Source organism: Luteibacter sp. HA06 (genome assembly GCF_054061215.1).
On record NZ_JBSSDZ010000001.1, the window covers coordinates 1,921,799 to 1,979,469 of the forward strand.

Sequence of the window (57,671 nt, forward strand, 5' to 3'; positions counted from 1 at the left end):
TGAGAACGGTGTCATTCATACGGTAGGCCTTGTTTGGAGACGGGGGACTATTCGCCGAAGCATTCGTCATGTCTTGAACGTTTGGACTGGCATGAATCCTAGTCCGTATCGGTACTTCCCGCCGTGAACGGGTAACGGCAAGCTCGACGGGGATCGTCATCACGGAAGAGGAGCGCTTGATGAATCGGCTCCCGCAGAAAGGGGGGATACGAAGTGGGGCAGGGCCGCCTGCGGAGTAGTAGCCCGGGCCGATAGCAGTTATTCCACGGAAGGGATGGCACAATTCCGGACTTGGCAACCGACAGGCTCCCGCCGTGACGTCCCCGACCCGACAGGGTTTCATTCTTACCCGCCATTGGCGGGACACGGGTCACGGCACGGACGTCGAGTTCTGGCTGGCTACCGATGAGGGGCCGAAACGCGTTGTTATCACGGCGCAGCAGTCCGTGGCTTTCGCCAAAACGTCGCAGCAGGCGGACATCGAAGGCGTCGCACGCCGTGTTGCCAGCGTCGAGATCCGCCCACTGCCGTTGAAGACCTTCTCGCAAGAGCCCGTGCTGGGTCTCTACACCCGAAGCCACCGGCAGATGATGCTGCTCGAGAAGCGACTCCGCGAACGTGGCGTGCCGCTCTACGAGGCGGATATACGCCCGCCTGAGCGCTACATGATGGAGCGCTTTATCACGGCGGCGGTCACGCTCGAGGGCGGTGTGGAGGAGGGCGATACCATCCTCGACCCAAAGCTCAGGCCGGTTGCCGACTACCGGCCAACACTACGCGTGGTGTCGCTCGACATCGAGACAAGCGCCGAAGGCGACCTTTACTCCCTGGCACTGGAAGGCTGCGGCCAGCGGCAGGTGGTCATGCTGGGCGCCCCCGGCCCGAACGATGTTCCGCCGGATGACTTCGATCTCGAATACGTGACGGATCCCGCGCAGATCATCCATCGCCTGAATGCGTGGTTCGCCGAGCATGATCCCGATGCACTCATCGGATGGAGCGTGGTGCAGTTCGACCTTCGCATCCTTCAGGCGCATGCCGATAAGCACGGTGTTCCGCTGCTGCTGGGACGCGGCGCGCAGCCGATCGAATGGCGCGGCCACTCCCGCCGCGAAGGCTTCCTGTTCGCGCCGATGGCCGGGCGGCTGGTGATCGACGGTATCGAAGCCGTGCGTTCGGCGCAGTGGAGTTTTTCGTCCTACAGCCTGGAGAACGTCGCGCAGACGATGCTCGGCGAAGGCAAGTCGATCGACGATCCCTACCATCGCATGGCCGAGATCGAGCGCCGTTTCCACGAGGACAAGGTGGCACTGGCTCGCTACAACCTTAGGGATTGCAAGCTGGTCACGCGGATCTTCGCCAAGGCAAAGCTGTTCGAGTTCATGCTCGAACGCGCGCACGTGACCGGCCTGCAGGCGGACCACTTCGGTGGTTCCATCGCCGCGTTCGATCACCAGTACCTGCCACGCATGCATCGCGAAGGTTACGTGGCACCGAACGTCGGTGATATCGCCGAGAAGGCTTTCCCCGGTGGCTTCGTGATGAACTCACGGCCGGGACTGTACGACTCCGTGCTCGTGCTGGACTTCAAGAGCCTGTATCCGTCGATCATCCGAAGCTTCCTGGTCGACCCGGTCGGGCTCGCCGAAGGCGGACTCGATACGTCGGAGGCGGCGGCCGTGCCCGGCGTACATGGGCGGTTCTTCTCGCGTACGAAACACTGCCTGCCTGCGATCGTTACCCAGCTATGGGAGCGTCGCGACGAGGCGAAGCGGCAGGGTAACCAGGCGCAATCGCAGTCGCTCAAGCTGCTGATGAATTCCTTCGTCGGCGTGCTCGGCGCACCCAATTGTCGTTTCTTCGATCCCGAGCTGGTCTCGGCCGTCACCCTTCGCGGCCACGAAATGATGCGGCGCACGCGCGAACTGGTCGAAGCCGAAGGCTACGAGGTGATCTACGGCGATACGGACTCGATCTTCATCTGGCTGAAGCAACGCCGTAGCGAGGCCGAGGCGTCGGCGATCGCCGATCACCTCGTGGAGCGCGTGAATCGCTGGTGGCGCGAGCATCTTTCCGAAACGCTCGGGCTCGAGAGCGAGCTCGAGATCGAGTTCGACACGCACTACCAGCGATTCTTCATGCCGACCATTCGCGGCAGCGAGTTGGGTAGCAAGAAGCGGTACGCCGGCCTGGTCGTTTCGGAAGACGGTTCGGAAGAGGTGGTCTATCGCGGCCTGGAAACGGTACGCAGCGACTGGACGCCCCTGGCGCAGAAGTTCCAGCAGGCGCTGTACCTGCTCATCTTCAAGGAGCAGCCGTACGCCGATTTCATTCGCGACTACATGCGCAGCCTGCTTGCCGGTGAGTTCGACGATCTTCTCGTGTACCGCAAGCGGCTACGCGGCAAGCTGGCCGACTATCAAAGCAACACTCCGCCGCAGGTGCGGGCTGCGCGCATGGCTGACGATTACAACGTGCGCAATCAGCGCCCGCGCCAGTACCAGAACGGCGGTTGGATCAGCTACGTGATCACGCGTAATGGCCCCGAGCCACTTGAGGCGCGCGAGTCGCGGATCGACTACGAGCACTACCTCACCAGCCAGCTGCAACCGATCGCCGATGCGATTCTCGGCCCGTTGGGCGACAGTTTTTCCAACCTCACGACCGCACAGATCAGCCTCTTCCAGAGCTGACCTGGAGCGTCGCCTGCGGTATGTCAGGCATCGTCGCGCAGCACTTCCTCGACCCGCATGCGCAGTAGAGGAAGCACATCCTCCTCGAACCACGGGTTGCGCTTCAGCCATGCCTGGTTCCGCGGGCTCGGATGCGGTAGCGGCACGATCAAGGGCCAGTCACGCCGCCATCCGGCGACGACTTCCGTGAGGGTCTTGCCCCGGCCGGGCAGGTGGTACGCCAGCGCGTACTGCCCAAGAACCAGGGTGAGCTGCACGTTCTTCAGCTGAGCGAGCAGCGGTGCCCGCCATGCGGGCGCGCACTCCGGCCGCGGCGGAAGGTCACCCGACTTGCCGGTTCCCGGAAAGCAGAAGCCCATCCCAAGGATGGCGAGTTTCGTATCGTCGTAGAAGGTCTCACGGCTCAAGCCCAGCCAATGACGCAGCCTGTCGCCGCTCACATCGTTGAAGGGCAGGCCGGTCTCATGCACCTTGCGTCCCGGCGCCTGCCCGGCGATGAGGATGCGCGAGGACGCAGACATCTGCACGACCGGGCGCGGGCCGAGCGGGAGGTGCGCAGCGCAGATCGTGCACGCGCGAACGTCCTCCAATAGCGAGCTCAGTTCGGTCATTGAGGGCTTGCGTCCAGCAGCGTCGCCGCACCGCGAAGCATCAGGTCGATGCTTTCACCGAAACGCTGGTCGAACCGGTCGAAAAGCACTTCCCCGGCTTCGCGAAGGAGCGGAAAGGCATCCGGATCCAGATGCGTCTTGCGCATTTCGATATCGTAAGCCGGCGAGCGCTCGCCGGGTTTCGGGAACACCGCCTGTTCCTCGATCACGAAGCTCACCGTGAACGTGTAGACCGCGCTGAGCAGGGTGACGGCCTGACGGGTTGAGAAGCCCGCCTGGGTGAGATGCCCGCCGATGCGTTCGGCGGTTTCCTGGAAGAGGGTGTTGGTCAGGCGCGTACCGGCGATCATCCGGCCGCCGTCGCGGTAGGTCAGCAGCGTCTTGCGCAGGCCCTGTCCGAACGTGGATACCCAGAGCTGCCAATCCTTCGATGCAGCGTCAGGCACAAGGTTGGCGGCGCCACTGGTCAGGACGAGGGTGGCCATCTCGTCGATCAGGGCGTCTTTGCTCTTGAAGTGCCAGTAGAGCGTGGGCGCCTGGATGTTCAGGGCCTGGGCCAGCTTGCGTAGGGTCAGGTCTTCCAGGCCGGTCTCGTCGAGAAGGCGTAAGGCGGCCTGCACGATGATGTCGCGATTCACTTTCATGCAGGCCTGCCTCGGAAGGGGTTGCAAACCAAATCTAACATGGTTAGATTGAATCTAACAACGTTAGAATATATGGAGGTGTCCCATGAAAGCTGCCGTCGTATTCGAAGCAGGCAGGTCGCCTGTGTTTTCCGATTTCGAAGCGCCCACCGCGCAGGCGGGCCATGAGCTCCTCACCGTGAAAGCCGCGGCGCTCACCCAGTTCACGAAGTCCCGGGCGTCTGGCACCCACTACAGCGCCGACGCCGCGTTCCCGGCTATCGCGGGCTCCGATGGCGTTGGCGTGACGCAGGACGGCCGCCGCGTGTACTTCATCCTGCCCGGCGCCCCCTTCGGCGCGATGGCGGACATGACGCGTGTACGCGCCGGCTTCTGCATCCCGGTGCCGGAAGGTCTCGACGACGTCACCGCCGCCGCACTGGCCAATCCCGGCATGTCCGCCTGGGCCGCCCTCGTCAACCGCGCGCAGGTCAAACAAGGCGACACGGTGCTGATCAACGGCGCGACCGGCACGGCCGGCCGCCTGGCGGTGCAACTGGCAAAGCATCTGGGCGCGGGCAAAGTCATCGCGACAGCCCGCGATGCGACGGCCCTCGCAGCGGTGAAGGCACTTGGCGCCGATGTCGTGCTGCCATTCCAGCTCGACGGTAGCGACTCCGAAGGGGATCTCCCATTCCGCGCAGCGCTCGAGGAGCAGTTCAAGGACGGGATCGACGTCGTCGCCGACTACCTCTGGGGAAAGAGCGCCCAGACGATTATCGTGGCGATAGCCAGCGCGGTCGAAGACGCGCGTCCCGTGCGTTTCGTGCAGGTCGGCAGCTCCAGCGGCGGCGACATCACCCTTCCGGGAGCCGCGTTGAGGTCGTCGGCCATCATGCTCATGGGTAGCGGCATCAAGAGCATCCCGCTGCCCGACCTGCTCGCCGCCGTAGGCCACGTCTTCGCGGCTGCGATCCCCGCCGGCCTGCAGATCGCCACGCACGTCCTTCCGCTATCGGACGTCCAGATGGCCTGGGATGACAACACCGGCAAAGCCCGAGTCGTCTTCGTCCCGTAACGCCGTTACCCCTGTGGGAGCCGATTCGTCGACTCCCACATTTTTGGTACACTTCGCCCCGAATCGACTTGCCAGCCGTGTCAAGCCAGCCCCCGTCGTGAACTCTTGCAAGCGGAATCCCCGCTTGTGTAGTCCAAAACGCAGTAGGGGCGTCCTCCCATGTTTGAACTCCGCACCAGCCGTCCGCGGCTGCTTTCGCTGGCCATCGGTCTTGCTTTCTCCGTTCCCGCCATCGCGCAGACCCAGTCGACAACTTCCGACGGCGCCGCCACCACGCTCGATGCGGTGAAGGTCCGCGGCCAGCGCACGTCGAATTACACCGTCGACCAGACCGCCGTCGCCACGCGCCTGCCTCTTTCGCTGCAGGACACGCCGCAGTCGGTAAGTGTCATCACGGAACAGCGCATCGAAGACCAGAACCTGACGTCGGTGCGCAGCGTTCTCGACAACACGACCGGTGTGTTCTCCAGTGCGTACGACTCCGAGCGGGTGCTGTTCTACGCGCGCGGTTTCCAGATCGAGAACATGGCGTACGACGGTGTGCCCGTGGCACCCGGCATCAATGCAGGCTCAGCGGACGGCACGCTGGATACCTCGATTTACGAGCGCATTGAAGTCGTACGCGGCGCGTCGGGCCTGCTCAGTGGCGCCGGCAGCCCGTCGGCCCTGATCAACTTCGTGCGCAAGCATGCCGATAGCCGCACGCTGCAGGCGGACGCCACGGTGAGCTACGGCTCGTACAACAACCAGCGCGAGTCGGTGGACGTATCCACGCCGCTGAACGCCTCCGGCAGCGTGCGAGGACGCGTGGTTGCGACGCACGATCAAGGTAATTCCTACCTCGATCGCTACAGCAACAAGAAGGATGTGCTCTACGGCGTGGTCGATGCCGACCTTGGCGAAAACACGACGCTGAGTGTCGGTTTCGATTGGCAGAAGTCCAAGCCGAAGGGCGTGACCTGGGGGTCGTACCCGGTGTTCTACGACGATGGCGGATCCATCGAGTGGCGTCGTGGTTTCAGCAGTGCAGCCGACTGGAGTCGCTGGACGAACACCACCAAGACCGGTTTCATCGACCTCAAGCACGAATTTGACAACGGCTGGCAGGCGCACGCCATGGCCAGCCACCGCGAGACGCAGGGTGACTCGCAGCTTTTCTACGTGTTCGGCTTCCCCAATCGCGACACGGGCGCGGGCGTCGATCCGTTCGCCTACCAGGGCCGCGATCGCGGCCGGCAGAACATGCTGGATCTGTATGCGTCGGGTCCATTCGAAGCGTTCGGCCGCGAGCACGAACTGGTCGTGGGTGCGAGCGGTTCGCACTACACCAAGGACTCCACCGAGAACGCGCACGGCGACCTTCCGCCGATCGACAACTTCCTCGACTGGAGTGGCGACTATCCGTTCCCGGATTTCGCAGCCACGGGCGACCGCACGACCCTGTCACGCACGGTGCAGAATGGCCTGTATGTCGCCGCGCGCCTGCAGCTGGCCGATCCGCTCAAGCTCATCGCCGGCGCGCGCTACGCCAAGTGGAAGAACGATACCGACGACGTGTCCGCCGGTACCTTCCACCAGAAGGACAGTAAGACCATTCCGTATGCCGGCCTGATCTACGAGATCAACCCGACGTATTCCGCGTTTGTCAGCTATACGGAAATCTTCGACCCGCAGGACAACCGTCGTGCCGACGGCAGCTTCCTGGATCCCATGACGGGTAGCAGTCGCGAGATCGGTATCAAGGGGCGTCACTTCGATGGCCTGCTGAATACGTCGCTAACCTTCTTCGAGACACGCCAGGACAACGTGGCTGAGGCCGACGTCGGCCAGTTCCTTCCGGATGGCCGTACGCAGGCGTATCACCCGGTCAACGGCACCAAGTCGCGCGGCTTCGAAACCGAAGTCTCCGGGCAGTTGTCGGATACGTGGAACGCGACGCTGGGCTGGTCGCACTTCAACATCAAGGGATTGGGCGACGACGGCACGCGTACGGCGTTGAGCACGTCGTTGCCGCGTACGCTGGTTCGGCTGTTCACCACGTACACGCTGCCGGGAAGCTGGAACCGCGTGACAGTCGGCGGCGGCGCGAACTGGCAGTCGGCCAGCCATGCACCGGTCGACGGCCCCGAAGGCCCGCAGACCGTGAACCAGTCGTCGGTAATGCTGGTGAGCGCCATGGCGAAGTACGCGTTCTCGCCGCAGGCCTCGCTGCAGCTCAATGCGGACAACCTGCTCAACCGGAAGTACTTCGTCCTCGATCAGTACAGCGACCTGTACTACGCGCCGCCGAACAGTGTCACGCTGACGTTCAATTACAAGTTCCTTTGATGGATCAGTTGCGTTCGAGTCGCTCCAATACATCGGACGCACGGAATATCCGGTTGCGCTTTCGCTCCGGATAACGGTCCTGCAGGATGCCGCGGTCGACCAGCAGGTCGACTGCGGTGGATGCTGTCTGGAACGAGGTGTGCAGGAGCAGTGCCACTTCGCTGATGCTCGTCACCGGGTGACCAAGTAGCAGCGTGGGGAGGCGATGTGCCACGGCATCCGAACGGATATCGACGAGCCTGGCCATCCACATGGCAAGAATGTCGTTCATATCACGGGCGATGGAGAGCGACGTGTCGCATGCGTCGACCACGGCGTTGCACAGGAACTCTACCCAGGCATCCCATTGATCCTTGAGCTGTACACCCGCGAGGCTGCTGTAATACGCATGGCGATGCCTCAGCAGGAAGCCTGAAAGATAGAGCGGCGGGTAACCCGACTCGGCCAGCATGAGCGGCATGAGCAGCCGTCCCACGCGTCCGTTCCCGTCGGCAAACGGATGGATGGTTTCGAACTGCGCATGAGTGATAGCGAGTCTGACGACAATACCAAGCAAGTGGTACTCGTCTTCGTTCGTCTCGTAGCGAAGCATGGATGTCTCAAGCTCTTGCATGCAAGCATCGATAAACGTAGGCGGCGGCGGAACGAAGGTCGCATCCTCGATACGCCCTGAGCCGATCCACGCCTGTGTATCGCGCCATTCGCCGGGCCGGACGTGTTGCTGCGCTCCCTGCATCAGGACGTCATGCAGGCGTTTGACGATATCGAGCGTCAGTCCACGAGTGTCGCGTGATTCGAGAGCATCCAGGCCGTCCTTCAGAGCGACCACGTAGCGCTCGGTAACCTGGGCATCAGCGGTGCCCCCATCGTTGCCCTGGGTCGCCTCGTACTCCAGTAGCTCCGAAAGCTGGGTCCGTGTCCCCTCGATCTGCGAGCTTTGCACGGCCTCGCGGCGTGCGAGTGACCGTGTGATGAGTTCCGTATTCGGAATGTGGGCCGCCGCGTCCTGAAGGCGGCCAAGCGACTCGTGCGCGCGACTGATAGCCGCATTTGCGTGGTGCCCTAACGCCAGGATTCGGGCCGTGGCGGGTGGAACCAGCGCGTGGCAATGCGCATGCGGCTCGTCGCATTTAACGAGGCAGCGCTGTCGATTGGCACTCAGGTCCTGTCGGCGCATGGGACGCTTTTGTCTACTGCTAAGCTTGAATAAGCCTAGAGGTTATTCAAGGATAAGTCGATATCCTTGAATAAGGGGCCTCCTTATTCAAGGATACCAGGGCAACGGACTACCGCGACGCGTGCCTGACAGCCCCCGGCGGCTCGCCGATAACCCGCTTGAACGCACGGCTGAACGCGGCCAGCGAGCCGTAGCCCAGCTGGAAGGCCACGCTCTCGATGGTCGAGCCGTCGCGGCCTATCCACTGGGCGGCGAGGCGCATGCGCAACTCGGTGAGGTAGCGCACCGGTGTCATGCCGGTGACGGCGAGAAAGCGTTCGGCAAAGACAGAGCGCGAGCTGCCCATTTCGTCGGCGAGTTCGGCGACCGTCCAGTTCCGGCCCGGATCGCGGTGCATGGCGACGATGGCCTTACCCAGGCGAGGGTCGCGCAGGCCTTTCAACCAGCCCGACGCTTCGCCGCATCCCGACTCGACCCATCCGCGCACGATGATCGCGGAGATCACGTCAGCCAGCCGGGCAAGAATGCCGGCGAAACCTGCACGTTTGTTGCAGGACTCGCGTTCCATAGCGTCGAGCATGGGGCGCAGCTCCGGAGAGCGGTCGAGGAGGGTGCTCACGAGCATTACCTCGGGCATCGCCGTGACCAGGGGTTGCATGCCTCCCAGCTCGAATTCCATGCATCCGCTGAAGATCAGCGCACCATCTGCCTGCACGCTGGCATCGCAGTCCGGATGGATATTGGCGACGCTGTTGCACAGCGGCGTGGCCAGGAAGTCCGTGACATCCCGCGACGCGACGTCGGCCGACGAGACCAATACGTGCGGACGGCCTTGCGGGAGCAGCACGGCATCGCCTGTCTGCAGGGACAGCAGCCTGTCGTCGTGGGTGCGCAGGAGCACGGGCCCGCGCCCGATGAAATGGAACTGGGCGTGTCCCGGCTCGCCGGCAAAGCCGATCCCGAAGGGCCTGGCCAGCTCGATGCGGCGGTAATTGACGCCCACCAGGCGCATGCCGAGCAGCAGCTCGCTGGCGGCATCGGATTCGTCGGCAAACGCGGGCAGGGCCATAAGTCCGGACGCATGATCAAGGATTAAGGAGTAGCCATCATATACCGTCCGGCTTGAGGGGCCTAACATCCTCGCTTTCCTTTATGACTGGGAAGCGACATGTCGGCCTCTGCTGAAACCCGTGGCACGTTAGTGGAAACCGAAAAACCGGCCTGGACCGCCGTCTTCGCGGTGACCCTGGGTGTCTTTGCCCTGATTACAGCCGAATTCCTGCCCGCCAGCCTGCTCACCCCCATGGCGGCGAGCCTGGGCGTGACCGAGGGCATGGCCGGGCAGACCGTGACGGCCACGGCGGCGATCGCCCTGGTCACGAGCCTGGTGATCTCGGTGCTCACCCGAAACATCGACCGTCGGATCGTGCTGCTGTCGTTCTCCGTCCTGCTGGTGGCCTCGAACCTGCTGGTTGCCTTCGCGCCGACGCTCTCACTGGTGCTCGTGGGTCGCGTGCTGCTCGGTATCGCCATTGGCGGCTTCTGGACGATGTCCGCCGCGGTTGCGATGCGTCTGGTACCCGAGGCGATGGTGCCAAGGGCGCTCTCCATCATCTTCACCGGCGTATCAGTCGCAACGGTTGCTGCTGCTCCGCTCGGAAGCTACTTCGGTCACATCATCGGCTGGCGCAATGTCTTCCTCATCGCGACCGTGATCGGCGTGCTGGCGTTCTTCTGGCAGCTCGTTGTGTTGCCGAAGATGGCGCCGACCGGCTCGGCACGCATGGGCACGATGGTCGAGGTCATGAAACGTCCCGTCATGCGGGCAGGCATGGTCTCGGTGTTGTTGGTTTTCACCGGTCACTTCGCCTTCTTCACTTATCTACGCCCCTTCCTCGAAGTCGTAACCGGCGTCGGCGTGAATGGCCTCTCCGTGATCCTGCTTGGCTTCGGCGTGGCGAACTTCATCGGCACGTCGCTTGCGGGCTTCATGCTCGAGCGTAGCCTGCGCATGACCCTGCTGGTGATGCCGTTGGCCATGGGCGGTATCGCGCTGGCCCTCGTCGCGCTGGGTCGCGCCCCGATCGCGGATGCTCTGCTCGTTGCGCTCTGGGGCATGGCCTTCGGTGCGGTGCCCGTAGCATGGACCACGTGGATCACGAAGACGGTTCCCGACGAGGCCGAGAGTGGTGGTGGGCTGATCGTCGCCGCCGTGCAGTTCGCGATCACGCTGGGTGCTGCGGCCGGCGGCCTCGTCTTCGATCGCGCAGGCGCCTCCGGTGTATTCGTCGGTGCAGGCGCCGTGCTGTTCGTAGCGGCGGCGATGATCTTCGTCAGCCTGCGGGAGCCCTCCGAGGCAACGCTGGCGGTAGCCTCCGACGCGTGATGATGTCGGTGGCGGGATGATCAAGCCGGTCATCCCGCCATGTCGAAAGCTTATTTCCCGGCGTTGATCAACGCCTCTTCCAGGTCAGCATGGGCCTGGTCAAGCTTGCGCTGGCGGTCGGCGACTTTCTTCGGGCTCTTGCCCTGATCCTTCGCTTCCTGCAGATCGCGCTCGTTTTCGGCGACGTTGTCGCGGGCCTTGGCCACTTTCTTGTTTGCGGCACTCTGCAACGATGCATCGGTGCAATGCGCGGTCACTTCCGCCAACGCTGTCTGCAGTCCCCGGACGCGTGCGGCGTTGTTGTGGCTCTGGGCGTAGGCAATCTCGGTTTCGATCGACTGGCGTTTCGTGTCGCATCCAGCGGACTGGGCGAGGACAACACTCGGGACGATGAACGATGCAAGCAGCACGATCGAGGGAAGAACTTTCATAAGGTCGCTTCTCCGGGTGATGGGGATCCATAATGGATCCACACCCTGGAGTGGATGCCATGCCCAGCATGTCCGTCAAGCGTGTCTACGATGAGCCGTCACCTCGCGACGGGATGCGCGTTCTGGTCGACCGGCTCTGGCCCCGCGGCCTGACCAAGGAAAAGGCGGCCGTCGACCTCTGGCTCAAGGAGATCGCGCCGTCCCCCACGTTGCGAACCTGGTTCGACCATCGCGAGGATCGCTTCGAGGCATTTGCCGAAAAGTACCGGCAGGAGCTCGAGCACAACCCTGCGGTGGCCGAATTACGGGCGCTGAACAAGAAGCGCAAGGTGACGCTGCTCTATGGCGCGCATGATCCTGCGATCAACCATGCCGTCGTGCTGGAGGCATGGCTGACCGGCTGATCGCCGGTGCTCACTTTGCGGCATCACCCGAGGCGGCATTCGCGCGCGTCTTCTGGCCCTGCATGACTTGCCGGTAATCCGGCGCGGTCACGGCCCGGATCTCCAGCGACGTCCGATAATTGCCCTGCGCCACCAGCGACACCTCGCCCAGGCCACCGTCCTGCGCCGTGCTCCACGATGCAATGGCGATCGTATTGTCCCCGTGCGTGTTCAGCAGGCCAGCCGGCATTTCAAAGTCCGTCTGCGGACCGACGTCGCTGATGTAACGACCGATCTGCCAGCCGTTGATGAAAATGATGGCGCGATAGTGGTGCGGCGCGACGTCATGGATGCGTAGCGCTACGGGTACGTCCTGCCCTTGCGGAAGGTCGAGATGGAACGTCGTGCGATACCAGTCGACACCGGGTCTTTCGGTGGCGCGGGGCAGGGTGGTCGTCGCCCACTTGCTATCCGCAAAGCCGGGCAGCTGCCAGCCCATGCGTTCGCCATAAAAACCGCCCGCATTGAACGGCCCGCGAACGGGGTCGGGCAGGTTCTCACCGCCGACATTGCCCTGGATCTTCCAGTGGATGTCCGTGGGTGTGCCGGCAAACGACGCGGCGATCAGTCCGCGCGGTTCACGGAATGTGCCGCTGTGTTCCTCCTGCAGGTGGCCGGTGTTCTCGACCAGAACGGAAACGATGTTGTCGCCGCCCGGCTTCAGCCACGTTGGATCGATCGGGAACTGCTGCGCACCGCTCGGGTTGTTGCCGAGGAAGTGACCGTTGAGCCAGGCGGTAAAAATACCGTGGTTACCCAGGTGCACGCCCGTGTTCGCCGAGAGCTGGATGGCCGCTTCTTTGCCTGTAGCCTTGAAGTGGCCGCGATACCACACGTTACCGTGGTGGAAGCCATAATCGTCGCTGTCGAGAATCGGTAGCTTATGGTTCCAGTAAGGATTGGGCGTGCTGGCTCGGTCGGCGGCCAGCCAGTCCCTGTCGTTGAAGGTCGGAGCGATTTCCGGATCGGCCTCGCTGACATGCCATGTGGCAAGGGTCGGCAGCGACACGGCAGCCGGGCCATCCAGGCGGCCTTGAAGGCTGCCCGAGGCGGTGACGTCGGTGCGGACCGGCGCGCCATTCCACGACAGGCCCCGTGTGTCCGGCGCGGCGAACAGCTCGATGTCGCCGGCCTTATCGGTATCGCCGGTCAAGGCGACCTGATCGCCCTGCTGGTTGGCACGACGTGCGAGGTACGGGCCGCGGACGAGAACGGGGCCGTTCGTCGTATCGACCTTCCAGAACGTCGTGGCGGCTTCGTTGTCGCCGATCAGCAACAGCAACGAACGGTCACCCTGGCTTATGGCGACGCGTGCCAGTCCGTCATGACGATAGTTCAGGCGTAGCGTGTGCGTGGCTGCGTCCCAATGAGTGGCGACGTTGCCGTCGATCACATGCGTGGTGGGCTCTGCCGTATAGCGCAGGACGGTTTCTCCGTCCTCACCGTGCCGGCCGTACAAGACCGCGATATCGCGTTCACCCAGACGGAGCCATGTCATCAGTTCGGAGGTGGAGTACGCGAGTTCCTGCTTGCCGAAGGCGTAGTTGGCGAGGAGCATCTTGGAATCGCGGCCATTGATGCGAATGGCTGTACCCGCCTGCTGCGGGATGGTCGTGTCACCCGCACTGGCCAGCGCGATCTTGAGGTGCGTCGTATCGTTCGATGTATCGGCCGCCTCGGCGTGCCGCAGAATGTAAACGCGCGTGCCGTCGTCTGGATTGCGCAGCGCGTTGACGTGTACGCGACGGTTGTCCGGCACCGAGCTGGCGACCGCATCAGTACGCGCGAGTGGCTTCACGGCCTGGGTCATGTAACCGATGAGCTTCTGCTGGTCGTACTTGCTGGTGAGCTGACGATTCGCCGTGATAGCCGCGCCGTAGTCGTAGGAGGTGTACACGCCCGGCGACGACAGCCAGCCCCAGTTGATACCGCCGTACGTCATGTAGAAATTCTGCATGGTCGAGCCGGCGGCGATCGTCGCCTCGTAAAACACCCGCTCGAAATCCGGCCCGGTGAGTTTGCGGCAGGCTTCATAACCCGGACCACCCCAGACGTCGAACGCGCCACCCTGGTATTCCGGGAAAAACAGTGGCCAGCGCGTCAGGTCCTTGCGCTCGCTGGCAAAGTCGTAGACACCGTTCCAGCGTTCGGGGCGCGTGCAGTCGAAGTCCGCCGGGTAGGAGTCGAAGCCGGGGATATCCACGGCGCCGACGCCGGTGAAGAAGTTGCCGTTGTGATTGCCGGTGAGTGGCACGGTGATGCCGTCGGCCCGCGCTTTGTCTTCGATGTCCTGCATGTAGCGGCGGCTATCGGCGGAATCGTCGTAGAGCTCGTTTTCGACCTGATAAAGCAGCACGGTGCCACGGCCATCGGTGACCTGGTGGCGTGCGAGGATACGGTCGATCTCGGTCATCCACTCGCGATACGCGGCCGTGTAGTCCGGCGCGGTGGAACGCGGCTTGCCGGCGGTGGTCACCAGCCAGCCCGGGAAGCCACCCGCGTCGGTCTCCGCGTTGATGTACGGGCCGGGCCGCGCGATGACATAAAGGCCCGCGTCGCGTGCCATATCCAGCAGTCGGTCGACATCGCGGATGCCGGAGAAGTCGTAGACGCCGCGTCGCGGTGAGTGGTAACCCCAGTCGAAGTAGATTTCCACGGCGTTGAAGCCAGCGGCTTTCATCTTCTGCAACACATCGGCCCATAGATCGGGCGAGGGCAGGCGCCAGTAGTGGAACGAGCCTGACCAGATATAGGTCGGCTTGCCGTCGATGATCAGCGAGTAGTGGTCGAAGGTAACGGTATGCGCCGGAGGCGCAGGAGCCGCCGGAGCGGCCGGAGCGGCAGATTGCGCGGCTTGCGCGGCTTGCGCGCCGCCCGCGAATGTCACGGTGCATATGACGGAAAGCGCCACTAACGACAGCGCGGTAGCGCGACCGGCCAGACGGCCATTCGACTTGCGAGAAACCAACATCCCCAACCTCCGATCGGCGACGAGCGCCATGCGTCATCCGTCGGAGGTTGGGGCATTCTGGGTACATTTGCAAATTTGTGGCTATGTCATGCCAAGACGCGCAGCGTGGCGGCCTCCTGTGGGAAACGATTCATCGGCGAATGGGTGCTCGCGAAAGCGCCCGCCCAAGCCCCCAGGCCGCCACCCCCACCAACGGGATCCCCATCGCCCAAGGCAACGACGCCGCCACCGCAAACAACATCGTCCCGCTGGCCGGCCCCAACGTATCCTTCAGATCGTTAGCCACCGACACCGCCGCCATGTACGTGGCACGTGTCTTCGGCGCGGCCAGCTCATTTACCGCTGAAGGGATGAGTGGGCTGGAGAACATATCGGCTGTCGCAAAGCACGTCATCGCCGCGACCAGCGCGACAAGGCTCGGTGATGCCAGCAGGATGCCGAAGGCCAGGATGAGTACGGCCGCACTGGCCAGCACCAAAGCGCGTGCGCTGAAACGTGCGGTAAGGCGGGTCACCGGAATCTGCAACACGGCGGTCAGAACCGCGCTGAAGGTGAAGAGCAGGCCTACGCCAGAGGGGCTCAGTGTTCCGGCAGCATGCACGCTCAGGGGCAGGACGGTTTCCACCCAGCTTCCCGATAGTTCCAGCAGCATGAAACAAAGAAGCAGCCCCCCAAGGCGCCGATCACGAAGCGCGGGAAGCAGGGCCGAGAAGCCTTCCTCGTCGTCGTCTTCGTCGTCCCCGCCGATATGTCGAGTCTCAGGCAGCAGGCAAGCGACCACGACCGCGACCAGCAGAAGCGCTACCGCAGAACCAACGAAGACCGTGCTCAACGAGCGCAACACGAGGATGGCGCCGATCGCGGGCCCGATGGCTCGCCCGACACTGGAAAGCACGCGTGCCACGGCAAAGTAATGCCGTGTGTCTTCCTGCGGCACCACGTCGCCGATAACGGTGAAGGCCGTGGGATGCAGCACGCTTTCGAAGACGCCGATCATCAGCAAGACGATCGCCGTGGCCAGCACGCCATGGCAGAACGACAGGAGGAGAAAGCCAAGGCCGACGCCAGCTGTCGAAGCCAGCAACACGGGCCGCCGCCCGAGCCGATCGGCGATGCCGCCCAGGAGCGGCGTGGCAAGCAACTCACCGCCCGCGTAACAGCCAAAAAGCACGCCGATCCAGGCAACGGGCACGTCAGCGTCTTTCTGCGCCCAGAGGGCAAAGAAAGGCAGCATCACACCGTCGCCGATACTGATGAAAAGGAAGAGGAGGGCGGCGATGGACGCCGGTTTTCTGAGAAGGGTAAGCAGGTTCACGGTTATCAACTCCACGCAGCGAACAGCTACCGCGAAGGCAGCTGCACAGGATGCGCGTTGGTTGACGTAAACGCTTACGGCCGCCTGAGGTGGCGACAAGAACGGCGAGAGACTATCAGTCGGCGACAGCCATGCCAAGAGTGCCGCCGAAAATGCTTCGCAACGCCTATGATCAGCTCCACGCTTTTCCACTTCTTCCGAACTTCCGAACGAGGGGCAGCATGAAGATCCAAACGACGTTTACGCGGCTTGCGGCATGCCTGTTGTTTTGCACGGGCGGGTTTTCCGCGACGGTCCACGGTGCGGATGCGAAAGCCTCCATGGTGACCATGCAGATCCCCAGTCACGGATCGCCCATGAACGGCCTGGTGTACGTTGCGGTGGGTGCCGGTCCCCATCCGGTCGTGATCCTGCTGCACGGCTTCCCGGGCAATGAGCGCAACCTCGATCTTGCCCAGGACATGCGCCGCGCCGGTTGGGACGTCCTGTTCTTCAACTACCGAGGTTCGTGGGGAACGCCGGGCGACTTCTCGTTCTCACACAGCATGGAAGACGTCGCAGCTGCCGTTGCCTATCTTCGCCAGCCTGAGAACGCGAAACGACTGCGTCTGGATCCGTCACGCATCGTGCTGGTGGGTCACAGCATGGGCGGCTTCATGGCGGTAGAGGGCGCTGGCGCGGATCCCGCGATCAAGGGCATCGCAATGATCTCGGGCGCCGACATGGCGGGAACATACGCGCAGATGCAGGCGCAGAGTTCGCGGACGGACGCGGTGAAGAAAATGGCGGCTGCACTTGGAGAAGAGGGCATGGCGCCGCTCAACGGGTGCACGCCCGAGAGTCTGGCGAGGGAGCTCGCTGACCACGTAACCGTGTGGCCGTTCCGCTCGATGGTTGGCGCGCTCAAGGATCGCCCGGCGTTCGTGATCACCTCGGACGATGGGCTGGCGCCTGCGGATGAGGCTTTCGCCGGCGCGCTGCGTCAGGCTGGCGATACGAAGGTCACGACGCTCCACCTGCCGACGGATCATGCGTATTCCGATCAGCGTTCCGAACTGTCGAACGCCCTGTTGCAGTGGCTCGCGACGTTCAACTGATCACTCGTCAGTAGCGCACGTCCAGAGTGTCGCAGAGGCGCAGCATCGCCCGGCCGATGCCACGCTTGGGCGGGCTCGCGTCGGACGGGAGCATGACAACGACCAGCAGCGCAGCCTTCTCGACGTCTTCGAGTCCAAGCTCGCCGGCCTGGCTTCGCAGGAGGTAGGCGCGGAAACGCGCTTCCTCGATATCCCCTTCAAGCATCGCCCGGCCGATCGCCGACGCGTCCTGGGCGAGACGGCTGCGGGTGAGGACGGTTTCTCTGTCGACGGTGGCCATGATTTGAGAATAGGCCGGTGCCAGCCACGTTGGGATCGGCCGTGCGGGCTACCCGGGCAGGGCGTCTGGCTGTACCGGAAGGCCTAGACGGCAGAGCGATCAGGCGCAACTACTTGCGTACTTGCAACTATCGCAAGCACGAGTACTATTGCGTCTATGCATAAGCTACCTCCAGGCACTCATCCGCTAGCCGCCGAGCTCATGGGCGTGCTCATGCCCATCATCAAGGATAGCCAGGCCGGCGTTGCCGCGGTCATGGCGGGCTTCGACCTCACCTTCTCCCAGCTACGCATGCTGTGGATCCTGGACAACTCCGGGTCCGATCTGGCGGTGAACGAGCTCGCGGAGACGGTTTCCCTCTCGCTGCCGGCCGCCGGGCGTGCCGTCGACGGAATGGTCCGCCTCGGCCTGCTTACCCGGCGGGAAGACGAGGCGGACCGGCGCATCAAACGGATCGGCCTTGCCGAGCCCGGCCGCGAAGCGCTGGAGAAGATCGGTCGTGCGCGCGGCCGTTCCGCGGATCGCTTCGTCGAAGCGCTCACCGACGCCGAACGAGCCACGCTGGCCGACGCGCTGTCCGCGCTCGGTGTGCTCACCCGCAAACATTTCGCCGGCCCCACCGGCACCTTCTCCTGTTCCCCGGAAAAACCCGAATGAACGCCCCCACCAAAACCGATACGCCGCCGGCGCTCGATCGCCGGCTATTGCAGATCGCGTCCGTCGTCGTGCTCGGCAGCTTCATGTCGATCCTCGACACGACCATCGTCAACGTCGCGATCCGCGAGTTGTCGCACTCGTTCGGCACCTCGCTTTCCGTCACGCAGTGGGTATCGACCGGCTACATGCTGGCGCTAGCCACGGTCATTCCGCTGACCGGTTGGGCTGCCGACCGCTTTGGAACGAAACGCCTTTACATCGGCTCCATCGCCTTGTTCGTGATCGGTTCCGCGCTGTGCGGGCTGGCGTGGTCGGCGACCTCGCTGATCGTCTTCCGTGTGCTGCAGGGCTTCGGTGGCGGCATGATCATGCCTGCGGGCATGACTATTCTTTCCCACGCCGCAGGCCGTGAACGGATGGGTCGGGTCATGGGCCTGGTCGGCATCCCGATGCTGGTCGCACCCATCGTCGGTCCCATCCTTGGTGGCTGGTTCGTCGACGACATCTCCTGGCGCTGGATTTTCTTCGTCAACCTGCCGATCGGCGTGATCGCACTGTATGCCGCGTCGCGCTTCCTCGATCGTGACGAGCCCAAGCCGCATCACGGTCTCGACTGGCGCGGTCTGCTGATGCTGTCGCCGGGGTTGGCGATCTTCGTTTACGGGCTCGCCGAAACGGCGGCGGGTGGCGGCTTCACGCGGCCTGATGCACTGGGCGGTGTCGTGCTCGGCCTGGGCCTGGTTCTCGCCTTCGTCTGGCATGCGCGTCGCAAGGAAGGTGCCCTGATCGACGTGCGCCTGTTCGGTACGCGTATCGTTGGCGCCGCGGCATCGACGTCGTTCTTCTTTGGTACGGCCTTCTTCGGCACCGCGCTGTTGCTGCCGCTGTACTTCCAGCTGGTGCGCGGTGATTCCGCACTGCACGCCGGCCTGCTGATGGCGGCGCAGGGCATCGGCGCGATGATCTCCATGCCCATTGCCGCACGCCTTACCGACAAAACGGGTCCCGGTCGCATCGTGCTCGTCGGTCTCAGCCTGACCGGCCTCGGCCTGCTCGGACTGACGCAGATCCAGAGCGACACGCAGATGTGGATGGTCGAGGGCATGCTGTTCCTGCTGGGCCTCGGCATGGGCTCCACGATGATGCCGTCTATGACGGCGGCACTGAGCAGCCTGCAGCGTCACGAGATCGCCCGCGTCACCAGCGGCATGAACGTGGTGCAGCGCGTCGGTGGCTCCGTGGGTACGGCCTTGCTGGCCGTGGTGTTGGCCCATCAGATCGCCAGCGTGATGCCCGGCACCGGCGTCACGGAATCGGGTCTCGCCGCGGCGCGCGGTATGACGCCTGAAATGCACGCGGTGATTCTGCCGGCGCTCGGTCGTGCGTTTGGTCACACCTTCGTGTGGGCTCTCGGTGTGGTCGTGCTGGGGCTCATCGCGGCGGCTTTCCTTCCGCGTAAGCGGGCGGTGCACAATGCTGAGCAGGCGGTTGCGGCGACGTTGGTGGATTGAACGCTCGAACGAAGGCCCCCTCATATGCCGCTATGCGGGCAATCAGGGGGTGGGATCCCTACGCGCTTCATAGGGAAGAGACGCTGCCGAAGAACCTACAGTCACTTGCATAGTGTCTCCAATTGGAGACACTATGCATACGAGTACCATACTTCAAACGAATGAGTTTTCGGAATGGATTCTTGTGCGGCGGCGACAAGTCTACGCAGGCGAAAGACATCGCAAAGGCGAGGTCATTGTTAGCGGACCGGGTGCGACCCAGCGATCGCAGAAAAACGAGGAGTAATCATGTCCACTAAATTCTCGGTGTTTGACGTTGCCGAATATCTCGACAGCGAGGAAGCGATTGCGACATACCTCAACGAAGTCTTGGCAGAGGACGATCACGAGCTTCTTCTGTCCGCACTCGACGACATCGCACGGGCGCGGGGAATGACTCAGGTGGCGGATGTCGCTGGTCTAACGCGGCCCGGCCTTTACAAGGCGCTGAAGCCGGGTGCGAAGACAGGGTTTGTCACACTAAGGAAGCTTGTCGGTGCACTCGGCCTTAAGATGATTTTCGTGCCGGCCAGCCATGTCGACGTGGCAAAACCACCGAAGCTTCGTTCTGCGGCGGCAGCAATCCGTGCGAAGCGAGCCGTGCGCCGTTCCGGCGAGGGTTAATCAAAGATCTTGGTGCATCGAGCCACATCATTTTTGGTTCTTTTCCCTACCACCGGCTAGGCGCAACATGGTTGCTCCATAAGGAGCAACGCATGAAAACGAAGATCCTTCTCTCCGCCCTGCTGGCCGCCACCGGTTTTTCGTTCGCCGTGACCGCTGGCGCCCACGGTCAGGGCGACGCCGTAAAGCCCAACTTCTCCCATGCCATCACCAACATCCCCGGCAAGTCGATCGTCGCCGTCGAAGTGATGTATCCGCCGGGTGGCGCGTCGCAGCCGCATACCCATGCGAAGTCGGCTTTCATCTATGCATACGTGGTTTCCGGCGCGATCGAAAGCCAGGTGGGTGATGAGCCCGCGCATGTCTACACGGCCGGCCAGGCCTTCTACGAAGAGCCCGGCGCTCACCATCGCGTCAGCCGCAATGCGAGCAAGACGGAACCCGCCAAGCTCCTCGCCGTGTTCGTCGTCGATACCGCCGATACCGCGTTGACCACGCCGGACACGCAGGGCGCAGGCCGCTAAAGCCAAGGCAACCAGCATTCTCGGGATCCGTCTTCCCGACAGCGCGATCGCGCGCGAGAAGGGCGCAATCTGGAGTTGACCGACATGCATTTTCGGCATGGCAGTGCTCGGGTGCATGGGCTGTCATGGCATGCTTGGACTTCCAGACAACCCGCCTAGGGAAATCAGTGAACGGAAGCGCCGCGCGATGGAATGCATGGGGCCAGCATGTGGCGGTCGCCGCCGCCTATGCCGCCTGTTATGAGGTCACCCGACACGTGTCCTTTTCCCACTGGACACTCACTGCCGGGCTACGCCTGGCATGCCTGCTTCTGTTGCCCACTCGGTACTGGCCAGCGCTGGCCGCGGGCGAAACGCTTCCGCTGATCGAGAACGCGTTGCTCTGCATGCCGGAGCTGGGTGGTGCCTGGGCGCTTTCCGCATCCGTGCCGATGGTCGTTCTTTTCATGGGATGCGTGAAACCCATCCTGGAACGGAGGCCGCTTCGCACACCGGAGGGGCACGTGCGAATGTCCGTCATCCTGGGAGCGACGCTCGGTTGTGCGGTCATCAGCGCCGTGTCCACATCGCTGACGCTCGAGGCATCGCTCCTGGCCGCGCCAGACGCGTGGCCCGGTATTTCGGCGCCGGCTTATTTCTGGGCATACCTGCTCGGCGCCTACCTTGGCGCGCTGACACTCACTCCCGCTCTCCTCGCACTCCATGAGCGCTCACAGGCGCTGGAAGCGGTGACGTGCGTGGCGGTGTGGCGTAGCCGTCTCTTCCGCGATGTCGTGCTGTGGGCGGTACCTGCGTCGGTGCTGCTTGCATGGCTCGCACTCGCGACGACAAGCGATACGATCCGGCAGGTCGCCCGCATGGCTCTGATGTTGCCGGTGCTCGGGCTAGCTGTCCGACATGGCTGGCACGGCAGCGCGCTCGGCGGCATGGCGGCGAGTATTGCGCTCGCCGCTTCCGGAATGATCGTGCTCGATCCCGCTTTGATCCGGTGCCAGGTGGTCCTGGCACTTTTCATCACGGGCTCGCTGCTTGTCGACGCTCGCGCGCCTGTCTTCGCTGTCCGTGCGTCGTCGATGCCGCAAGACAGCCAGAAGCCTTATATCAAGGGCGCTTGACGCTGCATTCGGCAGGATTCCTGCACTGGACGTATAGCGCCTGGTGCTGCGCGACGGCGCTTGCACCAATGACATGAGCGGACGGGGTGGCCACGGCGGCACCACCGCATGCCAGGCCAAGCAGGGCGGAAATCGTCAGGGTGAGGCGGATGCGTGAATACATGGTGTGCTCCAGGGCGTCGGGATGGGATTGAACCCAGGAAACGATACCGGGCGGAGACGGCTCGTACACCACACTACGCAGGCGCATTTCCGGCAAGGCGTAAGGCCAGCCCAGGCAGTCTCAGATCCGGCTCGTCGCGTCCAGCGTGCCGGCTGCCCGTGCAATCGCGTCGAGTAGCTCTCGCGCGCCAAAAGGCTTTGGAAGGCGTACGGCCCGCGCCGGGATACCCGGTACGTCCTCGAAGGGACGCGACGAAATCACCACCAGGGCGATATCTTCCCGCGCTGCCAGCTTGCTCAGGATCGGCACCGGCCCGCGGCTGACATCGGACGGCAGGCTGGCGTGGCAGACAGCGACCCGCAGGGAGGGTGCCGAATCCAGCGCGGTGATCGCCGCTTCGAACTTTTCGGCTACCACCACGGAGAAACCGCGAGCTCTCAGAACCTCGCCAGCCATATCGGCCAATTCGCGATGCGGATCGAGGATCAGGATGGTCGGTGCGGTCATGGCGCAGTATGCACGCCGAGACCGTCGAATAGTGCGGTCTTCAGTTCGACTCCACACCATTCTCTTATTCGCCAGTGTTATAGAACCGATCCACGCGTAGCGTCGTGACGACGCCCTTGAACCCGGGCAGAGGTTCTATGGTCGAAACTTCAGCGATGTAGTGCCCGTAGCGCGTCGCGTAGAAGCCGCATACAGCGATATTGGCTTCGTCGTCGCGAGTGGCGTAAAGATCGAGGCGACAATTGGACGTGTCGCTGCGCGGGCGCGGCTTGTCGGTGTTTCTGGCGATGATGGTCTCGTCGTCTTCGGTTTCCACGGGCACGTGGACCCCGTGATCGTCGTAGAAGATCTTGACTCACAACGATCGTGTATGCATCTGCACGTCGCGTACTGCTGAGAGATCTGTCCCGTGGGGCACATCAAGGCCGATCATCAGGCGACGTTTCGTGTTGACCTGTCCTTCGCGAACATCGAAAGGGATGGTGACACTCGCGCCCGCGGTATCGAGTGCGAAGGGTACCGACAGGGGGAGCGCCCCTGGCGGACGTTCGGACTCTGACATTTCGTAGGCTCCCATTCCGATGCTGATCGCGCCCATAAAGAGTAAGCCGATCACGGATTTGCTAGGCATCTTCGGAAAATCCTTCTCCTAGTAGTTCAGGTACGATCTTCGCATGTCTCGGGAGTGTCCTAAGGGGGGCGTCATCACCCTTTCCACACCGGTGAGCGCTAGTTTCGTCACGCCCCGAGGCGAAGAATGAAGGTCTCTTATGGGAGACCGTCATGAGCGAACAAGACCGCACCACGCAACATTCGTCGACCGGCGTCGGCGGTTCGAATAACCCGGCTGCCAACCCCGGGCAGGATAAGCCCGCCAAGCGTGAGGGCGACCAGACAGGCCAGACGCGTCCGGAAGACGTGACGGGCGGCGAAGCCGATCAGAAAGGCCAGCGTGATCCCGATAAGAGCGGCCAGCGGTAAGGCCTTGGGCTGCTTCGCCCAGCAGCATGTGAGTGACGACCTGAGCCCCGCCTTGCGCGGGGCTTCTCTTTTATGGATCCCGATCTGCGCGTGAAAGGCCGGGCGAGCACCATTGTCTACTAATGATCTAGTTGAGAGACGCAGGAGCGTTTGCCTGGAGTCTACTAACGCCATAGTAGATGGGTGGATCGCCATGACGATCTCGCTGACGGACCGGGAACCGATGTCATGCAGGTGCTTTGGGACTATGGTCCCTCGGTCGTGGCGGAAGTGCGCGAACGACTAAGTGACGCCCTCGCGTACACCACCGTGCTCACCGGGGTCACCGCTATCTTTCCAGCGTGAAGCAGCAGGCAGCGCGTAGGAACGCCCTGCAGCATCTCACCGACAAACTGTTCAAGGGCTCGACGGAACTGCTTTTTTCGCACCTGGTTTCCGACCAGAGGCTGAGCCAGGAACAGATCAAGCGCGTGCGTCAGTTGCTGGCGGCGCAGTCGGACAAGGAGAAGCCGTAATGCTTTCCATGATCGGCAATGTGCTGGTCGTCAGCATGCTCCTTAGCCTGGCGGCGCTGGTCGCAGAATACGCGGCGAAGCAGCGTCGAACAGCGAAGCGCTGGATATGGTTGTTCGCCATTGCGACGCGCGTGCGCTGCGCAGCGGCTCGGCCGTGGTGGACTACTGCGAGACGTTGATCGAAGTAGGACAGCATCACTCCCGTTCCATTGGTGCCGTGGCTGCCATGTCGGAGTCCGGATCGCTTCTCAGTAGCGCCGCCCAGCGCCAAGGACAGTGCGGCGCCGCAAGTGGTGAATGTCAGTCGTGCCACTCTTGCGAGTTACGTAGCCTTTTATCGCTTCGGCCCCGGTTCGGTGATGACGGTGAAGCTGGAGGGCTCGCAGCTATCGGCGCAGCTCACCGGACAGAGGTTTATTCCTGTCTACCCGAGTAGCAATGTTGCATTCTTCACCAAGGTGGTCGACGCGCATCTGAATTTCGTGGTGGACGGACAAGGCCGAAGCACCGCCATGGTCTTCTATGAGAACGGGCGCGAGATCGTGGCGCCAGGTATGGATGCAGCAACGGCTCAGGGTATTCAGAGTGCCCTCGATGCTCGGGTTGCTTTGACTCCGCAGGGTTGGGACAAATACCTGGTGCGGCATGCAAACGGCACGGAGGAGGTGGGGTTCGTGATTGATGTTGACGGGACGATCTTGGGGGCCTTCCGCCGGCCGTAGTCGCCCGCGAACGTAGTATGGTTGGGACCAACCCTCGCGAGGAGTCGAAGTTCAATGAGTAATGACATCGTTGACTTGCAGGAACCAACATCCGCCGAGTGGACTCACGCGGTCATCCTTGCCGCGACCCAGAGGGAGGCGATGTCGACGCAGAAGGCCGTCGCCGAACTGCTGGCCTCCCTGACCGAACATCATCGCCAGATGGCGGTAACGCTGCAGCGGATTCGCGCACTTCCCGACGCATCGGTGCTTATGCGCTTTACGCCTGGCACGGAAACGAATATGGCGTCGGCGGCTGGAACGAGTGAGTCTGGCGATGGAGGTGCGGCTGCATCTTCCGTCATCACGGGCTGAGAGCTGAGCACTCGGGACTGAGCGTTCGAACCAGCGTTGAGTCTGTCTAAAAGCAAAACGGATCGGCAGGTTAGTGCCGATCCGTTGCTTTATTGGTGGAGATGGCGGGAACCTCTCCGTCACATCCGCTAAGTCCATGAATCCAAACGGACGAAATTGGCGCTGGCCGCCAAATCGCCCGAGGATTGATACCCCGATTGATACCCAAGTGTTGATCAATGCGGGGGTGTCACGCAAGGCAGTGCTGCGCTGGTCCGGAAGGCACAGGGGCTTGAAAGGTCGCCATCTGCGCGACAGGGTCAGCGGGGCGACACCGTCCGTGCGCAAGGCGCCCTCGGTGACGTTGCTGGCAATAGCAGGTGTTCATCATCGACGACGATGGACGCCCGTCCCGTCTTGATTGAAAAAATATGGCAACCAATTTGCGAAGCGATATGTTCGCGAGACGCCCAGAAGTCGCCTAGGTCCTTTCGGATGGCACGGCCCGCCTTGCGCTTCTCGGTGGGCACTTCAACGGGGCCCTTTGCGTCGCCAGTCACATGAGGTCTGGGAAGCGATGCGTTCCGGATGCATCGGCCCCAATCGTCAGGCTCTCCTAAGCGGCCTGTCGCTCGCTGGCGTGGACTCAACCCGGACGAGGGCGATGATGGCATCCGCCAACAGAACCATGATGGCACCGTAGTCCGCATCGGGCTGGCTTCCGGCAGGCCCAAGCCGAAGGAAAAGATCATTGGCGGTCTGGACGACCGACGAAGCGCCGAGGTCGAGGGCCTGCGCCGTGATGCGGAGACTGCGAAATCGCGCCTCGTCCCAATCCGACAACAAGGCAGCCTCACCCAGCGCACGGGCCTCCACGGCGAGCTCGGCGATGCCTTTCAACGTGGTGGTTGAGGGTGGAAGGTCTTGGGACATGGAAGCTGCCTTTCGATAGCATCGTAAGGTGCGAGTTGCCGAGGCAGCAGGTTGAAGGGAACCGGCTAGGCCGTCAACAAGCATCCGTACGCAACCCGAACCGAAGCGCCACAGGCTGTCTTCCATCACGGCCCGTGCGAGATAGTTATGTGGGCGCTGTATGGGCAACGTAACTTCCTTGTATGACCAGATGCGACGCGCTTGCATCTCACGTCGACCGGCGCTTGCTCAACGTCATTTACGTGGGCAAGATGAGCGCGCGTGCAATCACGGCCAGATTCACCGGACGTCGATGGCGACGTTTCACGGACGAGCGGACGTTACGTGGGTGCTCTGCATACAAGTCCGAAAGCGTTACCGCTTACGCGTTTTGTCCTCAGACGAAGACTTGCAGCGGCCTGGACGTCCGTGGACGGCAACTTGGCTGGAAAGAGAGCCGCGAGCCTTCAGCGGAGTTTGAATCAGTTCGTTGCACAGGGGCAGGATATGCCATTCAATATCCACGCAAGCCAGTTGCAGACGTTGTTCGACGCTTTGCCGGATGTCGTTTTCTTCGTCAAAGACAACGCCGGGCGATACACTCATGCGAACTGGACATTGGTGCGTCGCCTGGGTCTCGCGCATCGCAGCGATCTTATCGGACAAGATGTTCGTGCGCTCTTCCCATCGGCGCTGGCGAGTGTTTATGCCGACCAAGACGAGCGGGTGCTTGCCGGAGACACGGTAGAGCGGCAACTTGAACTCCACGTGTTTGCGAACCGCGCCGCCGGGTGGTGCCTGACGTCCAAGCAGCCGCTGTACTTCCAGGGCCGTATAAGCGGCCTCGTCGGTATCTCCCAGGATCTGGGCGCACCTGACGGCAGTCACCATACCTACGACAGACTTCAGCGCGTCGTAGCCCTGATGCAGGCCCGTTATGGTGACGGCCTTCGCGTGGCCGACCTTGCCCAGAGCATTGGATGCTCGGTCGCGCAACTCGAGCGCCACTTCCGTCGAATCTTTCAGCTGTCGCCCCGCCAGGTGCTGACAAAAATCCGTATTGAGGCGGCCATGGGGCACCTGGCCGGGACCATGGGCGTTGCGGAAATCAGCGTGGCGTGTGGGTTCCCTGACCAGAGTGCTTTCGCGCGCCGGTTCAAAACGACGGTCGGTATGACACCGAGTACCTATCGCGCCATTTGCCGAGCGGAAGACGGCAGTGTCCGGCCGTCCATATCGCCTGATCGGCTTTGAAGCGGGCCGTTTGTACGCAGGATGGTCACTGTGCACAACTCCGCACATCTTTGGTCTATTTCCAGCAAGACATCTGTCTGGCTGTCCAGCTAACGTGACCGAAGCCGTGACACCACGGTCCTGTCGCCGAGGCGGCCCGGTGCGCCAGGGTTGGCGAGGTGAAGTTGCTTGCCGAATGTCGCGTACGGTAGGGCGGAGGCTGCTTTGCGGCGAAAAGCAGGGCTTCCGGCGCGTGCCGCGCGGACTTTCGCGTGGGTCATGCGATATCAGTCGAAGTGTCTGAAACAGGGCGCGTGCGAGTCGCGCGCGAGTGCCTTGATGAAAGAGCGTCCAGCACGACCGGAGGAGGGTGGCACAATGAACTTCTTGCTTGTACACCCGATTACCCTTGAAGCGCTCTCGCCTGATGAGGCGCAGGCTTTGCACCAGCTGTGCGCACGTGGAGAGCCGGCGGTCAATCTCCCGCAGGACGTCTGTCGGAGTCTGGTCAGCAAAGATTTGCTTGCGGGCGAGGACGCGAGCGCATGGCATCCCACGCTTTTGGGGACCATGGCTTTTCGCCGTTCCCACCCCATTGGAAGCGTGCCCGATTGGCCGGATTTCAGGCGTTTCATGGAAGGGGACCGGTCTCGTCGCCCGCATCCGTCCGAACCCGGATTGGACAGTCACGATGTCGCTGCTCCCGCTCCGGGGGGCACACCGGGCGCTGACGGTATGCCTGGAAGCAGGGGCGGAGCGCGAGGATCCGAACGCGAGCGAGGTCTCGATGCGCGCGCCGAATGGCTGCGTATTCAGAAAACCCGGCGGGCAAACCTGCTCCGTCTGGTCGACGAAGTCAGTGGCAGCAAGCTCGATACGATGATTGTCCTGTCGCAGATTCTGGGAATCGCCCGCGAATCGCTTCGGGAAGCACTCGACAGCCGGGGACTGTCTGACAGCGACGCGAGTGAACTCGAGTGGGCGATGAATCGGCGAAAAGGCTGGATGGACGCCGACCATACGGGGGAGCCTGAGTGACGCGGAACGTCGACGGGCTTCATCACCGCGCCATCCGACTAGGGGAACAGCGAAGCAGCCTCTCCAATCCGCGCGTTCGCTGGCAATTGCTGTTTGGCTCGGCGTGCCCAACACATCGTCTGCGCAAGGCCCGTTGTTGCCGCGAGGTACAATGAGGTGCTGCGCATCCCGTCCGATTGGGTCTGCCGACTCGTTTCGCTTGCGCATCCCGGCGCTGCTGATGGCAACCGTTACCGAAGTCGAGGATGAATCCCATCGTGAGGTCGGGACCATGACATCAGACTCTGCGCTTCGCGCCGCACAAACCGTCATGCATCTCGTTTCCTGGGCTCAGGCAGCCCGCGTCGCGCTGCCTGCCGCACGCCATCACGCGCACCAGGTCGTCCAGGACGGGTATCAGTACACGCTGATTGCGGAGGAAGCCGAATTCCAGGCGGTGCGAATCGAGCTGTTTAAGGGCGCCGGATTGGTTTGTGAGGTCGGCGCAGCGAACTGTCAGGGACGACTGGCAGTGACATCAACGACGATCATTGACGCTGATGCTTGTGCGGCATTCATGGCCAGTCGGGACGACTTCAACGCACCGCTGACCAACGATAGCTTTGAGCCGTTTTGAACCACGGCGACAAGGTCCGATGTGCTCACTGGGTGGTCCGGGGGCAGATGGGTCGGGTCTGGCGACGATGGCGGCCTAGCCGTCGCGTTCGTCGGTCGACTCGCCAAAGGCGTCCACCCAGTCAAGCGGAGGCCGGGCAGCCGGGCCACACCCGAAGGTTCCAGTGCTCCCAACGGACTTTTCGAATTGGCATCGGGACACGTCCAGCATAAGGGCAGAGAAAGACCTGTGCCGGGAGCCATCGCGTTGCGCGGCTATTTTTCTCCGGAAACACCAAGCCGCTCCTGGGCGAAGCGAACGAAGGCGAGCGCAGATTCGCTGACCGCGCGGGCTGACATCGTCAACGCGTGCACCGGAATGCGGGCAGGCTCTGCGGCTTCGTCGACGGCAGCCAGGCGCCCGGCCCGGATGTCGTCTTCGCAGAGGCACTCGGGCAGGCGGGCAAAGCCGAGCCCGGCACGAACGGAGGCGAGCAGCACGGTGATATCGCCGGTCACCAGCCTTGCTTCACTTTGCCTGTTCGGCCGAAACAGCAAGCTTGCTGGCGCGCCTGGGCCCGCATACGCAAGTACATCCCGGTCCGCGATGCGGTTTGCGTCCGGTGGTGTTCCCAGACGCTTGACCATCTCGGGCGAGGCGACGGTAATGACCGGCATGGGCGGCAGTGTCCGCGCGACGACGTCCGTGCTGTCGGGAACACTGTCACTCACCGCAAGGACGACGTCTGCCTGTTGCCGGATGAGGGGCTCGACGTCGCCAGCGCCTGCGGTCAACCACACGCGGATCTGCGGATGGTCCACTGAAAACGCGGGCAGAAGGTTCGACATCAGGGGCATCAGCAAAGTGTGCACATGAACTCTCAGGGACCGGCTCCCTGCCTCGACATCCGTCGCCGCGTGTTCTGCAGCCATGGCAGACTCGCACATGGCGGAAGCATGACGGTAGACCTCCTCACCGACCGGGGTCACCGAGAAGCGTCGGGCATTCCGGTGCAACAGTTGCACGCCGAGGCGCCGTTCCAGCGTCTTGATGCGGCGGCTCAGCAGGGAGCGTGTGGTCCGCAAATGCTCTGCGGCCACCGAAAAACTTCCGGCCTCAATCACCTGCACCAACAGGAAGAGGTCTGCCATGTTGCTGGTCCGTTTCATGTCCGTGACAACTTGCATTGGATCGCGCACGTTAGGACGATGACCTGCCTGTCGCCTTTGCCGGGGGGCGCCAGACCTTTGCGCGCGGGCCAAGCCGTCTATACTCTTTGCCGAAGGGGACTTCGTGCGACCCCTGGCGACGCTCTGGGGACTTTGCTTGAATACGTCGAACCCGCCACACATTCTCGTTGTCGATGACAGACCTGAGGAGATAGGGCCACTTGTTGTGGCGCTCCGCGCCGAAGGATGGCGGGTGAGTATCGTCACGAGCGCGATTCAGGGCGTCCACAGGGCGCAAGCGATGGCGCCGGACCTCATATTGCTCGACGTGCGAATGCCGCAGATGGACGGGTTTGCGGCGAGCCGCCTGCTTCAGGAAGTGCCGCAGCTCAAAAACACGCCGACGGTATTTCTGACCTCGGCCAACAGTGTTGAGGAGCGCCTCGAGGGGCTTGGAAACGGGGGTGTCGATTACATTCTCAAAGACTGCCATCCCGCTGAACTCGTGGCACGGGTGCGCATCCACCTGAGGCTTGCTCCCCGCGCAGCCGTCGCATCGGCTCAAAGTGTATCGGCCACCTCGCTCTCCGCCGATGAGGTGACGCTGCAAGCCGCCATGCGGCTGCTGCGCCGGCGTCTCTCGGACCCCCTCACGCTCGACGAGGCTGCCCGGGAAGTGGGGACTTATGACAAGCGCCTCTCGGCAATCTTCCGGGAACACCTCGGCACCACCGTGTTTGCGTGGCTGCGCGAAGAGCGCATTCATCACAGTCGGCGCCTCCTCGCCGAGACGTCGTTGAGCATGCAAGACATCGCACTGGAGATAGGGTTTCGGAGCGCCTGCAATTTCACGACCGCCTTTCGCGAACGCTGGGGGGTTACGCCCACGCGATTCCGCCAGGCGGCTCAGGAGGAGGCAGCGGGCGCACGTGAGAAGGCAGGGGTCGCCGCCCCGTGCTGAACTGGCGCCAGTGGACATGCGCACTTTTTCTGCTCGGTGTTGGCATGCAGCCCGCTGCCGGCACGCCATCGCCGCATGTGCAGCTGCCATTGGTGATTTACGACCAAAACACCGGCCTGTCGAGCCTCTCTGTGGTGCGCCTCCTCGAAGACCGGCATCATTTCGTCTGGGCCGGGACGGAGCAGGGGCTTTATCGTTTCGACGGCATTGGCTTCAACGCGATGCGGGAAAAGGACGGCTTTCAGACCTCGGAAGTCGTGAGCCTGGCCGAGGACGACGACGGACACGTGTGGGCCGGAACAAGAGCGGGCCTGCAGTCGCAAGACGGAGGCGGGCAGTTTTCCTGGGTGCGGCCGGATGACCGGGCCATGCTCGTGGATCGCGGCCAGACCATGGCGCCGGACGGGCCGGGTGGCATGCTGGTGGTCACCGGGCATCATCTGTTTCGCGTCAAGCGCGACGCGGCGGGTCGGTGGACGGCCGTTCCATGGCCGCAAGCGAGCGCAGGCGGAGCAGGGCCGTTTCAGGTCGCGGCCGTCTATCGCCATGGCGACCAGGTCTGGTTTGGCTGTAACGAGGCCGTATGCCGGCTGAGGGATGGCGTCCTCACCCGGTTTGCCGTTGCGCAGGGCGTCCCTGCAGACAAATGGGTGGGTTTCCTGGTCGCCCGGGACGGCACCGTCTGGGCGCGCGGGTTGCGAGCTGTCATCGCGCTTGCGGCTGGCGGCTCGGCTTTTGTCCCGCACGACATCCCGGGGGCGCATGGTGAGGTGGCGGCCACGAGCATTGATTTGGCGCAGGACCGGGAGGGGCGCATCGTCACGCGTTCAGACACCGGCATCGCGCGCTGGGACGGCACTGTTTGGGATCTTCTGGACACGCAAAACGGGCTGCCGGGCGTGGGGATTTCAGCGTTGGTTGCAGACCATGACGGGGCGCTGTGGGCGGGAACCTATGGCCGGGGGGTCCTTTACTGGAGCAATGCAGGCGCCGTGGAAAACTGGACCGCCAATCAGGGGCTGAGCGACAGCCTCATTTGGTCCATTGCCCGGGCCGGGCCCGACTCGATATGGGTGGCGGGCGAAAGCGGCGGGGAAATCGTTGTTCCGTCCGAAGGGCGCGCCCACCGGTGGCCCATCAGCCTGCCGCCACCCGTCCAGGCGCACGCGGTGCTGACGGACACCGCCGGGTCCATCTGGTACTTCCTCTTCGATGGGCGGGTCGTCCGGTACGACCCAAAGCATGACCGCACTGCCCAGGTCGCCCAGGTGCCGTACCTCATCCGTGGCGCGCACAGGGACAAAAACGGGCGGTTCTGGGTGTACACGATGGGCGGGCTTTATGAACTCGACGCCACATCGGGGGCGGCCACGCGAGTGGCTCCGGACCTGATTCCCGCCACGATGTGTTCGGACATGGCAGAAGACAGCGCCGGGCGACTTTGGCTCGCCTGCAACTCTGGCCTGTATCGCAACAACGAGCGCGGATGGGCGCGCGTTCGTGTCCTTCCGGACGAATCACCCGGAGGCTATGAGAACGTCGCCACAACCCCGGACGGCCGGCTCTGGCTCAGTTCATTGCAACCGGGCCTCCTCACGGGGCGCGCCGGTGACAGCGACGCCCTCGCCATGGCGCCTGTCAACGACCCGCTTTTGGCTGCGACGCGTTTTTACTTTCTGCGCGCCGACAATCAGGGCCGTGTCTGGGCCGGCGGGGGCAAGGGGGTAGACGTCCTGGCGAATGGGCTATGGACGCGCCTGTCGAGCAGGGACGGACTGTTGTGGGACGAAACCAACCATGGCGCCTTTTTCGCGGATGCGGACGGGTCGGTCTGGATCGGAACGCCCGTCGGGCTGACCCACGTGCTCAAGCCCGCTGACCTGCTCGCGCCTCGGAGCATGTCCCCTCAGCTCCTTCCGGCTCGCTACGGGGACCGCGCTGTGGCATCAAACGCTCTGCCCTACGAACGGGGGACGCCGTTGAATGTGGCGTTCGGCGTCTCGGGCAACAGCGCAGGCCATCCCGTGCACTTTCGCTATCGCCTCAAGCCGCTCGACAGCGACTGGGTCGACACAAGCCAGCGAGAGGCTCGCTATGCGTCCCTCCCTTGGGGTCACTACCGTTTTGAAGTCCAGGTCGTGGACGAAAACCGGCGGGTCACGTCGGCCGTTGCCTCGTTCGAGGTCACCATCGAGGCCCCCTGGTGGATGACGCCGGCTGCATTCATCGTCTTCGCCCTGGCCGTGGTGGGCGTGGCCGTGGGAGCGTGGCGCTGGCGGACCCACTTGCTCATCGTGCATGCCCGGCGGCTTGAAGGGATTGTCGTCGAGCGCACGAAGGAACTGCGCGCACTGTTGCAGGCACGGCGCCGTCTGCTCGCCCACATCGGGCATGACCTCCGCTCGCCACTGTCGGCCATCGTGAATGTGGCGCGCCAGTGGCGCCAAACCGGGCCGGGCATCGAGCACCCCCGGAAGATTGAGCGTCACGCACGAATGCTGATGGAACTCATCGACGAGGTCGTGGAGTTCTCGCGGGGTGAACTGACGGATGTGCTGCTGGAGCCCGCGCCCGGCTACCTGTACCGCTTCCTTTACGAAGTGGCGGACGAGGGCGCACTCCTTGCCCAGGCCAACGGCAACCGGCTTGACGTCTCCATCGGTATGGACCTCCCGGCTGTGGTTGAGCTCGATTTCCGGCGCTTGCGCCAGGTGCTTTCAAACCTGCTGGGCAATGCTGCCAAGTACACCCGAAACGGGGAGATGGTTTTCACAGTCGAGGCGCAGGCCACGGATGCCGGCCGTGTCGCGCGCCTGAGCTTTACCATCGAAGACACGGGCATCGGTCTGGGGGACTCTGGTGCCGAGGCTCTCTTGGAGCCGTTCGTGCGGGGCACCAACACCAGTGATGCACCCGGGAGCGGACTGGGCCTGGCTATCGTTGCGCAACTGCTGGCCCGCATGGGTTCCCGCCTGGAATCGGCAAACGGTTCCGGGGGGCGGGGAAGCCGGTTTTCGTTCGGGATTGACGTTCCCGTGGCCGACGAGCACGACGTGGAGCCGGACTTGGCCATTGGCCAGGAATCCGTTGCTCTGGAGGGAGACGGCAGACGGGTCATCGTGTCCGAGCCGGATGAGGCAAGGCGCGCAGTGTTGTGTGATTTGCTCGACGGCTATGGTTTCCAGTCCGTGCCTGTGGATCCGGTGGGCGACCTGGCCGGTGTCGCGGCCCTGCGGCCGGCCCTCATCATTGCTGAGCACCGGTGGCAAGGCGAAGAAGAGGGCGCGGTGATTGCACGATTGGCCAGATTCTTCCCTGGCGTTCCTCTGTTGGTGTTCACGGCCGTCCCGCCTGGCCCCGTCCCCGCGCTCCGCGCCTCAACCGCTGAGATACTGCTCAAACCCTCCGACGCGGCGGAGGTGATGGCTCACGTCGCGCGACTGACCGACGGCGCCGATGGCAATGCGCATCCGGCGCCGCCCGGACGTGGACGCCCCGCTTCCCCTCCCGCAAAGGGTGTCCACCCCGCATAAGCCCCGGCATGCCCAGTTCCCGACGAATGCCCATCGTCGGTCTTTTGAATGGACGGAACTTGTCACGCCGGGCGTGACATAAGTTCCCATCCTGCAGCCTTACGACGCCGCGCCGCGCTTCCTAAAATCGGCCCGCTGCTGCGACGCCGTTCGCATTTTTGCGACAGCCAACGCGGCCACTTGCACGCGAGCGCGACGCTGCCCTGACGACGCTCTGCGGCGGCCAGGCTCGTGTTGCGACTTTCTCGTGCTGCGCGCAACCGACTGCATCAAATCAGGGCCCCGCAACAATGAATCGTATCTATCGCCTGTGCTGGAACGCCGCTACCTCCCAGTGGGTCGCGGCCAGCGAACTTGCCCGCAGCCGCCGCCCGGGGGCCACGGTCACCGCGACCGCAGGCGCGCCACGCGCCGCGTCCATTGCGATGGCGGTTGCCCTGGCGCTCGGCAGTGCAGGCGCTGCGCGCGCGGGCCAGACAGGGGGGCAGATCGTGTCCGGCATCGGTGCTATCAACCAGCACGGCGCCACGACGACCATCAACCAGGCGAGCCAGCACCTGTCGCTCAACTGGCAAACCTTCGACATCGGCGCGAACGAGACGGTCAATTTCGTCCAGCCGGGCCGCGACGCCATTGCGGTCAACCGCATCCTTGGCAACAGCGCCTCGGAGATCTACGGGCATCTCAATGCCAACGGCCAGGTCTGGCTCGTCAATCCAAACGGTGTGCTCTTCGGAGCGGGTTCGCAGGTCAACGTTGGCGGTCTCGTCGCCTCGACGCTCGATACGCCGGACAGCTCGCTTGATTCGACCTCGCGCACCTTCAGCGGTGACGGCAAGGGCAGCATCGTCAACAAGGGCTCAATACGCGCGGCCAATGGTGGGTACGTGGCCTTGCTCGGCAACACGGTATCGAACCAGGGCACCATCAGCGCCCAGTTGGGCACAGTGGCGATGGGCGGCGGCAGTGCCATAACGCTCACCTTCGGAGGCAGCCAGCTGCTCCATCTGCAGGTTGACCGCAGCACGCTCGACAACCTGGTGGAGAACCGCCAGCTGGTTCAGGCTGACGGTGGCCGGGTTCTCATGACCGCAGGCGCAGCCGACTCGTTGCTGGCCAGCACGGTCAACAACACAGGCGTCGTTCGCGCCCAGACAGTCGAAAACCACAACGGCGACATTGTCTTGCTCGCCGGCATGACCGCCGGCCATGTGACCGTCGAAGGCACGCTCGACGCGAGCGCGCCCAATGGCGGCAACGGCGGCACGATTGAAACGTCGGGCGCGTTCGCGCACATCGGAAGCGCGGCCATCAACGCCAGTGCGACCCATGGCAACGCGGGAACCTGGCTCGTCGACCCGTACGACCTGACCATCGACTCGACCGCAGCGACCTCAATTTCGAATTCGCTCAACAACGGCACCAACGTCACTGAATCGACCTCTGCCGGCAGCGCTTCGGGCGCGGGCGTGCAAAACGCCAATGGCGTCGGCGATATCAACGTCAACGCAGCCATCAACTGGACTAACCCCAACAGCACGCTGACGCTGACGGCGTATCGGGCGATCAACGTCAACGCGCCGATTTCCGGCGCTGGGCGTGTTGTGCTGACAGCCCAGGGGACTGCAGGCAGCAATGGCAACATCACCCTTGCTGCAGGCGGCACCATCGCAGGCGGGGCGGGCGTGACCCTGACGGCCGCCAATGCGTTCATCAACAATGCGGGCAGCAATGCGCTCAGCTCGGCCTCAAGCAAGTGGCTGGTGTATTCGGCCAATCGCTCGGCCGACGTGACCGGCGGCCTGGCGCCGCAATTCATTCAATACAACGCTGCGGCAGGCGCGACACCGCTCGGTGCGGGCAGTGGCTTCCTGTACAAGCAGACCGCGAACGCGGCAATCACGGGCCTCAGCGGCACGGTTGGAAAGGCCTACGACGGCACGGCGACGGCCAGTCTTGACGGGACCAACGTCAATGCGACGCTGGCAAACGGCGACCGCATCGCCACGGCGACGGGCACCTATGGCAGCAAGGACGCCGCATCCGGCATTCAGGTGACGGCAGCAGGCAGCAGCGCGGGTTACACCTTCACCGACGCGAGCGGCCTCGTACCCGTTTACGGCTATACCATCACCGGCGGTGGCGCTTCGGCGAACATCGGTGTCATCGACCCACGCCAGCTCAGCGTCTCGGTCATCAACAACCCGACGAAGACCTACAACGGAACGACCACCGCCACACTGACCAGTGCAAATTACCTGACATCGGGGCTCGTGGCGGGCGAGAGCATCACGTTCAGCCAGCCCAACAGCGTGGCCTATGATTCCGCCGACGCGGGTGCGCGCACCGTCAACGTCGGTTTCCTGCCGTCCAATTTCACTGCGGCGAACGGCACGAAACTGTCCAACTACCTCTTGCCGACGACGGCGACGGGCACCGGCACCATCAACAAGGCCAAGGTGCAGCTGTCGGGCCTCCTCGGCAGCGACAAGGTCTACGACGGCACCACCACGGATGGCCTGGACAAGAGCCGTGTCTCGATTTTTGGCGTCATCGCAGGTGATGCAGCCAACGCCACGCTCGACAGCACCAACGGCATTGGCCAGTTCGCCGATGCCAACGTGGGCAACGGCAAATCCGTCAGCGCCATGGGCTTCCAGCTCGTGGGCAGCAAGGCGGGCAACTACGACCTTGTCTTGCAGTCGGACATCACCGGCTCCATTACGCCCAAAGCGCTGACCATCAGCGGCGTGTCGGCACTCGGCAAGGTGTACGACGCGACGCGTGTGGCGTCCCTCGCCTACACCAACCTTGCCCTCAATGGCCTGGTCAACAGCACCGACACCGCCAACATCTCCCTGGTCACGGCGGGCGCGAACGGAACGTTTGCCACAAAGAACGTGGGCAACGGCATCGGGGTTACTGCGTCGGGCTTTACGCTGGCAGGCACCGGTACGGGCAACTACACGCTGTCCCAGCCCACCGGCCTGTTTGCCAACATCACACCCGCGCCCTTGCTGATATCCATCACCGGCAACCCCACCCGCACGTACAACGGAACCACGACGGCCAACATCGGCGCGGGCGACGTGACCATCACCGGCTTTCAGGGTGGCGAGACGGGCAACGTGGTGCAGAGTGCTGGCGCCACGTACGCCAGCAAGGACGCGGGTACCCGGCTGGTGACCGCACTGCTCGAACCGTCGGACTTCAGTCTGGCTAACGGTGCCGAGCTTTCCAACTACAGCTTCCCGATCTCCATCACGGGCAATGGCACGATTGCCCAGGCCATCCTGACCTGGTCACTGGTGGGCAATCCCACCAAGGTTTACGACGGCAATACGAACGCGGCGCTGACGAGCGACAACTTCCAGCTCTCCGGATTCCTCAGCGGGGAGGGCGCCACGGTCACCCAGACCCATGGCACCTACGACACCGCCAATGTCGGCCAGCGGAACGTCACGGCAAACCTGAGCATCGCGGACTTTACCGCGCTCAATGCCACCGTGCTGTCGAACTATGTCCTGCCAACCGTGATGACCGGCTTTGGCACCATCACGCCAGCGCCCCTGGCCGGCTTCATCACGGCGGGCATCAACGGCCCGACGCGCGTTTATAACGGCACCACCGTCGCGACGCTCACGCCGGCGAACTTCGTCCTTTCGGGCTTTGCGTCAGGGGAGGGCGCTTCGGTCAACCAGACCGTCGGCATCTTCGCTTCCAAGAACGTTGGCAAGCAGGCCGTGTCGGCAGCGCTGACCAGCGCCAATTTCGATGCCAATGCCGGCACCAACCTCGGCAACTACACCCTGCCATCGATGGCGTATGGCACCGGCGAAATTCAGCAGGCGCTGCTGACCGCATCCATCGTCGGCAACCCGTCCAAGGTCTACGACGGCACGCAGTATGTGACGCTCACGCCCCAGAACTACCAGGTCCTTGGCTTTGTGGCCGGCGAAGGCGCGGATATCGTTCCAAGTTCCTCGATTTCCTTTGACACCAAGAATGTCGGCAGCAACAAGACGATAACGGCGAACATGGCGGTGTCGTCTTACCTGCCAAACAGCCAGACCTTGCTGTCGAACTACATCTTGCCGACAGTCGCGACCGGCCCGGGGACCATCACCGCTGCGCCGCTGTACATCATTGGCGTGTCTGCCCAGAGTCGTGATTACAACGCAACGACCCTGGCGGCGCTCAACAGTGGAGGCGCTTCCCTGGTGGGGCTCGTTGGCGCCGACTCGAACGACGCCGGGAAAGTGGCCCTCACGGCCGGCACGACCGGTCTCTTTGCGGACGCCAACGCAGGCGTGGGCAAGGCCGTTACGGCGAACGGTTTCTCCATCTCGGGCAGCGAGGCGGGCAACTACACGCTCATGCCGCTGACCGGCCTGACCGCCACCATCAGTCCGTTCACGCTGAGCATCAACGGCGTGTCGGCCATCGACAAGATTTACGATGGCAACACGGGCATCGCACTCAATACCGGCACCGCGTCGCTTGGCGGCATTTTCAGCGCCGACAACGGCAACGTGACCCTCGATGCGTCGGGTGCTGCGGGCAGCGTGAGGTCGGCCAACGCCGCCAACAACCTCGATGTCACAACCTCTGGTTTTGGCCTGGCGGGCAGTGCTGCGGGCAACTACCGCGTCAACCAGGTCAGCGGGCTGACCGCGAACATCTCAAAGCGCGCCGTCACAGCTTCCATCACGGGGGATCCCACCAAGCCGTATGACGGTTCGAACTCGGTGACGCTGACCGCAGGCGACTACGCACTGTCGGGCTTCGTGAGCGGGCAGGGTGCCACCATCCCACAGTCGTCGACCGCGAAGTACAACAATGTCAACGCCGGCAGCAACCGCGGCCTGACTTCGACGCTGTCGGTGTCGGACTTTGTGGCGATGTCGGGAACGAACCTCGCCAACTATGACCTTCCCACCGGCGCGACGGGTGCACTCGGTACAATCACCCCGTTCATCATCAATTTGATGGGCCAGCGCGTTTACGATGCGACCACCAGCGCCGATGCTGGCCTGTTTACCAGTAGCGGCACCATTGCCGGCGTCAACGGCGAGCGCCTGGCGCTGACGGGAAGTGGCGTTCTTTCGACCAAGAACGTGGGCAACCAGCGGAGCTTTGCCAACTTTGGCACATTGGCTCTGGGCGACAACAGCGGCACCGCTGCCAATTACACGCTTGCCGGCGGCATCGATTGGGTGACCATCACCCCGGCCACCCTTACTGTCGCGGGCACGGTCGCTGCCGACAAGCCCTATGACCGTTCCACCACCGCGCAGCTTTCGGGCTCCACGCTTGTGGGGCGGCTGGGCTCGGACGATGTGACGCTGGCAAATTTTGCCACCGGCACCTTCGCCAACAAAAACGCGGGCGTCGACAAGGCTGTCAGCACCTCGATGACAGTGGGTGGTGGCGACGCGGGCAACTATATTCTCGTCCAGCCCACGAGCCTGACGGCAACCATCACGCCACTGACGATTACGCCGATTGCCACAGCGGACAGCCGCCAGTACGACGGGACCACGAACGCGACGGCGACGGTATTGTCGTCTGGTGTCCTGGCAGGCGACACCGTCACCTTCGGCAAGTCGACCACACCGCAGTTCGACGGGAAGGACGTCGCCAACGGCCGGACCGTCACCGTGAGCAACATCACCAAGGGTGGCGCGGATGCGGGCAACTATGTGCTGTCGACGACGACTGCAACCGCACTGGCGAACATCACGCCGCGTATCCTCAACCTGAGTGGCACCCGGGTCTACGACACGTCGACTTCGATTTTCAGCGCGGGTCTGACCCTCGGGAACCTCGTGTCGGGTGAGAGCCTTGGCCTCTCAGGCACCGGCAACACGTCAAGCAAGAATGTCGGCAGCTATACCGGCGGCAACTTTGCGTTAGGGTCGCTGGCGCTCGCCAATGACGCAGGCGGCATCGCGGGCAACTACACGCTCAGTGGTGGCACCGATACCTACACCATTACCCCGGCGATCCTCAATGTCATCAACACCACGGCCGACAGCAAGGTGTATGACGCAAACACCATCGCCGCCTTGCACAACGCCACGCTCGACGGCGTACTGGGCTCTGACACGGTTGGCCTGACCAATGCCGATGTCGGCACCTTCAGCGACAAGAATGTCGGCACGAACAAGTCGGTGACCACGGCGATGGGCATTGCGGGGACTGATGCGGGCAACTACACGCTCGTGCAGCCGGCCAATCTCGTCGCTGACATCACCGCCAAGCTCATGCATGTCGACGCAAACGGTGTCAGCAAGGTCTACGACGGCACCAATGCATCGGGCGCGACCCTGTCAAGCCAGGATCTGGCGGGCGGCGACCAGGTGACGTTCAACGACACGAGCAACCTGTTTGACTCCAAGGACGTGGGTACCGGCATCGTCGTTCGCGTGGGCGGAATCACCGCCAGCGGCGCCGATGCAGGCAACTACACGCTGGCGAACACCGACGCGACCACGACGGCGAACATCACGCCGTTCATCATCAACCTCAGTGGTACGCGCGTCTACGACGGCACGGCAACGGCCGGTGCAGGACTCTTTGGCACGAACGGGGTTGTTTCGGGCGTCCACGGCGAAACGCTGGTGCTGTCCGGTGCGGGCAAGAGCGCATCGAAGAACGTGGCCAGCTACCATCGGGCGAGCGACGGCACGGGTGATTTCGACCTCGACACGCTTGTCCTCAATGGCACGGGTGGTTCGAGTGCGGGCAACTACGCGCTGCAGGGCGGCACCGACAGCTTTACGATCACCCCGCTGGCGGTAACGGTCAACGCGACCGGCGGCAACAAGGTCTATGACGCGACGACCGCCGCCACCGCGACCCTGGCGGCGAGCGGCCTGATTTCGGCCGACGCGGTGAACTTTGCCCTGGGTGGTGCCCTCTTTGCTGACAAGAATGTCGCCAACGGCAAGGCCATCTCGGTCACCGGCATCACGGCCAGTGGCGCGGACGCCGGCAACTACACCTTCAATACGTCCGCCCAGACCACCGGCGACATCACCCCGCTCGCCATCAGCGGCAGCATCGTCGCCGACGACCGGGTCTACGACCGCACTACGGGTGCAGTGACCCACGGCAGCCTGTCGGGTGTGCTCAGCGGCGATGTTGTCGGGTACAGCTCGACCTCCGGCAGCTTCCACGACAAGAATGTCGGCAACGGCAAGACGGTTGACGTCTCCGGTGTTGTCGGTGGGACTGATGCTGGCAACTATGTCGTCACCAGCAACACCACGACGACCGCAAACATCACGCCGGCGACCATCGTTGTGGGCGCGACGGCCAGTGACAAGATGTATGACGCCAATGCGACGGCGACGACCACCTTGTCGCAGGCTGGTCTCTTCGGTGGTGATGACGTGGCTTTCACCAGCGCCTCGTCGCAGTTTTCCGACGCAAATGCGGCCAACGGCAAGACCGTTACGGTCAGCGGCATCACGGCCGCCGGCACTGACGCGGGCAACTATGTCTACAACACGGTCGCCACGACGCTCGCCAACATCACGCCTTACATCATCAATCTGCACGGTGAGCGTGGATACGACGGCTCAACGGCTGCAGCCGGCGGAGACTTTGGCAATCATGGCGTCGTTGCCGGTATCAACGGCGACACGCTGGACCTGAATGGGCAGGGCGCGGTCGGCGACAAGAACGCCGGGGCCAACAAGGCCTTGTCCTCCACCGGAACTCTGGGCCTCACGGGCAATGGCGCTGCGCTCAGCAGCAACTACACCCTGGTTGGCGGCATGCACGACCTGACCATCACGCCAAAGCAGATCGTGGTTGACGCCACCGGTTCGAACAAGGTGTATGACGGCAACACACTCGCCGCAGCCGGCCTGGGTTCAACCGGAGTGGTGGGCAACGACCAGATTGTCTTTGCCGGCAGTGCCGCCAACTACAGCGACAAGAACGTTGCCAACGGCAAGACCATCACGGTCAATGGCATCACCGCCTCTGGCGCAGACGCAGGCAACTACGCGTTCAACCAGACTGCGCTGACGACCGGCAACATCACGCCCCTGGGCATCGCGGGCAACATCATCGCGGGCAGCAAGACCTACGACGGGACCACCGCAGCACAGACCAGTGGCACCCTGACCGGCGTGCTTGCGGGTGACAACCTGGGCATCGACACAAGTGGCAGCTTTGTCGACAAAAACGCCGGCAACGGCAAGACGGTGGGTGTTGCCGGTCTTCTCACCGGGACCGACGCCGGCAACTACACGCTCACGACCAATGCCACCGCTGTGGCCGATGTCTACAAGGTCGTGTTGAACCTCGACGGCACCCGCGTTTATGACGGCAGCACGGTCGGTTCGGCGGGCATGTTCGGCAGTGCCGGCGTCATTGCGGGTGTCGCCGGTGAGAGCCTGATCCTCAGCGGGCACGGCGTTCTCGGAAGCAAGAACGTCGCGACCGACCGGCCTCTGGCGGGTCTCGGGTCTTTGGCGCTCAATGACGACGGCGCCGGTCTTGCCGCCAACTACACGCTGGTCGGTGGCACGCATGTCGCCACGGTGACGCCGCTCAGCATCAACGCCGGTATTTCCGCCGACGACAAGGTTTACGACGGCAACACAGGTGCCACCACGCACGGTGTGCTGAGCGGCGTGCTCGGTGGTGACCAGGTCAATCTCGCGACCAACGGCAGTTTCACGGACAAGAATGCGGCCAACGGCAAGACGGTAAACGTTGGCGGGACCCTCTCTGGTGATGACGCCGGCAACTACACGCTCACCTACAATCCGGCCACGACGGCAAGCATCACCCGTCGCCCGGTGGTTGTTGACGCGCAGGGGACGGACAAGTTCTTCGACGGCAACACGGTCGACAAGGTGACCCTGTCGAGCAGCGGAATTCTCAATGGTGACGTGGTCAGTTTTGGAGCGACAAGCGCGCTGTTTGCCGACCCGTCCACCGGTCGCGGCAAGCCGGTGTCCGTCGACGGGATCTATGCCACCGGGGCGGACGCCGGAAACTACGCCTTCAACACGACGGCGGAGACCTCGGCCAGCATCAACCAGAACACTTCGCAGGGCGCCTCGGCGAGTGCGCTGACCCAGATTGACGCCGTGCTTCGGCCCGAGTCCCTGGCCACGCCGTACGGTGTCGCTTCGAACATCACAGTCGGCGATTACACCGGCAACCACAAGAAGACCCGCCAGCCTGTGGAGAAAAACGTGCAGCGCGGTGACTTCGTCTCCGGGCTCTCGCTGCAGGTTGTCGATGGTGGCGTGCGGCTCCCGGCGGACGCGATGCAGTGACGCGTCGCAACGCCCCGCACGACTCCGCTCACTCTTTCGTATCGGCTACCTGATGACCATGGCAAAACTTCCAACGCGCGCCGCGAACCTTCTTGGCGCTTGCATTCTCCTTGCACTGACTTCCACTGCGGCAGCCCAGGTGCGCCCGCCGCAAAGCGGTGACCTGCTGCGCCAGGTGCCGGTGGTGCCGCAGGCGCAAAAGGCCGATGACACAGGGCTCAAGCTCGCGGCGCCGACGCCTGTCGACCAGGGCGACAGCGCACCGTTCCACGTGACCACCATTGAGGTCACCGGCGCGACGCTGGTTCCTGCCGACCAGCTGCATGCGCTGGTCGCCTCCGGTGAGGGCAAGGACATGACGCTGCGGCAACTCAACGCACTGGCCGACCGTATTACGGCCGAGTACCGCGCCAAGGGTTATCCGCTCACGCTGGCCTACGTGCCCGCCCAGACGCTGAGCGGTGGCACGGTGCGGATTGCGGTCCAGGAAGCGCGCCTCGGCAAAGTGGTGCTCGAAAACCACAGCGCAACGCACGACGGCCCGCTCAAGGCCACCCTTGACCCGCTCACGAGCGGTGCACCGATAAGCTCGCATGGCTTTGACCGCAGCCTGCTGCTGCTGGGTGATATCCCGGGCGTGATGGAGACCTCCGCGCTTCGGCCTGGCGACGAGCCGGGTACGTCAGACCTTGCCGTCCGCACCGACGACCGTCCGCGCTACACAGGTCAGGTCGCACTCGACGACTACGGCAACCAGTACACCGGTCGCGCGCGTCTGACCGGCACGTTCAACGTGAATGGCCTGCTGCACCAGGGTGACGTGCTCGACGCCACGGCCCTTTCGGCGGGTTCGAACATGAACTACGGGCGGCTTGGCTATCGCTACTTGCTCAACGGGCAAGGCACGGTGGTCGGCGCCGCCGTCTCGGCACTCGATTACAAGCTCAAGGGCGACCTGCGTGTGCTCGACGCCCACGGCACGGCACAGGTTGCGAGCCTGTTTGTCAGCCAGCCATTCATCCGTTCAACCGATGGCAATCTCTATGGCCAGCTCGGTTACGACCGCCGCCACCTCAACGATTCGATTGACATCGTCGGCGTACGAACACTGCGCCATACCTACGGCTGGACCGCTACCCTGGCCGGCGACCAGCGCGACGCGCACGGTGTGACCAACTTCAATGTCGCAGCCACCTACGGTCTGCTTGGCTTCGACGACGCCTTTGCCGAGTTTGTAGATGCAATCAGTGCGCAGACGAAAGGGCACTACCTGAAATACACGCTCTCGGTGGCCCGTTTGCAGCAGCTCTCCGAAAACAACGCGGTCTACCTCGGATTCCAGGGCCAGTGGGCGAACAAGAACCTCGACACGGCCGAGCAGTTTTACCTGGGCGGCGCCAACAACGTGCGTGGGTACGACACCGGCGTGCTGGCCGGCTCACAGGGCCAGATGCTCAACCTCGAGATCCGCCGCACGCTGCACATCGGTATGCCGGGCAGCTGGACAGCGCTCGCCTTCGCCGATGCCGGTCGGGTGAGCCTTTACAAGGACCGCTTCGCACCTGGCACGAACAGTGCGCACATGCAGGACGTCGGTCTTGGTGTCCGCTGGCAGGGCGACGACCAGTGGTCGCTGAGCGCCGATGTGTCGCATCCGATTGGGGTACGTCCCGAACTCGCAGGTGAATCGCACGACACGCGTGCCTGGGTACAGATTCAGAAGGGCTTCTGAGACGGCGTTTATTATCCACCTGGACTGGGGGCGGTCCTGCGAGAGTGAGCGCTTCGAGGCGCGTTTCGGCCGGGCTCCCTTTGTCCTCGATGAAGCCACAGCTTTTGCGCTTATCAAGCGCAACCACGACGCGGCCAACGAGCGGTTTTCGACCCTGCGCGCGCTGTCTCGCTACCTTGCGAGCGTCGAGGCGTACAACACGCGAAACTTCGAGTCGATGGCGTCGTTGTTCGGGGTGTCTTTGGTGGCCATGGCAATCCGGCTCGAAGAGCTTGGCTTTGTCGCTCGATGAGCGGACTGCTTCGGCATGGCCGGCATCCCCGTGTGTCAGGGGCTGCTTGTACAGCACGCAAGTTAGCCACCGTGTTCGGCGATGCCCGTTGCGCTCAGGTCTCTCGCGAGATACCAGCGCTCGCTTTGTGCTGCCAGCCGTTCATTGAACTCGCGGGTCCGGCGACGGCTTGGCATTGCTGTCTCGCCGACCGGGACTAGGCACAGCACTGGGCTTATCGGAATAACGACGAGATGGCGATAGTTGTCGGTGACGACGAACTCGCGGTGGACAGCGACCGTCGTCTTCCACTTGATGGGCGGCACGCTGCCGAATGCCTGTCGGACGACCATGCCGCGTACAAGCCTATCCATGTCGTTTGGACCTGCGAACAAGAAGATGCCACCCATCTCTGCTTGCTCCCGGTGTTCCTCGCTTTCCTGCGAGTAATTCACGGAGGCTTGGTCGAACAAGGATGTCTGGTCGACTTTGTCATGGGCCATGCTTCTGGCACGAAGCAACGCGTGAAACCTTGAAGCCGTCTCATTTTGCGCTTCCGTCAAAACGCACTCGCCAGCGAGCGTGTCGGCAAGGCCTTGGAATTCAGCCTCTACCGGGCGCATGCCGATTTCTAGGTTGGAATCCCAGGCGCGCGTGACAATAAACTCGTCTTTCGTTGCAGCGCGCCGGAAACGCTTTCCTGCCTTGAAGCTGTAGAGGTCGACAGACTTCTTCGCTTCGTCGTAAAACCGCTTGATGCTCGCCGCCGGGAGGATGTGCTGTCTCTTCGGAACATTCAGGCCCATTGCGTGTCCGCCGTGCTGATGGTGTTGGGTGGTTTGAAAACGAATGCCGTTAACCCGAAGGCACGGCCCGTGTGGTGGCTGGTCTTCGCCGGTTTGCCAATGCTTACAGGCAAGGTGAGGAGACCCGCGCCGTGAGGAACGAGCCCTGCTCTCGCAGGCTGGTTGCTCAGCCCAGCACCCACGCCTCGGCGAGCGCGACATAGTCTTCGGACAGGACTGCAGGGGGATTGTCCGATGACTCGATGGCGTAGACCCAGGCAGAGACCAGGTTGTCTGCCATGGCAAGGTTGAGCACATGCGGTCGCAGGTTAGCCAGCTTGTTTTCGAGCGCCACTCGGGGCAACGCATACACCGCGTTGAGCGCGGTCGCGACGTGCGCCACGTGGTTGCGCGACACCCGGCCTGCGTCCAGCACAGCGAGCTGTTCGGCATTGACAACGCCACGTGTTTTGAGTTCCTCCAGCGCTTCGCCAATCATCACTGACTTCAGCATCTTCGGTGACCGGGCGATGGTGTCCAGGGCCTGTCCTGTGGCGCCTGAGTCGACCGCCGCCCTGATGCGGAGCACGCGGATGCAGTGGTCGAGTTTGCTTTCGACGCTCGCGGCCAGACACATCGTCCGTCCACAGACCAGCAGGTAGCGGTCGAGGAGGGCGGGTTCGGAAGGAGGTGCGTACGATACAGTCCAGGGCATGGTTCTTCCTTGTGGTGGGTCAGCGGCCGAGAAACACGCCAAGCGCGTTGAGCGTTTCTGTCGTCATCGTGCGGGTGCGCGGCAGGCCGTGGGCGACCTGGAATGTGCCAAGGGCTTCTTTGGTCTTCTCGTTGAAGATGCCGTCGATGGCGCCTGGGTTGTAACCCCGCGCAAACAGCGCCGCCTGGACCCGCATGATCATGGTCTTGAGCTGGTCGCCTGTTGCACGCGTCGTGGACGTCGCAGTCGTTGCCGGTGAGTAAACAGTCGCAGGAGCCGGCGCGGGAGCAGGGGCCGGAACCGGAGCTGAGTAAGCCGGCGTGTACGACGGCGTATAGGCCGGCGAAGTGTAGGACCCGCCGCTGCCGGAGCTGTGCGAAGCATGAGAGGCATGCGACGAGTGTGAGCTGTGGCTGGCGTACATGTTGCGCACGTTGACGTTCAAAGGGGCACTCATGGAGACGGCAAAGCCGCTGTCATGGACGGCGAGGTCCGTATACCGGGCTGTCGTGGTTGCCGTGTCATCGGCATGGACCCCCTGAACGACAGAAAGCAGGGCACCTGCGGCGGTCAATGACTTTTGCATGGTTCAGTTCCGTTGATGGGTCCGATGGCGCGACTGGTCCATGCACCGGTAGACCAGGCAAAGAAACCGCCGCACCGGGCGCGCAGCGCGCAGCCGTTGCAGGCGGGATGAAAGGTCTGTTTCCAGTCCGAAATGCTTTGGGCCGCAAAGGGACGCAGGTCTTCGGGCAACACACAGAGCGGCAGGTTGTACAGCGACACAGCCATCCCCCTGCGTGCGAGAAACAGGGTTGCTCGCGACAGCGCTGGTCCGAAGTCGACGGGGTCGACCCACAGCAGCTCATGGTGGGCCTTGGCAAAGCCCGTGGGTTCCAGGCCCATCAGGGCGATGTGGGACGCAAAGGGGAAAGCACGGTAGAGATAGTGCGCAATGGCTTCGATGCGCTCGACCACCGGCATGACCAGAACGACCCTGATTTCGATGGCTTGCCCGGCCGACCGCAGGGCATAGAGTCCGCGCACGGTCTCGGCAAATGCGCCCGCGCGCTGCACGATGTAGTCGTGTAAGCCGAAGTGGTCGCCGTATAGCGGCACGCCCCAGCTCAGGCGGGGATGAAGACCTGCGAAGCGGCCGGCGAAACCTTCTTCTGAAAACGTGCGTCCGTTGGACAACACGTGAATGTCGGTACCCGGAAGAACGCGTGATGCGTGGCTTATAACATCGACGAGGCCGTCACCAAGCAAGGTCGGCTCACCCCCGGTGATGGTCAGCAAGGGCGCATCCCGGTCGACGAGGTCGACGAGATCCTTCATGGCCTTCGGACGCCAATGGTCGGCTACTTCGCGCGGTGGCTGGGAACACATCAGGCAAAAGGAATTGCAGCGCTCTGTGGCAAAGAGGATGTTGCCGCGTGCGCCACGCTGGTAGCGGCGCGCAACCCTGGCGGTCGTGGGCGCCACCTCGATGACGTCACCTTCGGCAAGTGCCACATCGAGATGCCGCGTGGCAATCCAGGGCAGATGCGCGTCTTTCATCGGCGCGTCTGTCAGCACACCGGCGAAGGGCAATGTCGACAGACTCCGGAGGTGAGGGTGCACAGCCGGGTCGCGTGCGTCCAGAACAAGCCGTTCCGGTGGAATGACCCCGGAAGCAAATTGGGCAAGCCCTGCGACCTTGTACAGTCCCGCTGTCCAGCCGGCCATCTCGCTACGGCCATCGAGGCGCGCACTCATGCCGCGTCTTCCAGAACGGCCGGGCGCGAAAGGCCCCAGCCTTCAAGCATGTCTTTCATGGCATCGCTGCCCGTCTCCAGTTGCTCGACAAACAAATCGAACAGGCCCATCTGTCGGGTGCAGAACGGACTCGTCGGTCGGTGCCCGATGGTGTCTTGTTGCCGCGCGTAATGGTCGACGGGGTCTGCGCCGCAAAGGGGCACGTAAGCACAATCGGAACAGGTTGGGAGCGTTTCAGCGACACCCGCCCGCATGATGCGGGCCATGGCCGGAGAGGCCATCCATGTCTCCACGGTATCGTTGACGGTGCCGAGGGCAAAGGACGCGTCCCCCATGGCTGCCAGCATCCGGGCTTCATCGGAGGGATAGACCCGTCCGTCAAAATCGTACACCACGGCGCCAAGGCCGGCCCCGGTTGGGGACCGCAAATCCACGTACCCGTGCGAGAACGGCGTCATCAACTGGGACAAGAGCAGCTGCCCGTAGGTCTCGACCATCGCAAAGCCGCCCTGGTTGACGGTCAACAGATGGTCGAGTGCCGTCCGGTAAAAGCGCACGAAGTCCGCCATCGGGTACCCACTGCGATCTTTTGTCTTGATGGCAAACCCATACGGGCTCAGCGGACGCAAGGAAATGAGATGGAAGCCGTGCTTTTTGTACTCGTCGATGATGGCGACCGGATGGTCCAGGCTTTTCCGGGTCAGGGTGGTCAACGCCGAGACGGCGTCGTCCCCGAGTATCCGGCGGCCGCGGTCGATGCCTTCGACAGTTCGCCGGTGTGAATCCTTCTCCGGACGTGGCCGGTTGGCGTTGTGCAACCAGTCGGGCCCGTCGAGCGACGTCGACAAAGCGAAGTCGTGTTCTTTCATGAAGGCCAGTTGGTCCGCGGTCAAATCATGCAGGGTCGAGGCGATGACAAAGCGCAGGCGGCGGCCTTCCGTCTTGTTGCGTTCAACGATGGCGGTCGTGAGCGCGCGGACACGGTCGAAATTCAGCAGCGGTTCCCCGCCCTGGAACTCGATGGTCAGGTCTTTCGATGGCCACTCAAACAGGCGCTCGACGGCCATGGCGCCCGCACGGCCACCCATGTCAAACGAACTGTCTCCGACGGGACGACGCGACACCTGGCAATACGTGCACGTGTGATGGCAGCGGAGGGAAACGACGAAGATGTGCAGCCTTGGACCACTGGCGAGATAGCCTTTCCTCGTCCGCATCTGGCTGATGAGGGGAGCGAGGCTGCTCCGGTCAGCATTGCCGATGACAAGGAACCGGCCAAGTGCGTCGGCAACGATTGGATGCGAGGGATCGAGGGTGCCCCGGATCAGTTGCTCCAGCTCACTGTGGTCGCACGTCATCCAGTCACCAGCGAGATTGCTCACGAGGACGCGACTGCGATCAAACGGCAGGCGGCGAAAGCGAAAGGGCAGCAGGGCATAACCCTCGCCCCCCTCGAACGCGCTGGGCTCCCGGAACTTCATGGTCCGCTGACAGGGGCGAACGCGGCGGCAACGAGGCTTTCGTGCATGGCGCGAGTGCGATCATGTACGGATTCCCGCAGCGCTTCATCAATGACCGCGTCATGGAGCGCGGCTAGGACGTCCGGAGCAGTGTCCGTTCGCGGCGTCAGCGTCACCGTGGCTGTTTCGGCGGTGCGGTCGATGTTGCCCGAATGGGTTGCCGAGAAACGGTGCACCGCCTTGATAACCGCCATCGGCGGGTAGAGGCGAAGATCGAATGAGGCTGTGACGGCGTCCATGGCGTCCCTGTCTTTCGTGGATATGAAACGTATATCGGCGTCGATGCGTGGAAACTTGAGTTTTTTGCCGTCTCTTTTTCGGATAAATGTTATTCGGTGGCCGCCGTTATTCTAACTCTTGTGCAAGCGGCTATCGTGTATCCCCTGTGCGACGGGGTTGAGTCCCGCAGACGACCAAATCCGAATTCCCATCAGGCGAAAAACAAGATGTCCGACGAGACTCCCGCTTCACCGACCGTGCCAGACCTCAGCGGGTTCAGGCGTCTCGTCGAGCAGACAGACCCGATTGCCGTCGTCGGTGAGGAGGAGCGGGACCGGCAGATCTCCGACTGTTTCCCGCGAGACCTCGGCCACGAAATCGTGGTCGGCCTGCGGGATATTGAAGCGAACCTTGCAGTCCGCCTCATCTGTGACGACGTGGCAATGGAGCCCCACGGAGAGACCGCCAAGCGACTCCGGATAGCGCTCCACAAGCATCGAGGCGCTGCTGGCGCAAAACTGGACTGGAGCCGGGCGGTCGGACTTGCTTCTGGCACGGGCATTGGAGCGGAAATCGCTGATCAGATGGCGCGGCGTGATGAGCGGTGGGTGCCACTGGCGGCCGGCGTCAGCCTGCTTCGCAAGCATGGATACACTGTGCGCCTGCCGGCCGAAGGCGGCATCGTTCTTCCCGAAGCAGAAAAGCAGCGCTTGTGGGGCGAGATACGCCTGTTTGCCAAGCGATACGCGGGCAGGCTTACCCGCAGCATGGCGGCAGGCATGGCCAATCATTACTCGTCGTTTTCGGGCCGCTTTCGCGTCGGCCGGGGCGGCATGACGGTCGACCCTGCGCCGAAGCCGAATCTCCCGTTCTCCTACATCTACCATCTCGCCCTCAGCCATACGGGCCAGCGGCCCGGGCCGCCGCCATCAGAGGCCGAGTTCATGCGAACCATGGACCTGGTGAAGGGCTTTATGGCGCTCGAGGACCTGACCCTGCCATTGCTGGACATTCATTTCGGATGGCTCAACGACCTCCCGGCCCAGTCCAGAAAATCGGCCATGTTCGATGCCGCCTTCATTCCGGCGCAGGCCAAGGCGAGTCACGCGAAGACATATCTGGACATCTTCTTCGCTGACCCGGTGCTCGGTGCGCTGAAGGACGCGAAGACCGGACGGACAGGTGCGCAGGTGGGCCGGGTTGCCCTGGCACTTTTGGACCTCGCTGACCGCCGTCCGCCCGGAGCAATGGTTTCCATCGACCACGCTCTTGCTGCCTCGCTTACCGGGATGCCCGGTATTCGCGGCCTCGCATTTTTGCGCGCAGTCTTCGCCCACGACCATGCGCCAAACCAGAAACTGGGTCTGCCACCCAGGGACTCCGACATTGATGCGGCCTTCCGGCCATTTGTTGACGAGGGAACCGGACTGCTCATGCAGCCGGCCCCCCTGGCTGCGCGTGCGACGGTCAACGCAGCGATCCAATGGCTTCGCGAGCGTCGCCCGGAACGTTTCGACGATGACGTCATCGGGGCGAAGCTCGAATTGCTCGTCCGCTCGAGGCTGGCGGCGAGCTCCATCGACGTGCTCCATGGTCACTACAAGGCGGGGAAGGACGAAGGGGAGTGTGACGCGCTCATCGAGACGGAAAAGGCGCTCATCTTTCTCGAGCTCAAGTCAAAAATGCTGCAGCGTGAGGGACGGGCGGGCGACGACGTCACGCTGCTCGCCGATTTGGGACAGGCGGTTGTCAGGCCACTCGCCCAGGCGATGGGACATCATGCCTTTCTTGTGAAACATGGAAAAATGGTCATCGCCGGTGGCGACAGCGAACACGTTGTCGAGCTCAAGGGGCGAGATGTGTACAAGGTTGCACTGTCGCGCGGCGAGCTGGCAAGTCTGGGTGATATGGCATTCTTGCGCCGCTTTCTCCTGGCCGGCTGCGTCGCCGAGTTCACGCCAAGGAGCGAAGCCCAAAAGGGGAAGCTCAAGGATCTTGGAAAATACTTCAAGCGCTTTCGGAAGGCAGCTGAAGGCGCCGGTGATTTTCATCCACAGCGCGCGACAGTTTTCTCAACCTGTTCAACACTGTCTGCATTCCAGTTCCTGATGCTCCTCGAAAACGTCAATGATGCAGACGGCTTTGCCGAGGCACTCGCACGCACAGGGCGCATGATGACGCCAGAACGCGACTTCTATACAACCTATGAGTTCCTGACAACGAAACTGCACCGCTAAAAGTGTATGCCCGGGGAACGACAAGGAGGTGCATGCCGACCATCTCACCTTTGAACAGGCGGGCTCAGCGTTGCGGCTGCTATTTTCATGCGGAAGCGCACGGATCCGATGTCGGCAACTGCATGATGGCAAGGACGCTCGGCGTGAAAAACGGAGGGATGACAGGTATCATCAAAAAGTGGACCACAGAGCGCATGGACGCCGGTTCACCGACGTCACTCACGAATGGAGGTCGGTGGAAAAACACCTTCGCAAGCGGAGAATCCCATGGCAAAAAGCCGGTTCCAGACCCTGTCACAGGTCAAGGTCCACTACCTCGAGGAAGGAGACGGCGATGTTGTCGTCTTGCTCCACGGATGGCCGCATACCTCGCACACCTGGCGCCACGTCATGCCGCGGCTTTCGCCGCATTACCGCGTCATTGCACCGGACCTGCGTGGCCTGGGCGACACATCCCGTCCCGCCGACGGCTATGACAATGCAGCGGTCGCCGGGGACGTGCTCGAGCTGCTCACCGTACTCGGCGTTGAGCTCTTCAGCCTTGTGGGCCATGACTGGGGTGGTCCGGTGGCGTTCGCCGCGACCCTGCTTGCGCGCGAGCGCGTTCAAAAACTGGTTCTCGTTGATTCAGTTCTCGCCGGAGACGGCCGCCAGGCGGGGAGCGGGCAGGGCGGCGCCCGGTGGCACCACCTGTTTCACCGCACGCCCCACCTGCCTGAAGCGCTGACCCAGGGCAGGGAAGCGGTTTACCTCTCCTGGTTTTACGATGAGTATGCCGAACGCGCCGGAGCGGTGGGGGCTGCGGATCTTGCCGAGTACGTCCGCTGCTATTCCCAGCCCGGCGCCATGAAAGCCGGGTTCGAGTATTACCGGACACTTGAGACGTCCGCTGCGTTTGTCGAAGGCCAAATAGAACGGGGTGGAAAGCCAACGCTTCCGGTCCTCAGTATTGCGGGTGGCTCGGGAAGAGGGCGTTCTGGTGAAGCGGCCGAGAGCATCAGCCGGCTGGTGACCAGCCTCGAATCGGTGGTCATCGAAGACTGCGGGCACCTGGTTCCTGAGGAAGCGCCGCGAGAGCTCAGCGAGGCGATCCTTGCGTTCCTTTCGCGTTGAACAAACGACATGCGAAAGCAGTTGCGCGGCTCATACAGGCGCGAGCGTCGGGCGCGGCTTGAAGATCCCGTGCAGAAAGCCAGTGCGAGCAGAAAGATGCCCGACCGCAAATGACGGTCCGCTCCCGGAAGTGCCGCTGCAGCGACATGTTGTCCAGTTGACGATGGGCGTTGCGCTGGGACGATGAATGTCCCCAAGGTGAGTTCCTCATGTCGCCGGCAACCGATCCACGCTTTATCCCGCTTGCAGAAGAACCCCGCAATGTCGACCCGTTGATGCCAGACGCGCGCGCCGCCGATGGTCGGGCGACGTTGCGCCGGCCGATGACCGCACCGGAGCTTGCAGGGTATCTGGCGGTGGCGGACTACCGCCTCGCGCCGGCCACGGACGAGATTCGCCGGCGAACGCCGGGCACGGCGTGGATTTGTTGGTGGAACATCGTATCCGGTATGCCGTTGCATGGATCCCTTCGGGAAGCCCCAAGCCTGGGATGCATGGAGGCGCAATGGCGGGAAGCGTTCGCACTGAAGGTTTTCATCGATGATGTGAGACGGGAGGTCAGGCGCGCACTCCGCGACGGGCGCGTCGAAGTCCTCGACGCCACTCGCGCCTGGCTCTTGGGGGAGCCGGTCGACCCGACGCTGGTGCCAGACGTGCTGTTGCGTTACTCCCGTCTGTCGCTGGCGGTGCCCCGGTCGTTCCCACCCAGGGAGTATGAGCGGCTGTCACCAGCCCAGTGGAGGCGAGGAGCAATCCTCTACCGTCGCTGTCTGCGGCAGCGGAGGCGCGGAGAAAACCTTCTGGACCAAGCCCGTGATCTGGTCGAGGTCGAGGAGCGTCGACGACTGCGTGCAGTGGCAGACGCTCCGGATGTGCGAAAGAGACGCTACCTTTAGACTTTCGGGCCGCCGGGGTCTTTGGTGCGCGCCACAGGTGGTACAAGCGCCGAGGCTCGCCTGTTTCTGAGCCGGCTTGCAGTTCCTCCAACCGAGATGGCAGGGGTGGGAAGACCGTTTGCGCTGGCGATGACCGCGACCGATTCCGCCGAGTCCGCACGGCGCATGCTTTCGCCACGCAACAGGTTTTCGAGGGCGACCTCCCGGCTTTGAAGCTGCGCGAGGTGTGCAAGCTGCTTGGCCGATTCAAGCTCCGCGACAGCTTTCAGGTAACCGATTGCCTCACTTTCCTCCCGGAAGGATCGGCCGATATACCTCGTCGAATTGCTGATGCGCACTGCAAACAAAAGCAGCGCGTCGCGCACATGACGCTTTGGATCGGTTACATCTGGTACGAAGACATCGAAGACATCGGCAACGAGATGTGGCAGACCGGGCAAGGAGAGCGGTGGCAGCTTGCTGGGGACAGCGATGGATTCCATAGTTTCATTTCCGAAGGTCAACGACGGGCGCCAGCACAAATCGACGCGGGCAGGGTGCTCGTAGTCCGCATGTTCCCTGGCTGCGGGGCGACTCAGCCATGCCGTTGGCGATTGGACAGGCTGTACCGGTAACGCATGCCTGTGCGCATGCGCAGGACGGACGGGGCAAAAGGCGGGCTGCGTCCCGCCCCTCATTCATTCAGTGTCCCTGGGTTCCCGAACTCCAGACCGGCTTGTCGAGTCCGTAGATGACAAGGTTGCCATCGTTTTGCATGAACATCCGCGCAGGCGACGTGACCGGGGAGTTCGACTGCCAAAGAGGCTCACCGAGCATGCCGCGCAAGACCAGATTGCCGTTTTGATTGAGTGACAGCAGTGCAGCGTCTGAACCGGCTGTGTTTGTGGCTATCAACGTTTGGTCGCCCATCTTGACCGACACATTGCCGTCCTGACCGAGGAGCAGTGAAAAGCGGCCATCACAAGACACCAGGGGGTTGCCCGGAGTGAGCCCTTCGCCCTGGTTCATCACGCCACAGCCGGACGGCGCCACAATGGGACCGAGGTCCGGCGGCGGGAAGAAGGCGAGATTGACGGCGTCGGCCATGGCCTGATATCCGGCATCACTGGGATGGAGGTGATCGCCAGAATCAAAGGCAGGGAGAAGTCGGGTCGGATGGCTTGGGTCTTTCAACACCGTCTCGAAATCGACCAGTCCGTCGCACCCGCTGTCTTCGCTTCGGAAAAATGCGTTGACCGCCTCCCGTTTCGTCTCCGCTTCCGGCGTGTACAAGGGATAACCCTCGATGGGACTCAAGGTCGCACACATGAACTTCACGTCGCGGAAATGGGTGTGGTCAATCAGGCTCTGATAAGCCGCAATCACGTTTGGCGCAGTGGCTTCGGAGCCGCCATTCAAAAAGTCGTTGAGCGGCAGATCTGAAAAAATGATCCACCGGACGCCGGCCTGCGACAGCGCATCCCGGTCAAATCGCTTGATGGCACTTTGGTCGCCGGTGCCGTCGGTAAACAGGTTGTTGCCGCTGATGCCTTGGTTGAGAATGCCGAGGCCCGGCGCACTGGCGGTCGCGCGCACCGCGAGATCATTGGACCAGCGCTTGTTCGCATTCGGGGTCGATTGGTATCCATCCACACCCGACGCCCCGAAGGCGACGACACTGCCCCGCAAGTTCGCACCCTGCACGTCAAGGTTGGTCAGAAAGTAATAATCCCCGTCTTCCGTGGCACTGATGGTCGCTGAGCCAGCAACGTCGCCGTCGGCGACGTACTTGGACTGGTTGCTGAAGCTGTGGCCGGTGTTGACGTGTGTCGACAGTGGCACGTAAAAGCTCACCACGACATCGGACACTGCGGGAACCGTGAACGATGCCGCATCACTGGTGATGAATTGCCCAGGCGCCAACGTCACGGAGGGCAGTCCGTTGAAGGTCAGGCGTGTGTCAGTCGGAGACTGGACTGCAGACCCATCCGCCCTCAGGGCGACGTGAACATCATCAAGCGTCAGCGGTCCGTCGCCGAAGAGGTTGGAAAAATGGGCCCTGACCGTGCTCCCGGCAACGCTGGTGTGCACAATTTCCCGCAACGTCTTTCCACCGTAATCGATGGGATTCATCTTTTGCGGCGCAACTGACCAGGTGCCAACCCAGGGCAAGTTTTCGGTGACCGCAAAAGCGGGTCCGCCGAGCAGGCACATGGCGAGGGCCGCAGCGCCCCTGGCCATCTGTCTCGAAAAAGGGGAGGGCTTCATCGGCGTCACTTTTGGATTATGGATGCCATATAAAATAATCCGTACAGTCGTTTGCGGTGTGTGAATTGGATCACGCGTACATAAATCTGACGTTTGCACGCGGTGCCGTCATCCATGCTGCTTTGCGCTCGTTGGTAATGGCGCATTTCAGACGCATATCGCGCAGACATTGCGTGCGCAACATTTCTAGTGGAAGGCCGGTCCGCGTACGGAACCGGTCGGCGAAACCGCTTCGATTGCGCGCATGGCGTCCGGGTTGTTTTGCTTTTGGGCAACGCGATAGGGCGTGTCTCCCTGCCTGTCGACAT

The 57,671-nt window shown here is 63.0% G+C and carries 50 protein-coding genes and 1 pseudogene (2 of these 51 running past the window's edge); 27 read left to right on the plus strand and 24 right to left on the minus strand.

Features of this window, described 5'->3' with window-relative positions; all coding sequences use genetic code 11:
* Positions 1-19, minus strand: partial view of a TraR/DksA C4-type zinc finger protein gene (locus tag ACVWWJ_RS08830; protein WP_159891096.1) — the start only. It extends 368 nt beyond the left edge of the window; 19 of the gene's 387 nt are visible here — the first part of the coding sequence; the start codon lies at positions 17-19; its stop codon lies beyond the left edge, outside the window.
* Between the two features lie 295 nt (positions 20-314).
* Here ACVWWJ_RS08830 and ACVWWJ_RS08835 point away from each other — a divergent pair, with 295 nt between their 5' ends.
* Positions 315-2,693 carry a DNA polymerase II gene (locus tag ACVWWJ_RS08835; protein WP_456967448.1) on the plus strand — a complete coding sequence of 793 codons (2,379 nt, stop codon included), beginning with the start codon at positions 315-317 and terminating at the stop codon, positions 2,691-2,693.
* Between the two features lie 23 nt (positions 2,694-2,716).
* Here the strand turns inward: ACVWWJ_RS08835 and ACVWWJ_RS08840 are convergent, their stop codons facing one another.
* Positions 2,717-3,304 (minus strand): uracil-DNA glycosylase family protein, encoded by a 588-nt coding sequence (locus tag ACVWWJ_RS08840; RefSeq protein WP_456967449.1) that lies wholly within the window; start codon positions 3,302-3,304, stop codon positions 2,717-2,719.
* Complete coding sequence (locus tag ACVWWJ_RS08845; protein WP_456967450.1) at positions 3,301-3,948, minus strand: TetR/AcrR family transcriptional regulator C-terminal domain-containing protein; 648 nt, start codon at positions 3,946-3,948, stop codon at positions 3,301-3,303. Before ACVWWJ_RS08845 ends, ACVWWJ_RS08840 begins: the two co-directional genes overlap by 4 nt.
* A gap of 85 nt (positions 3,949-4,033) precedes the next feature.
* Here ACVWWJ_RS08845 and ACVWWJ_RS08850 point away from each other — a divergent pair, with 85 nt between their 5' ends.
* Together ACVWWJ_RS08850 and ACVWWJ_RS08855 are read left to right on the plus strand one after the other, a co-directional pair.
* Entirely contained in the window at positions 4,034-5,005 is a 972-nt protein-coding gene (locus tag ACVWWJ_RS08850) for a quinone oxidoreductase family protein (protein WP_456967451.1), read from the plus strand.
* 159 nt (positions 5,006-5,164) lie between these two features.
* Positions 5,165-7,333 carry a TonB-dependent siderophore receptor gene (locus ACVWWJ_RS08855; protein ID WP_456967452.1) on the plus strand — a complete coding sequence of 723 codons (2,169 nt, stop codon included), beginning with the start codon at positions 5,165-5,167 and terminating at the stop codon, positions 7,331-7,333.
* A 4-nt stretch (positions 7,334-7,337) separates the two neighbouring features.
* Here the strand turns inward: ACVWWJ_RS08855 and ACVWWJ_RS08860 are convergent, their stop codons facing one another.
* Entirely contained in the window at positions 7,338-8,510 is a 1,173-nt protein-coding gene (locus ACVWWJ_RS08860) for a Fic family protein (RefSeq protein ID WP_456967453.1), read from the minus strand.
* Positions 8,511-8,619: 109 nt separating this feature from the next.
* The gene (locus ACVWWJ_RS08865; protein ID WP_456967454.1) at positions 8,620-9,579 is read right to left on the minus strand and encodes an AraC family transcriptional regulator; all 960 of its coding nucleotides are present in this window, start codon (positions 9,577-9,579) and stop codon (positions 8,620-8,622) included.
* Positions 9,580-9,678: 99 nt separating this feature from the next.
* On the opposite strand from ACVWWJ_RS08865, the gene ACVWWJ_RS08870 reads away from it, so the two are divergent.
* On the plus strand, positions 9,679-10,896 hold the full coding sequence (locus tag ACVWWJ_RS08870) for an MFS transporter (protein WP_456967455.1): 1,218 nt from the start codon (positions 9,679-9,681) through the stop codon (positions 10,894-10,896).
* 50 nt (positions 10,897-10,946) lie between these two features.
* Here the strand turns inward: ACVWWJ_RS08870 and ACVWWJ_RS08875 are convergent, their stop codons facing one another.
* Entirely contained in the window at positions 10,947-11,327 is a 381-nt protein-coding gene (locus ACVWWJ_RS08875) for a DUF1090 domain-containing protein (RefSeq protein ID WP_159891080.1), read from the minus strand.
* 59 nt (positions 11,328-11,386) lie between these two features.
* Between ACVWWJ_RS08875 and ACVWWJ_RS08880 the strand changes: the two genes are divergently transcribed.
* Complete coding sequence (locus tag ACVWWJ_RS08880) at positions 11,387-11,731, plus strand: DUF488 domain-containing protein (protein WP_456969686.1); 345 nt, start codon at positions 11,387-11,389, stop codon at positions 11,729-11,731.
* Between the two features lie 10 nt (positions 11,732-11,741).
* Here the strand turns inward: ACVWWJ_RS08880 and ACVWWJ_RS08885 are convergent, their stop codons facing one another.
* Together ACVWWJ_RS08885 and ACVWWJ_RS08890 are read right to left on the minus strand one after the other, a co-directional pair.
* Positions 11,742-14,741 (minus strand): beta-galactosidase, encoded by a 3,000-nt coding sequence (locus tag ACVWWJ_RS08885; RefSeq protein ID WP_456967457.1) that lies wholly within the window; start codon positions 14,739-14,741, stop codon positions 11,742-11,744.
* A gap of 130 nt (positions 14,742-14,871) precedes the next feature.
* The gene (locus ACVWWJ_RS08890) at positions 14,872-16,056 is read right to left on the minus strand and encodes an MFS transporter (RefSeq protein WP_456967458.1); all 1,185 of its coding nucleotides are present in this window, start codon (positions 16,054-16,056) and stop codon (positions 14,872-14,874) included.
* A 221-nt stretch (positions 16,057-16,277) separates the two neighbouring features.
* On the opposite strand from ACVWWJ_RS08890, the gene ACVWWJ_RS08895 reads away from it, so the two are divergent.
* Positions 16,278-17,153 (plus strand): alpha/beta hydrolase family protein, encoded by an 876-nt coding sequence (locus ACVWWJ_RS08895; protein WP_456967460.1) that lies wholly within the window; start codon positions 16,278-16,280, stop codon positions 17,151-17,153.
* Positions 17,154-17,160: 7 nt separating this feature from the next.
* Here ACVWWJ_RS08895 and ACVWWJ_RS08900 read toward each other — a convergent pair whose 3' ends face one another.
* On the minus strand, positions 17,161-17,433 hold the full coding sequence (locus ACVWWJ_RS08900) for a hypothetical protein (RefSeq protein WP_456967461.1): 273 nt from the start codon (positions 17,431-17,433) through the stop codon (positions 17,161-17,163).
* Between the two features lie 213 nt (positions 17,434-17,646).
* Here ACVWWJ_RS08900 and ACVWWJ_RS08905 point away from each other — a divergent pair, with 213 nt between their 5' ends.
* From ACVWWJ_RS08905 to ACVWWJ_RS08925, 5 genes are all read left to right on the plus strand, one after another.
* The gene (locus ACVWWJ_RS08905) at positions 17,647-18,090 is read left to right on the plus strand and encodes a MarR family winged helix-turn-helix transcriptional regulator (RefSeq protein ID WP_456967462.1); all 444 of its coding nucleotides are present in this window, start codon (positions 17,647-17,649) and stop codon (positions 18,088-18,090) included.
* Positions 18,087-19,601: a DHA2 family efflux MFS transporter permease subunit gene (locus ACVWWJ_RS08910; RefSeq protein ID WP_456967463.1), complete on the plus strand. Its 1,515-nt coding sequence runs from the start codon at positions 18,087-18,089 to the stop codon at positions 19,599-19,601. Before ACVWWJ_RS08905 ends, ACVWWJ_RS08910 begins: the two co-directional genes overlap by 4 nt.
* Before the next feature lie 288 nt (positions 19,602-19,889).
* Positions 19,890-20,264: an addiction module antidote protein gene (locus ACVWWJ_RS08915; protein WP_456967464.1), complete on the plus strand. Its 375-nt coding sequence runs from the start codon at positions 19,890-19,892 to the stop codon at positions 20,262-20,264.
* Between the two features lie 92 nt (positions 20,265-20,356).
* A complete protein-coding gene (locus ACVWWJ_RS08920) occupies positions 20,357-20,788 on the plus strand; it encodes a cupin domain-containing protein (RefSeq protein WP_456967466.1) in 432 nt (143 codons plus the stop codon).
* Positions 20,789-20,955: 167 nt separating this feature from the next.
* The gene (locus tag ACVWWJ_RS08925) at positions 20,956-21,903 is read left to right on the plus strand and encodes an MASE1 domain-containing protein (RefSeq protein WP_456967467.1); all 948 of its coding nucleotides are present in this window, start codon (positions 20,956-20,958) and stop codon (positions 21,901-21,903) included.
* Here ACVWWJ_RS08925 and ACVWWJ_RS08930 read toward each other — a convergent pair.
* The 4 genes from ACVWWJ_RS08930 to ACVWWJ_RS08945 all read right to left on the minus strand — a co-directional run bounded on the left by ACVWWJ_RS08930 (position 21,890) and on the right by ACVWWJ_RS08945 (position 23,204).
* Positions 21,890-22,066: a hypothetical protein gene (locus ACVWWJ_RS08930; protein ID WP_456967468.1), complete on the minus strand. Its 177-nt coding sequence runs from the start codon at positions 22,064-22,066 to the stop codon at positions 21,890-21,892. The genes ACVWWJ_RS08925 and ACVWWJ_RS08930 overlap by 14 nt on opposite strands.
* A gap of 120 nt (positions 22,067-22,186) precedes the next feature.
* The gene (locus ACVWWJ_RS08935; RefSeq protein WP_159896538.1) at positions 22,187-22,573 is read right to left on the minus strand and encodes a hypothetical protein; all 387 of its coding nucleotides are present in this window, start codon (positions 22,571-22,573) and stop codon (positions 22,187-22,189) included.
* 64 nt (positions 22,574-22,637) lie between these two features.
* Positions 22,638-22,889 carry a hypothetical protein gene (locus ACVWWJ_RS08940; protein WP_456967469.1) on the minus strand — a complete coding sequence of 84 codons (252 nt, stop codon included), beginning with the start codon at positions 22,887-22,889 and terminating at the stop codon, positions 22,638-22,640.
* 39 nt (positions 22,890-22,928) lie between these two features.
* Positions 22,929-23,204, minus strand: a complete 276-nt coding sequence (locus tag ACVWWJ_RS08945) for a hypothetical protein (RefSeq protein ID WP_456967470.1) — start codon at positions 23,202-23,204, stop codon at positions 22,929-22,931.
* Positions 23,205-23,356: 152 nt separating this feature from the next.
* Here ACVWWJ_RS08945 and ACVWWJ_RS08950 point away from each other — a divergent pair, with 152 nt between their 5' ends.
* From ACVWWJ_RS08950 to ACVWWJ_RS08970, 5 genes and pseudogenes are all read left to right on the plus strand, one after another.
* Positions 23,357-23,554 carry a hypothetical protein gene (locus ACVWWJ_RS08950; protein WP_456967471.1) on the plus strand — a complete coding sequence of 66 codons (198 nt, stop codon included), beginning with the start codon at positions 23,357-23,359 and terminating at the stop codon, positions 23,552-23,554.
* Positions 23,555-23,782: 228 nt separating this feature from the next.
* Positions 23,783-24,069 (plus strand): annotated as a pseudogene (locus ACVWWJ_RS08955) (BlaI/MecI/CopY family transcriptional regulator).
* Positions 24,069-24,248 (plus strand): hypothetical protein, encoded by a 180-nt coding sequence (locus ACVWWJ_RS08960; RefSeq protein WP_456967472.1) that lies wholly within the window; start codon positions 24,069-24,071, stop codon positions 24,246-24,248. Before ACVWWJ_RS08955 ends, ACVWWJ_RS08960 begins: the two are co-directional and overlap by 1 nt.
* Before the next feature lie 114 nt (positions 24,249-24,362).
* Positions 24,363-24,791, plus strand: a complete 429-nt coding sequence (locus tag ACVWWJ_RS08965; protein WP_456967473.1) for a hypothetical protein — start codon at positions 24,363-24,365, stop codon at positions 24,789-24,791.
* A 54-nt stretch (positions 24,792-24,845) separates the two neighbouring features.
* Entirely contained in the window at positions 24,846-25,145 is a 300-nt protein-coding gene (locus tag ACVWWJ_RS08970) for a hypothetical protein (protein WP_456967474.1), read from the plus strand.
* Positions 25,146-25,730: 585 nt separating this feature from the next.
* On the opposite strand, the gene ACVWWJ_RS08975 is transcribed toward ACVWWJ_RS08970, so the two are convergent.
* Entirely contained in the window at positions 25,731-26,057 is a 327-nt protein-coding gene (locus ACVWWJ_RS08975; RefSeq protein ID WP_456967475.1) for a hypothetical protein, read from the minus strand.
* A gap of 486 nt (positions 26,058-26,543) precedes the next feature.
* On the opposite strand from ACVWWJ_RS08975, the gene ACVWWJ_RS08980 reads away from it, so the two are divergent.
* The 3 genes from ACVWWJ_RS08980 (at position 26,544) to ACVWWJ_RS08990 (ending at position 28,923) form a co-directional block, all read left to right on the plus strand.
* The gene (locus tag ACVWWJ_RS08980; protein ID WP_456967476.1) at positions 26,544-27,290 is read left to right on the plus strand and encodes a helix-turn-helix domain-containing protein; all 747 of its coding nucleotides are present in this window, start codon (positions 26,544-26,546) and stop codon (positions 27,288-27,290) included.
* Positions 27,291-27,647: 357 nt separating this feature from the next.
* A complete protein-coding gene (locus tag ACVWWJ_RS08985) occupies positions 27,648-28,307 on the plus strand; it encodes a hypothetical protein (protein WP_456967477.1) in 660 nt (219 codons plus the stop codon).
* A gap of 220 nt (positions 28,308-28,527) precedes the next feature.
* Positions 28,528-28,923 carry a hypothetical protein gene (locus ACVWWJ_RS08990; protein WP_456967478.1) on the plus strand — a complete coding sequence of 132 codons (396 nt, stop codon included), beginning with the start codon at positions 28,528-28,530 and terminating at the stop codon, positions 28,921-28,923.
* A gap of 254 nt (positions 28,924-29,177) precedes the next feature.
* Here the strand turns inward: ACVWWJ_RS08990 and ACVWWJ_RS08995 are convergent, their stop codons facing one another.
* Positions 29,178-30,053 (minus strand): LysR family transcriptional regulator, encoded by an 876-nt coding sequence (locus ACVWWJ_RS08995; protein WP_456967479.1) that lies wholly within the window; start codon positions 30,051-30,053, stop codon positions 29,178-29,180.
* A 142-nt stretch (positions 30,054-30,195) separates the two neighbouring features.
* On the opposite strand from ACVWWJ_RS08995, the gene ACVWWJ_RS09000 reads away from it, so the two are divergent.
* From ACVWWJ_RS09000 to ACVWWJ_RS09020, 5 genes are all read left to right on the plus strand, one after another.
* On the plus strand, positions 30,196-31,032 hold the full coding sequence (locus ACVWWJ_RS09000; protein WP_456967480.1) for a response regulator transcription factor: 837 nt from the start codon (positions 30,196-30,198) through the stop codon (positions 31,030-31,032).
* Positions 31,026-34,565, plus strand: a complete 3,540-nt coding sequence (locus tag ACVWWJ_RS09005) for a two-component regulator propeller domain-containing protein (protein WP_456967481.1) — start codon at positions 31,026-31,028, stop codon at positions 34,563-34,565. The genes ACVWWJ_RS09000 and ACVWWJ_RS09005 overlap by 7 nt, the downstream gene beginning before the upstream one ends.
* A 290-nt stretch (positions 34,566-34,855) precedes the next feature.
* A complete protein-coding gene (locus tag ACVWWJ_RS09010; protein ID WP_456967482.1) occupies positions 34,856-43,870 on the plus strand; it encodes a YDG domain-containing protein in 9,015 nt (3,004 codons plus the stop codon).
* Between the two features lie 58 nt (positions 43,871-43,928).
* Positions 43,929-45,602, plus strand: a complete 1,674-nt coding sequence (locus ACVWWJ_RS09015) for a ShlB/FhaC/HecB family hemolysin secretion/activation protein (protein WP_456967483.1) — start codon at positions 43,929-43,931, stop codon at positions 45,600-45,602.
* On the plus strand, positions 45,553-45,894 hold the full coding sequence (locus ACVWWJ_RS09020; protein WP_456967484.1) for a hypothetical protein: 342 nt from the start codon (positions 45,553-45,555) through the stop codon (positions 45,892-45,894). Before ACVWWJ_RS09015 ends, ACVWWJ_RS09020 begins: the two co-directional genes overlap by 50 nt.
* A gap of 62 nt (positions 45,895-45,956) precedes the next feature.
* Here the strand turns inward: ACVWWJ_RS09020 and ACVWWJ_RS09025 are convergent, their stop codons facing one another.
* From ACVWWJ_RS09025 to ACVWWJ_RS09050, 6 genes are all read right to left on the minus strand, one after another.
* On the minus strand, positions 45,957-46,679 hold the full coding sequence (locus ACVWWJ_RS09025) for a hypothetical protein (RefSeq protein WP_456967485.1): 723 nt from the start codon (positions 46,677-46,679) through the stop codon (positions 45,957-45,959).
* Between the two features lie 166 nt (positions 46,680-46,845).
* Positions 46,846-47,373 (minus strand): hypothetical protein, encoded by a 528-nt coding sequence (locus ACVWWJ_RS09030; protein WP_456967486.1) that lies wholly within the window; start codon positions 47,371-47,373, stop codon positions 46,846-46,848.
* Between the two features lie 19 nt (positions 47,374-47,392).
* A complete protein-coding gene (hxsA, locus tag ACVWWJ_RS09035; protein WP_456967487.1) occupies positions 47,393-47,959 on the minus strand; it encodes a His-Xaa-Ser repeat protein HxsA in 567 nt (188 codons plus the stop codon).
* A complete protein-coding gene (hxsC, locus tag ACVWWJ_RS09040; RefSeq protein ID WP_456967488.1) occupies positions 47,944-49,131 on the minus strand; it encodes a His-Xaa-Ser system radical SAM maturase HxsC in 1,188 nt (395 codons plus the stop codon). The genes hxsA and hxsC overlap by 16 nt, the downstream gene beginning before the upstream one ends.
* Positions 49,128-50,612: a His-Xaa-Ser system radical SAM maturase HxsB gene (hxsB, locus tag ACVWWJ_RS09045; protein ID WP_456967489.1), complete on the minus strand. Its 1,485-nt coding sequence runs from the start codon at positions 50,610-50,612 to the stop codon at positions 49,128-49,130. Before hxsB ends, hxsC begins: the two co-directional genes overlap by 4 nt.
* On the minus strand, positions 50,609-50,890 hold the full coding sequence (locus tag ACVWWJ_RS09050; protein WP_456967490.1) for a hypothetical protein: 282 nt from the start codon (positions 50,888-50,890) through the stop codon (positions 50,609-50,611). The genes hxsB and ACVWWJ_RS09050 overlap by 4 nt, the downstream gene beginning before the upstream one ends.
* A 207-nt stretch (positions 50,891-51,097) precedes the next feature.
* Here ACVWWJ_RS09050 and ACVWWJ_RS09055 point away from each other — a divergent pair, with 207 nt between their 5' ends.
* The 3 genes from ACVWWJ_RS09055 to ACVWWJ_RS09065 all read left to right on the plus strand — a co-directional run bounded on the left by ACVWWJ_RS09055 (position 51,098) and on the right by ACVWWJ_RS09065 (position 55,116).
* Complete coding sequence (locus tag ACVWWJ_RS09055) at positions 51,098-53,107, plus strand: hypothetical protein (RefSeq protein ID WP_456967491.1); 2,010 nt, start codon at positions 51,098-51,100, stop codon at positions 53,105-53,107.
* 267 nt (positions 53,108-53,374) lie between these two features.
* The gene (locus ACVWWJ_RS09060) at positions 53,375-54,220 is read left to right on the plus strand and encodes an alpha/beta fold hydrolase (protein ID WP_456967492.1); all 846 of its coding nucleotides are present in this window, start codon (positions 53,375-53,377) and stop codon (positions 54,218-54,220) included.
* A gap of 209 nt (positions 54,221-54,429) precedes the next feature.
* The gene (locus tag ACVWWJ_RS09065; RefSeq protein ID WP_456967493.1) at positions 54,430-55,116 is read left to right on the plus strand and encodes a hypothetical protein; all 687 of its coding nucleotides are present in this window, start codon (positions 54,430-54,432) and stop codon (positions 55,114-55,116) included.
* On the opposite strand, the gene ACVWWJ_RS09070 is transcribed toward ACVWWJ_RS09065, so the two are convergent.
* From ACVWWJ_RS09070 to ACVWWJ_RS09080, 3 genes are all read right to left on the minus strand, one after another.
* A complete protein-coding gene (locus ACVWWJ_RS09070; protein WP_456967494.1) occupies positions 55,113-55,598 on the minus strand; it encodes a hypothetical protein in 486 nt (161 codons plus the stop codon). The genes ACVWWJ_RS09065 and ACVWWJ_RS09070 overlap by 4 nt on opposite strands.
* Before the next feature lie 199 nt (positions 55,599-55,797).
* A complete protein-coding gene (locus ACVWWJ_RS09075) occupies positions 55,798-57,462 on the minus strand; it encodes an SGNH/GDSL hydrolase family protein (protein WP_456967495.1) in 1,665 nt (554 codons plus the stop codon).
* Between the two features lie 87 nt (positions 57,463-57,549).
* Positions 57,550-57,671: the final stretch of an ankyrin repeat domain-containing protein gene (locus tag ACVWWJ_RS09080; protein WP_456967496.1), read on the minus strand. It continues 400 nt past the right edge of the window; 122 of the gene's 522 nt are visible here — the last part of the coding sequence; its start codon lies off the right edge, out of view; its stop codon occupies positions 57,550-57,552.

Coding starts and splice junctions, on each gene's coding strand:
- ACVWWJ_RS09010 (WP_456967482.1), top strand. CDS start 34,856: ATGAATCGTATCTATCGCCTGTGCTGGAACGCCGCTACCTCCCAGTGG.
- ACVWWJ_RS09055 (WP_456967491.1), top strand. CDS start 51,098: ATGTCCGACGAGACTCCCGCTTCACCGACCGTGCCAGACCTCAGCGGG.
- ACVWWJ_RS08975 (WP_456967475.1), bottom strand. CDS start 26,057: ATGTCCCAAGACCTTCCACCCTCAACCACCACGTTGAAAGGCATCGCC.
- ACVWWJ_RS08915 (WP_456967464.1), top strand. CDS start 19,890: ATGTCCACTAAATTCTCGGTGTTTGACGTTGCCGAATATCTCGACAGC.
- ACVWWJ_RS09030 (WP_456967486.1), bottom strand. CDS start 47,373: ATGCCCTGGACTGTATCGTACGCACCTCCTTCCGAACCCGCCCTCCTC.
- ACVWWJ_RS08935 (WP_159896538.1), bottom strand. CDS start 22,573: ATGACCGCACCGACCATCCTGATCCTCGATCCGCATCGCGAATTGGCC.
- hxsB (WP_456967489.1), bottom strand. CDS start 50,612: ATGAAGTTCCGGGAGCCCAGCGCGTTCGAGGGGGGCGAGGGTTATGCC.
- ACVWWJ_RS08865 (WP_456967454.1), bottom strand. CDS start 9,579: ATGGCCCTGCCCGCGTTTGCCGACGAATCCGATGCCGCCAGCGAGCTG.
- ACVWWJ_RS08905 (WP_456967462.1), top strand. CDS start 17,647: ATGCCCATCATCAAGGATAGCCAGGCCGGCGTTGCCGCGGTCATGGCG.
- ACVWWJ_RS08875 (WP_159891080.1), bottom strand. CDS start 11,327: ATGAAAGTTCTTCCCTCGATCGTGCTGCTTGCATCGTTCATCGTCCCG.
- ACVWWJ_RS08985 (WP_456967477.1), top strand. CDS start 27,648: ATGAACTTCTTGCTTGTACACCCGATTACCCTTGAAGCGCTCTCGCCT.
- hxsA (WP_456967487.1), bottom strand. CDS start 47,959: ATGCAAAAGTCATTGACCGCCGCAGGTGCCCTGCTTTCTGTCGTTCAG.
- ACVWWJ_RS08845 (WP_456967450.1), bottom strand. CDS start 3,948: ATGAAAGTGAATCGCGACATCATCGTGCAGGCCGCCTTACGCCTTCTC.
- ACVWWJ_RS08840 (WP_456967449.1), bottom strand. CDS start 3,304: ATGACCGAACTGAGCTCGCTATTGGAGGACGTTCGCGCGTGCACGATC.
- ACVWWJ_RS08860 (WP_456967453.1), bottom strand. CDS start 8,510: ATGCGCCGACAGGACCTGAGTGCCAATCGACAGCGCTGCCTCGTTAAA.
- ACVWWJ_RS09050 (WP_456967490.1), bottom strand. CDS start 50,890: ATGGACGCCGTCACAGCCTCATTCGATCTTCGCCTCTACCCGCCGATG.
- ACVWWJ_RS08880 (WP_456969686.1), top strand. CDS start 11,387: ATGCCCAGCATGTCCGTCAAGCGTGTCTACGATGAGCCGTCACCTCGC.
- ACVWWJ_RS09065 (WP_456967493.1), top strand. CDS start 54,430: ATGTCGCCGGCAACCGATCCACGCTTTATCCCGCTTGCAGAAGAACCC.
- ACVWWJ_RS08960 (WP_456967472.1), top strand. CDS start 24,069: ATGCTTTCCATGATCGGCAATGTGCTGGTCGTCAGCATGCTCCTTAGC.
- ACVWWJ_RS09060 (WP_456967492.1), top strand. CDS start 53,375: ATGGCAAAAAGCCGGTTCCAGACCCTGTCACAGGTCAAGGTCCACTAC.
- ACVWWJ_RS09070 (WP_456967494.1), bottom strand. CDS start 55,598: ATGGAATCCATCGCTGTCCCCAGCAAGCTGCCACCGCTCTCCTTGCCC.
- ACVWWJ_RS08900 (WP_456967461.1), bottom strand. CDS start 17,433: ATGGCCACCGTCGACAGAGAAACCGTCCTCACCCGCAGCCGTCTCGCC.
- ACVWWJ_RS08930 (WP_456967468.1), bottom strand. CDS start 22,066: ATGTATTCACGCATCCGCCTCACCCTGACGATTTCCGCCCTGCTTGGC.
- ACVWWJ_RS08910 (WP_456967463.1), top strand. CDS start 18,087: ATGAACGCCCCCACCAAAACCGATACGCCGCCGGCGCTCGATCGCCGG.
- ACVWWJ_RS08950 (WP_456967471.1), top strand. CDS start 23,357: ATGAGCGAACAAGACCGCACCACGCAACATTCGTCGACCGGCGTCGGC.
- ACVWWJ_RS08990 (WP_456967478.1), top strand. CDS start 28,528: ATGGCAACCGTTACCGAAGTCGAGGATGAATCCCATCGTGAGGTCGGG.
- ACVWWJ_RS08870 (WP_456967455.1), top strand. CDS start 9,679: ATGTCGGCCTCTGCTGAAACCCGTGGCACGTTAGTGGAAACCGAAAAA.
- ACVWWJ_RS08855 (WP_456967452.1), top strand. CDS start 5,165: ATGTTTGAACTCCGCACCAGCCGTCCGCGGCTGCTTTCGCTGGCCATC.
- ACVWWJ_RS08945 (WP_456967470.1), bottom strand. CDS start 23,204: ATGCCTAGCAAATCCGTGATCGGCTTACTCTTTATGGGCGCGATCAGC.
- ACVWWJ_RS08920 (WP_456967466.1), top strand. CDS start 20,357: ATGAAAACGAAGATCCTTCTCTCCGCCCTGCTGGCCGCCACCGGTTTT.
- ACVWWJ_RS08850 (WP_456967451.1), top strand. CDS start 4,034: ATGAAAGCTGCCGTCGTATTCGAAGCAGGCAGGTCGCCTGTGTTTTCC.
- ACVWWJ_RS08980 (WP_456967476.1), top strand. CDS start 26,544: ATGCCATTCAATATCCACGCAAGCCAGTTGCAGACGTTGTTCGACGCT.
- ACVWWJ_RS08895 (WP_456967460.1), top strand. CDS start 16,278: ATGAAGATCCAAACGACGTTTACGCGGCTTGCGGCATGCCTGTTGTTT.
- ACVWWJ_RS08995 (WP_456967479.1), bottom strand. CDS start 30,053: ATGGCAGACCTCTTCCTGTTGGTGCAGGTGATTGAGGCCGGAAGTTTT.
- ACVWWJ_RS09025 (WP_456967485.1), bottom strand. CDS start 46,679: ATGGGCCTGAATGTTCCGAAGAGACAGCACATCCTCCCGGCGGCGAGC.
- ACVWWJ_RS09015 (WP_456967483.1), top strand. CDS start 43,929: ATGGCAAAACTTCCAACGCGCGCCGCGAACCTTCTTGGCGCTTGCATT.
- ACVWWJ_RS08970 (WP_456967474.1), top strand. CDS start 24,846: ATGAGTAATGACATCGTTGACTTGCAGGAACCAACATCCGCCGAGTGG.
- hxsC (WP_456967488.1), bottom strand. CDS start 49,131: ATGAGTGCGCGCCTCGATGGCCGTAGCGAGATGGCCGGCTGGACAGCG.
- ACVWWJ_RS08885 (WP_456967457.1), bottom strand. CDS start 14,741: ATGTTGGTTTCTCGCAAGTCGAATGGCCGTCTGGCCGGTCGCGCTACC.